Annotated in this window: 21 protein-coding genes and 6 pseudogenes (2 of these 27 cut by a window edge); 11 read left to right on the top strand and 16 right to left on the bottom strand. The window is 71.0% G+C overall.

All coding sequences use genetic code 11. The features are described from left to right. Window positions 1-275, top strand: partial view of a hypothetical protein gene (locus QC283_RS19515; protein ID WP_279562849.1) — the final stretch only. The gene continues 415 nt to the left of window position 1, outside the view; the window shows 275 of its 690 coding nt (coding positions 416-690); the start codon falls outside the window, past its left edge; its stop codon occupies window positions 273-275. A gap of 1,471 nt (window positions 276-1,746) precedes the next feature. On the opposite strand, the gene QC283_RS19510 is transcribed toward QC283_RS19515, so the two are convergent. Further along, entirely contained in the window at window positions 1,747-2,589 is an 843-nt protein-coding gene (locus QC283_RS19510; RefSeq protein ID WP_279562848.1) for an SAM-dependent methyltransferase, read from the bottom strand. Between the two features lie 587 nt (window positions 2,590-3,176). Next, a complete protein-coding gene (locus QC283_RS19505; protein WP_279562847.1) occupies window positions 3,177-3,923 on the bottom strand; it encodes an SAM-dependent methyltransferase in 747 nt (248 codons plus the stop codon). Between the two features lie 830 nt (window positions 3,924-4,753). Between QC283_RS19505 and QC283_RS19500 the strand changes: the two genes are divergently transcribed. From QC283_RS19500 to QC283_RS19490, 3 genes and pseudogenes are all read left to right on the top strand, one after another. Further along, window positions 4,754-5,575, top strand: a complete 822-nt coding sequence (locus tag QC283_RS19500; protein WP_279562846.1) for a helix-turn-helix transcriptional regulator — start codon at window positions 4,754-4,756, stop codon at window positions 5,573-5,575. Beyond that, entirely contained in the window at window positions 5,572-7,632 is a 2,061-nt protein-coding gene (locus QC283_RS19495) for a HelD family protein (protein WP_279562845.1), read from the top strand. The genes QC283_RS19500 and QC283_RS19495 overlap by 4 nt, the downstream gene beginning before the upstream one ends. A gap of 99 nt (window positions 7,633-7,731) precedes the next feature. Further along, a pseudogene (locus QC283_RS19490) lies at window positions 7,732-7,929 on the top strand (sigma factor-like helix-turn-helix DNA-binding protein); the annotation flags it as partial. A 259-nt stretch (window positions 7,930-8,188) separates the two neighbouring features. On the opposite strand, the gene QC283_RS19485 reads toward QC283_RS19490, so the two are convergent. Then, window positions 8,189-8,407, bottom strand: a complete 219-nt coding sequence (locus QC283_RS19485) for a TauD/TfdA family dioxygenase (protein ID WP_279562983.1) — start codon at window positions 8,405-8,407, stop codon at window positions 8,189-8,191. Between the two features lie 223 nt (window positions 8,408-8,630). Then, window positions 8,631-8,795 (bottom strand): annotated as a pseudogene (locus QC283_RS39610) (MFS transporter); the annotation flags it as partial. 223 nt (window positions 8,796-9,018) lie between these two features. Here QC283_RS39610 and QC283_RS19475 point away from each other — a divergent pair. After that, window positions 9,019-9,567 carry a TetR/AcrR family transcriptional regulator gene (locus QC283_RS19475; RefSeq protein WP_279562844.1) on the top strand — a complete coding sequence of 183 codons (549 nt, stop codon included), beginning with the start codon at window positions 9,019-9,021 and terminating at the stop codon, window positions 9,565-9,567. Window positions 9,568-9,593: 26 nt separating this feature from the next. Beyond that, on the top strand, window positions 9,594-11,762 hold the full coding sequence (locus QC283_RS19470; RefSeq protein WP_279562843.1) for an MMPL family transporter: 2,169 nt from the start codon (window positions 9,594-9,596) through the stop codon (window positions 11,760-11,762). A gap of 302 nt (window positions 11,763-12,064) precedes the next feature. Here the strand turns inward: QC283_RS19470 and QC283_RS19465 are convergent. Continuing rightward, window positions 12,065-12,573 (bottom strand): annotated as a pseudogene (locus QC283_RS19465) (AAA family ATPase). Between the two features lie 495 nt (window positions 12,574-13,068). Continuing rightward, window positions 13,069-13,305: a GntR family transcriptional regulator gene (locus tag QC283_RS19460; RefSeq protein WP_279562974.1), complete on the bottom strand. Its 237-nt coding sequence runs from the start codon at window positions 13,303-13,305 to the stop codon at window positions 13,069-13,071. Window positions 13,306-13,481: 176 nt separating this feature from the next. Here QC283_RS19460 and QC283_RS19455 point away from each other — a divergent pair. Together QC283_RS19455 and QC283_RS19450 are read left to right on the top strand one after the other, a co-directional pair. Next, a pseudogene (locus tag QC283_RS19455) lies at window positions 13,482-14,120 on the top strand (PhzF family phenazine biosynthesis protein); the annotation flags it as partial. Between the two features lie 142 nt (window positions 14,121-14,262). Then, window positions 14,263-15,054, top strand: coding sequence for an ornithine cyclodeaminase family protein (locus QC283_RS19450; protein WP_279562842.1), 792 nt, complete (start codon window positions 14,263-14,265; stop codon window positions 15,052-15,054). A 16-nt stretch (window positions 15,055-15,070) separates the two neighbouring features. On the opposite strand, the gene QC283_RS19445 is transcribed toward QC283_RS19450, so the two are convergent. The 4 genes from QC283_RS19445 to QC283_RS19430 all read right to left on the bottom strand — a co-directional run bounded on the left by QC283_RS19445 (window position 15,071) and on the right by QC283_RS19430 (window position 19,009). Further along, window positions 15,071-15,604 (bottom strand): hypothetical protein, encoded by a 534-nt coding sequence (locus QC283_RS19445; protein WP_279562841.1) that lies wholly within the window; start codon window positions 15,602-15,604, stop codon window positions 15,071-15,073. 66 nt (window positions 15,605-15,670) lie between these two features. Beyond that, a complete protein-coding gene (locus QC283_RS19440; protein ID WP_279562840.1) occupies window positions 15,671-16,594 on the bottom strand; it encodes a transposase in 924 nt (307 codons plus the stop codon). 260 nt (window positions 16,595-16,854) lie between these two features. Beyond that, window positions 16,855-17,115, bottom strand: coding sequence for a transposase family protein (locus QC283_RS19435; RefSeq protein WP_279562839.1), 261 nt, complete (start codon window positions 17,113-17,115; stop codon window positions 16,855-16,857). Between the two features lie 286 nt (window positions 17,116-17,401). Continuing rightward, window positions 17,402-19,009 (bottom strand): alpha/beta hydrolase, encoded by a 1,608-nt coding sequence (locus tag QC283_RS19430; RefSeq protein ID WP_279562838.1) that lies wholly within the window; start codon window positions 19,007-19,009, stop codon window positions 17,402-17,404. Window positions 19,010-19,410: 401 nt separating this feature from the next. Between QC283_RS19430 and QC283_RS19425 the strand changes: the two genes are divergently transcribed. Together QC283_RS19425 and QC283_RS19420 are read left to right on the top strand one after the other, a co-directional pair. After that, window positions 19,411-19,773, top strand: coding sequence for an HAD-IA family hydrolase (locus QC283_RS19425; protein ID WP_336620654.1), 363 nt, complete (start codon window positions 19,411-19,413; stop codon window positions 19,771-19,773). A 14-nt stretch (window positions 19,774-19,787) separates the two neighbouring features. Further along, window positions 19,788-20,428, top strand: a pseudogene (locus QC283_RS19420) (winged helix-turn-helix domain-containing protein); the annotation flags it as partial. Here QC283_RS19420 and QC283_RS19415 read toward each other — a convergent pair. Beyond that, on the bottom strand, window positions 20,381-21,850 hold the full coding sequence (locus QC283_RS19415; RefSeq protein WP_279562836.1) for an MFS transporter: 1,470 nt from the start codon (window positions 21,848-21,850) through the stop codon (window positions 20,381-20,383). The pseudogene QC283_RS19420 and the gene QC283_RS19415 overlap by 48 nt on opposite strands. A gap of 146 nt (window positions 21,851-21,996) precedes the next feature. Between QC283_RS19415 and QC283_RS19410 the strand changes: the two genes are divergently transcribed. Next, window positions 21,997-22,575, top strand: a complete 579-nt coding sequence (locus QC283_RS19410; RefSeq protein WP_279562835.1) for a TetR/AcrR family transcriptional regulator — start codon at window positions 21,997-21,999, stop codon at window positions 22,573-22,575. Between the two features lie 41 nt (window positions 22,576-22,616). Here the strand turns inward: QC283_RS19410 and QC283_RS19405 are convergent, their stop codons facing one another. The 5 genes and pseudogenes from QC283_RS19405 to hemA all read right to left on the bottom strand — a co-directional run. Beyond that, the gene (locus QC283_RS19405; RefSeq protein WP_279562834.1) at window positions 22,617-24,644 is read right to left on the bottom strand and encodes a HelD family protein; all 2,028 of its coding nucleotides are present in this window, start codon (window positions 24,642-24,644) and stop codon (window positions 22,617-22,619) included. Between the two features lie 154 nt (window positions 24,645-24,798). Next, a pseudogene (locus tag QC283_RS19400) lies at window positions 24,799-36,246 on the bottom strand (SDR family NAD(P)-dependent oxidoreductase); the annotation flags it as partial. 20 nt (window positions 36,247-36,266) lie between these two features. Further along, the gene (locus tag QC283_RS19395; protein WP_279562832.1) at window positions 36,267-54,806 is read right to left on the bottom strand and encodes a type I polyketide synthase; all 18,540 of its coding nucleotides are present in this window, start codon (window positions 54,804-54,806) and stop codon (window positions 36,267-36,269) included. Between the two features lie 100 nt (window positions 54,807-54,906). After that, window positions 54,907-56,457: a long-chain-fatty-acid--CoA ligase gene (locus QC283_RS19390; protein ID WP_279562831.1), complete on the bottom strand. Its 1,551-nt coding sequence runs from the start codon at window positions 56,455-56,457 to the stop codon at window positions 54,907-54,909. After that, window positions 56,457-57,671, bottom strand: the 3' portion of a protein-coding gene (gene hemA, locus QC283_RS19385) for a 5-aminolevulinate synthase (RefSeq protein ID WP_279562830.1). Its footprint extends 72 nt past the window's final position; 1,215 of the gene's 1,287 nt are visible here — the last part of the coding sequence; its start codon lies off the right edge, out of view — the gene reads right to left on this strand; the stop codon is at window positions 56,457-56,459. The genes QC283_RS19390 and hemA overlap by 1 nt, the downstream gene beginning before the upstream one ends.

The raw sequence follows: 57,671 nt of genomic DNA, 5'->3' as shown, positions 1-57,671 counted from the left end.
GCCTGGAATCCGGTCACACCTATCTGCTGGCGCTCCGGTGGGCCGCCGGCCGGTGGGTGGTGCTGGGCGAGGGCGCCTCCGTCCCCTTCGACGACCGCACCGCGGGACTGGGGGAGTGGTGCGGTCGTGTGCTGAGCGAGGAGGACTTCGCACGCGGCGAGCGATTTTCCCGCCTCGACGACAACAGCCTCGAGGAGGTGATCCTCGGAAAGGACGAAAGGGCCGTCGTCCGTGAACTGGAGGAGGCCGCCCGCGCAGCCTCGTCCCCCTCCTGACCATGGATGTGCACAGCGAACGCGGTTCGACAGGGCGTCGCTTCTTCACGTACTCGATCTCCCGCATCGCGTAGGTGCCCCGGCGCCTCACCGGCGGCAATGCCTCGACACCACACCACGGAGCCATCACAAGGCCGACGGAACCCCATGATCCGCACCCGGGGAGCAGCGCAGTCATCGAGTTCGAAGTCCCTGAACCTCCGGGCTGGGCACCATGAAGCGGAGCAACTTACTGGTGTGCCGCAAGTCCTCGGGAACAGACTTCAAGACCCCGGTGCGCCGGGACCGATCCAGCCACTGGCGCCAGGTCAGCCTGAGTGAGAGGCCCCTGCTATTCCGGCTGCGTTCGCGAGGGCGCAGAGAAGCAGCAGATGCACGTCGAGGCCGCGCCGGCCGCTGTAGCCGGCACGAACCTCGTCGATCAGTGCGGCGCGTGTGACAGTGCAGGGGGAGTAGCGGTCCCTTCCAGGAAGCCTGGAGGGTTTGTGCAGAGCGCCACCTCGCCGGTGTCGGTCCGTGATGCGGTCAGAGTTCGACTGCGTGGACCGGATCGGGTCGAGGAGCAACTCGCGGTGGCTACCGCGTGTGCCGCGGCGATGGTCCGGCCGGTCGCAACTGAGAGCTCAACGAGTGCGTCACCCACAAGGAGTCCCTGTTATCCGTGGAGGCGTGCGTATGTGGAAGTTCCGGGTCTGCCTGGCCCTGGCTCTGTGCGGCATGGCCGGAGGGTGTGGCTTGCTGGCCTGGTACTGGGACGCGCTGGGGATCGGCCTGATCGGGTCGCTCGCGTTATGGTGCGGCGCGGGAGTCTTGTTCTGGAAGGCACTACAGGCACTCCTGGGAAGGGCCGGTCTCCCACAGGTGCAGAGCCCTGACCGACCGACAGCCCTCCCGGTTGCCCCTCACCCCCCTACCGCTGGTCCGGAGGTGCCGCCGTGGCCGCCGCAACCGCTCTCGAGTCCCTCACCTTCCCCGGTGGCACCGGGCAGTGGGACGTCGGATACCGGAACGCCGGGTGCGGACGGTGCGGACGTGGCGCGGGCGGTGTGGAACGCTGCCAGTGGCACGGCGCGGACCATGTGGCGAGTCTGGACCGTGCTGGCCCTCGTGCTTCTGGTCCCCCTCGCGCTGGGCCTTGCCGTAGCGGGGGCCGTCTCCCTGTACAGGGGTGACCTGCCGCAGGGCGGAATCATGCTCGGTACAGCCGGCTTCCTGACGTGGTACTGCTGCGGCCCGCTACGGGGCCGGGGACAGCCGGACGGGGCGGTCATCGGGGGCGACGGCGAGTGACGGTGCGAAGACGATGCCCACCACAGTGGGGCGCGGTGATCACTGCGGTCACCGTACCTTTGGGGCCGGCCAGACGTGCTTTCTGGGTACCTGACGCTCGTAGGCCTGCTTGACGGCCTCTCCGTATTTGACCGCGCCGTCGTGTTCCGGCAGGTCTCGGCGCCGGTGTGCCGTACTGCCGTCAGCCGCTGCTTGTGGCGTGGGCGGTGAACTGGGACGCCTCGCCGTCGTAGGGGGAACCAGTGAGGTCACCGAGAATCTCCATGCCGGTGAACCCCGCGTCGTTGAGCTCAGCGGTCAGTTCGTCCGGGGAGAAGTAGCGTACCCAGTTGAGGAAGACCCGCTGGCGATCGGCTTCGAAGATCTCGAACTTGTCGAGTGACACCCGCTCGTGCTCGTAGCGGTAGGTGTTGTGGAAGCCGAAGTAGGGGTGCTGGGACCAGAAGCCGTCCATGAGGGAGGGGGCGTAGGACGCCTGCTCGCGTACGTCGTTGAAGGCGGTGGCGGAGTCGACGTCGAAGACGAAGGAGCCGCCGGCGCGCAGATGCCGGTGAACGGTGCGGAGCACTGCCCGTCGCCCGTCGGGTGGGAGTGCGCAGTAGTCCCGCATGATCATGATGATCAGGTCGTAGCGTGTCGCCTCTTGGTAGGTGAGGTAGTTCTGGCAGAGGTAGCGGATGGGCAGCCTCTCGGCAGAGGCGACTGCCCTGGCGTGGTCGAGCGAGCGAGTTGACAGATCCAGTCCGGTGACGCTCGCTCCGGTGCGGGCGAGGCGCGTGGTGTAGAGGCCGGGGCCGCACCCGAAGTCGGCGATGCGACGGCCTTTCCCGACGTCGAAGCGGTCGATCATCCAGGACACGGCCTGTTCGACGTACGCCGCCCGATACGAGGACAGGTCGAGGTACGGATCGAGGTGGGCGGTCAGCATCCGCTGTGAGATGTGGGGATCGCTCCACAATTCCGGGGTCGTGATCGTGGAGTACACGTCGGGGCGGACGTTGACAGCCGAGAGCTGTTCGAACATGAGAGGGCTTCCTTGCAGTGTCTTGGCGATGAGGAAGACCGGCGTCTCGTGCGTGCAGCAGGAGGGCGTGAAGCCGATTCAACGCGGGCTGGCACACCTGGGGTGAGGTGCGTTGAAAGGGGTGAGCGCCGAGAAACGAGGAGTGCCTGCCTGGTCACGGAGATACCGAATGGGCAGCGCCGGGAGTCACTGGAGCCGAAGGGACGGCATCACAGAGAGCGGCGAGCTGCCGGGCATGTGGGACTTCAGGTTCAGTGGCGCATGACGCACATCGTAACGCCGCACCCGCAGAAGTTCGTGAGGAATGTTCGCTGCTGACGGTGAGTTCGGCGTACTGCTGCTGGCCGACTACCTCACCGTCGTGCCCGGCGGACACACCGGATGCTGCTCCGGGTCGCTTCCTCGATTCCGGCACGGGGTCGTCCTCCAGGAACACTCGGCGCGGCAATGCCAGACACCGGGGCCAGGACTTCTACCGCTGAGGCGTGCAGGGGTTCACGCTCGGAGCCAGATCGCGACGGACACCGGTACGTGACGCTGTGCCCCGTGCGAGGCCCGTATGCCGGGCCCCGCACGGGACGGGAGCATCAGCGCTTCATGAGGGCGAACACTCCCCAGCCGAGATACTCACGCGTGGAGCGCGCGTAGCGGGCGGGCTCGGTGGTGAGCTCCTCCCGTACCTGGGCAGCCAGTTCGTCATCCATGTTGCGGTCGAGCCAGCGGCGCATGTTGAGCCACTGGGCCGCGGTGTAGCGGTCCCAGCTGTCCTGGTCGGCCAGCACCATTTCCACGACGTCGTACCCGAGATCCTGGAACTGCGTGATCTGGTCCGGGAGCAGCAGAAAGTCGGCGATGCCGGTGGCGTGGCATGCCTTGGCGGTCTCCTCGTCCGGAGGGGTCCGCCGCCAGTACGGCTCGCCGATCAGCATCAGGCCCCCGGGGCGGAGGCTACGGCTGAGCAGCTCGGTCGTTCCGGCGACGCCGTTTCCGATCCAGGTGGCGCCGACGCACGCGGCGAGATCGACCGGTTCGTCCGCGACGTAGCCGGAGGCGTCGCCGTGTACGAAGGTGACCTGGTCGGTGACGCCGAGTTCTGCGGCGCGGGCGTGGGCCTGCTCGGTGAACACCGTGCTGATGTCCACCCCGGTCCCGACGACGCCGTGGTCACGGGCCCAGGTGCACAGCATCTCGCCAGCTCCGCTGGCGAGGTCGAGCACGCGTGACCCGGGTACCAGGTGCAGGGCCTGGCCCAGGGCGGCGAGCTTGCCAGGGGTGAACGGGTTGTGGATGCGGTGGCTACTTTCGCGAACGGTGAAGATGCGTGGAAGATCCACGTGAGGTGTTCCTTCGGTTCGATGAGGTCATGGCGTTGCGGGGGGACAGTCGACCGGAGTCGGCTGCCGATACTCGGACCGTCATCGAAGACACCTCGTTGAGAACATGTGGATCGTGAACATCAGTAATGTAGAGCCTTCTGTTTGACACTTCCACCAATTTGTTTTGGGTCTCCGTATGCGTAGCCGCACCGTTGGAGCGTCGCCCGCCGGATGCCGGACTCGACGGCTGGTCATGAGACAGCAGCCGCCTGAGACAGGCGAGCGGGTCGTAACCCCCCGAACCAGAAGCGCACTTGCAGAGCCTTCTTTCGGCGTGCACCGGCCCTCGCCCTCGGTGGTCGGGGAGTCACCCTGCACCGCAGCGGCCATGGCGAGACCCTCGGGTACCCGCCTTCAGCGACACGGTGTGGTGGAGTTCCTCGAAGACGCCGGCGTCGCCGACTCCGAGGCCTGGAGGGTCTCTGAGCCAGCTCGGACGGGTTGACAGGAGTTTGCCCACCAGCCGGTCCGTCACAGACCGGGCGGCGTCCTGGGGCACCGGGCCGGCACCGACAGTGGGCCGCTGCGATACGGGGGGCGCAGGCCGGCTCGGCGAGCGACGCGAGCAGTGATAGGCGAGGCGGGCTAGGCGAAAACGCTGGTGGGAGTCCCAGGCTCCGTGCCCGGCGGGAGATGCCGGCGGGTGACGTGGGGCTGGTCGACCTTCACACACGGCCATGACTGCGCAAGATCGCGTAAACCTTCAGTCCGGCCGCTGGTTAGCCTTGAAGGCACACACGATCTGCCGGCAACGCCCGGATATGGGCGGAATTAACTGTGAGGAGACAATGCGATCGACCGAGCACGCCCTTACGGTCGATTTCGTCGAACGTTCCCTGCGGGCTGATCTGCGCCTTGAACGTATAGCTGCCCATGTGGGCTATTCGCCCTACCACCTCCATCGCTCGTTTCGCCGCGTCTTCGGCCTCACGCTTCACACGTACGTCCACCGCAGACGGCTCACGGAAGCGGCGCGAGCGCTGATCAACACGTCCGAACCGATCATCGACGTCGCCCTGCGCCACGGATTCCGCGGGCGGCAGTCATTCACCAACGCCTTCTCGGCGAGTTACGGCGTGCCACCGGCAGCCTGGCGACATGCGCAGCGGTTCTTCCCGCTTCTCCTGCCGTACCGGTTCCATGAGACCGGATGGGACCTCGGCCGCACAGCCGACGGCTTGGAGATCACCGACCGGGTAGACACCGACACCCTCCTCCCCCTCTCGTTGGCGGCGGTCGACATGCTGCCGATGCTCGACGTCGAAGAGCACACCGCGGCCCTGCGCCGGATCGACGCACACCAGGTGCTGCTCGCCCACCGCGACGGACAGGGCGCGGCAGCGATGATCATCGAACCGAGGACCGGGCACATCGAGTATCTCGCCGTGCATCCACTGGTCCGCAGGTCATCCGTGCTGCACACACTGTTGCACGCAGCCCGGGAGCGTCATCCGCAACTGTCCGTCACCACCTTCCGGGAAGGTGACAGAGCCGACCTCGGCCATCGCCGAGCCCTTCTCGACCTCGGATTCCGGCCCGCCCCGTTGTGTGTGGAGTTCGGCTATCCCACACAACTGCTTGATCTGGACCCCTCAGGAGCACCACAGTGACCACCGAGACGTCGGATGCCCATCGGGTGGAAGCCGACCACCTCACCACCACCTTGCGCCGCCTGGAACGCAAGATCGAATCGCTGACCGAGGCACTCGAGGCCCACGACTTCGACTACCGCCATGTGAAGTCCTACATGGCCGACAACCGTGGCGAGATCGATCCCGGCGAGATGTACCAGAACGAACTCTTCCTGCGCGATATCGATGCTGAGGGCACTCACGCCGTGCGCCGCCGCACGCGGCTCGAGGCCATGCGCCGCACCCCCTACTTCGCCCGCCTCGACTTCACCCCAGACACGACATGCATCCCGGAGATCCATTACATCGGACGTGACGCGCTGCAGGACGCCGAGGGCACAGTGGTAGTGGACTGGCGTTCACCGCTCGGCGGGATGTACTACGAAGCCGAACCCGGCAGGGCAAGCTACGAGGCCCCTGCGGGAAAGATCGGCGGACTGATCGGACGCAAGCGCCAGCTCAAGATCGAGGACGGGCGACTGCGGCTCGTGGTCGACACGTCGGACACCATCCGCGACGACATCCTGCTGGAAGAGATCGGGCGCACGACCGACGCCCACATGCGTTCCATCATCGCGACCATTCAACGCGAGCAGAACGCGATCATCCGTAACGAATCGGACAGCACTCTCGTCATTCAGGGGGTCGCCGGCTCCGGGAAGACCTCCATCGCGCTGCACCGCATCGCCTACCTCCTGTACCGCCGACGTGGCCGGCTGAAGGCACGGAACACGGCCATCGTGTCCCCCAACGGACTCTTCGCCGAGTACGTCTCGGAGGTACTGCCCGAACTGGGCGAGGAACCGGTCGTCGCGCTCGACCTCGCCGGCGTCGCACGCACCCAGCTCGCGCGTCACCGCCTGAGCTTCACCGATCCGATCGAACCCGTTGATTCCGCCGAACCGGTCGGTGACGCGGGCCTTGCTCGCGCCCTGTCCAAGGCAACGCTTTCGTTCCACCGGTGGTTGGAACAGGCCGCTGCCGAAGCCGTCTTGTGCTGTTTCGAACCCCGTGAGCTGCGTGTCGAGGGATGCCGTGTCGACGCCGAGGAACTACGCGAGCGTTACGAGCGCATGCCCTCGCTGCCGGTCAGGACTCGCCTTCGCATGATGGCCGAGTACATCTGCCAACGGGACCGCGTGGACCGGCCCTTCGCCGTGTCCCACCCGCGGGCCGGGGAGGTGACGAAAGCGCTCACCGCCATGCTGTCGGTCAAGAGTGCGCGGGCCCTGTACCGCGGGCTCTTCCGCCGCGACGACGCCCCGACGACGTTCCGGGCGCCGGCGGCGGGCACCCTGGAGTGGGCTGACGTCTACCCCTTTCTGTTCGTCGCGGGAAAGTTCGACGGACCGGACGTCCACGAGCAGATCCAACACCTCGTGATCGACGAGATGCAGGACCACTCCCCGACGCAGTACGCGGTGCTGCGGCAGATCTTCCCCTGCGACATGACGGTTCTCGGCGACGTCGGCCAGGCGCTCGGCAACACCGAGAACTACACGCTGGACGATCTCTCGAGGCTGTTCGACGACGCACGTGTGATGGAGCTGAACCGCAGCTACCGCTCCACAACCGAGATCATGGAGTTCGCCGCGAAGGTCCGTGGCCACCACGTCGCGACGATCGACCGGCACGGAGACGTGCCCCAGGTGCTCGCCTTCGACACGAGTGAGGCAGAGACAGGCTGGATCGCCGAGGAAGTCGGCCGCTTCCGCGCGGCACGGAGCGGCCGCCTCGCGATCGTCACCCGCTCGCGTGCGCGGGCACAGAGCCTGCACCGCCAGTTGTCCGAGAAACTTGACGAGATCGCCCTGGCGACAGCCGACTCACGCGGCGTGTTCGAACACGACGTCACGGTCCTGCCCGTCGCGCTCGCCAAGGGGCTCGAATTCGACGCGGTGATCGTCGCCCAGGCGTCGGCGGCCGAGTACGGATCGGCCGCCGACTGCGCTCTGCTCTACATCGCCTGCACCCGTGCTCTTCACCGGCTCACCGTGACCCACACCGAGCGGCCGAGTCCGCACCTGCCGGCATAGGAACGGAGTCAGGGTCGGACAACGGGCGGCGCCTGCCCGGCCCAGCGTCCCCCGCCCGCACGTCTCCTGCAACCACCGCGTGCCGAGGGAAGCGGGCCGCTGGCCGCGCTGCCCGAGGAGCGCCGAGAGGCGTTCGTCCTCACCCAACTCGGCGGCCTTCCTCATGCGGAGGCGGCCGTGCTCAGCGAATGCCCGTCCGGGTCCGCCCGTTCCCGTGTCGCCAGGGCCGGCCCGCGCTTCCCTGATGCGGACCTGTACGACGCCGAGCGGGCCCAACCGCCGGGGGCGGCCGCCTGACCACGACCACGTGGCGCCCGGACGCCCTCGGACCTCGGAGTACCGACGGCCACTACGTCGGGGGATGGGCCTCACCATGCTCCCGAACGGCCCTGGCGAGGCCCGCGCGGCGTCGTCAGCGGTGGCGGTGACCCTCCTCTGCTCCCTGACCAGGTATCCGGTGTGCGAGACGCGCTCTACCCGCTCTCCTCGCCTCGTGGCCGGAGCGGTGACGCGGGGATCTCGGAGCGGTGGGATGCCCGGTACGCGGCCCGACACCTCAAGCAAGAGGCGTCAGGGCCGCGGGCGCCCCCGGGCTTGGGAGCTTGCGCAACCACCGTTCCTTGCGTTCACCGGTTCGGCCATCCCGCCCGTGCCAGCAGCGGTAGTGGTCGAGGACCAGAATGTCGCCCTCGTTGAGACGGAAACGCGGCAGCGACGGTTCGACGCCGCGCACGGCATCGTTCAGGCGGGCGAGTTGGGGGCGGACGTGTTCCATGTCGGGGACGCGGTGGATCGGCAGGGCGACACCGGTCGCGGTGCAGCCGGTGGCTTTGACGGCCGCCAGTGCGCCCAGACCGGCGAAGAACCAAGGGCGACTGCGCGCCTTGCGGACACCCTCCGTGAAACTCGGCCAGAAAGGACGCCCTGCCCGTCCCGGCCGAAGGCTCCGGCGTGTTTTCCGCAGCCCCAGGCCGTGTGCCGCGTCCGGGAACGCAGGTCGCGACGAGCCAGACCAGCCAGAGCAGTCCGATGCCCACCAGCAGCGCCCACGTGTCCAGGAAGACGGCGAGCAGCGCGGCCAGGGAGGGTCCCACGAACGTGGTGACCCGTACCGCCAGGGTCATGGCAGCGTTGGCCCGCTGCCTGCGACCGGCGTCGACCACCTCGGCGGTCAGGGCCTGGAAGACGGGCCGGCAGGCACCTTGGCCGGCTCCGGCGGCAAGCAGCCCCGAAGCACCGTGTTCCTCGATGGGCGACGCTTTCGGTGCTCGGGTCGACGAAGTCGGCCCCGCTTCCCGTACAGGTCCCGGGCAGGAGTGATGCAATCCGCAGCGACACACTGTCCGATCGGTCAGAACTGACCGATCGGACAGTTATGGTTGGGGAATGGCACGCTCCGCCTCCGCCATGCGCGGTCAGATCCTGGAGTCGGCACTGCGACTGTTCGCCGTGCACGGCTTCCGTGGTACCTCGTTGCAGGACATCGCCTCCGACGCGGGCTGCTCGAAGGCGTCACTCCTCTACCACTTCGCCGGCAAGGAAAAGATCCTCACCGAGCTGCTGACCCCGGCCCGGGACGCCCTCGCCACGCTGCTCGACCGGGTGGCCGGGCTGGACGGCGGCCGGCTGGTGGAGGAGGCCGTCGTCGGATACGTCGACCTGACGCTGCGATTCCGCCGTGAGATCCGGCTTCTCTTCGAGGACATCGCCGAGATGTCCTGCCATCAGGACCTCAACGTCAGGGAGTTGGCGGACGGGCTGCTGGACGCGCTGGCCGGCCGCTCCCAACGGGCGCCGGCCCGGGTGGCGGCATGGATGGTGCTGGGCGCCGTCTTCATCACCAGTGCCGCCGATGACGACGTGGCGCCGGAGGAGGTGCTGCGCGCCGAAATGATCCGCAGTGCGCTGCGGACGCTTGACCACACCCCCAGTTGACCCCTCAACGGAAAGACTCTTCCTCCATGGCGACTCTGCTGTACCGGCTCGGGCGGTTCTCCTTCCGCAGACGAGGCCGAATAGCCGCCTTCTGGCTGCTCCTGCTGACCCTCCTGGGCGTCGGCGCCGCCACCCTGATGGGCCCGACCAGCGACAAGTTCTCCATGCCGGGCACCGAGTCCCAGCGGGCGCTGGACGACCTCGCCCGGCAGTTCCCGCAGGCCGGCGGAGCCACCGGCACCATCGTCCTCGCCGCGCCCGAGGGCGGAAAGCTGGATCCCGTCGCGGTGGCGCCCCTGGTGAAGGAAGCCTCCGGGATCGACGGCGTCACCGCCGCCATGGACCCGTTCCAGACCGGCTCGGTCTCCCAGGACGGCCGCTACGCCCTGATCCAGGTGCAGTTCGACAAGGCCGCCGACGAGGTCACCGACGAGCAGAAGTCGGCCTACGAGGCAGTCGGCGCCGACGCCGGGGGCCTGCGGGTCGAGCACGGCGGCGAGGTCATGGGCGGTGAGGTGGAGATCGGCTCCACCGAGGCGCTCGGCGTCCTGGTCGCCGCGGTGGTCCTGGTCATCACCTTCGGCTCACTGGTCGCCGCCGGCATGACCCTGCTGAACGCGCTGATCGGCGTCGCGGTAGGGATGGCCGGCCTCTTCTCCCTGACCAGTGTGATCGAACTGACCTCCACCGCGCCCGTCCTGGCGCTGATGCTTGGCCTGGCCGTCGGTATCGACTACTCGCTCTTCATCACCTCCCGCTACCGCCAGTACCTCGCGGAGGGTCTGAAGCCGGAGGAGGCCGCCGGACGCGCGACCGGCACCGCCGGCTCCGCAGTCGTCTTCGCCGGTGCCACCGTCGTCATCGCCCTGGCCGGTCTCTCCGTCGTCGGCATCCCCTTTCTGAGCGTGATGGGCCTGGCCGCGGCGGGCACCGTCGCCGTCGCCGTGCTGGTCGCCCTCACCCTGCTGCCGGCCTTCCTCTCCTTCGCCGGCAAGAAGATCCTGCCGCGCAGGCAGCGCCACGCGGACGGGTACGCCGCCGAGGACGGCCCTCCTGCCGAGGGCTTCGGCTTCGCCTGGGGCCGGTTCGTCGCCAAGCTGCGTGTGCCGTTCCTGGTCGTCGGCATCCTCGGGCTGGGCGCGCTCACCCTCCCGGCCCAGGACATGCGCATCGCCCTGCCGGACGCGGGTACCGCTGCTGAGGGCACCCCGGCACGCGAGGCGTACGACCTGACGTCCGAGGGCTTCGGAGAGGGCTTCAACGGCCGTCTCATCGCCGTCGTCAACGGTGACGACGCCCGGTCCACCGGGGCGGCCGCCGAAAAGGCCACCGTCCTCATCAAGGACACCGACGGCATCCTGACCGTGGCCCCGCCGCAGCTGAACGAGCAGGGCACCACCGCCCTGCTGGCCATCATCCCCGAGGCCGGCCCGACCGCCGTCGCCACCGAGGACGCCGTCCACGACATCCGTGACCGGGTCGCGGACATCGAGGGCGCCGACATCGCCCTCACCGGGGCGACCGCCCTGGGCATCGACGTCTCGCAGAAGCTCGCCGACGCCCTGCCGGTGTATCTGCTCCTGGTGGTGGGCCTGTCCGTCCTGCTGCTCATGTTGGTCTTCCGGTCGGTCCTGGTGCCGCTGAAGGCGGCTCTGGGCTTCCTGCTCACCGTGGGCGCGACCTTCGGCATCACCGTCGCCATCTTCCAGGAGGGCCATCTCGCCGGCCTGGTGGGCGTCGACACCCCCGGCCCGCTGGTGAGCTTCCTGCCGATCCTGCTCATCGGCATCTTGTTCGGCCTCGCCATGGACTACGAGGTCTTCCTCGTCTCCCGCATGCGCGAGGACTTCGTCCACGGCGCCGACCCGCAGGCGGCCATGATCAGCGGCATGGGCCACAACGCCCGCGTCGTCACGGCCGCCGCGCTCATCATGACGTCCGTGTTCGGGGGCTTCGTCCTGATGGACGACCCGATCATCAAATCCATCGGGTTCGCCCTCGCCGTCGGCGTGGTCGTCGACGCCTTCGTCGTTCGCATGGCGCTGGTCCCGGCGGTGATGTCGCTGCTCGGCCGTGCCGCCTGGTGGCTGCCGGGGCCCGTCGACAAAGCCTTGCCCGACCTCGACATCGAGGGCGAGAAGCTGAACCGGCAACTGGCCGCGGAGACGCGCGACGAGACTCCCATCCCGGTCTGACTCGAGCACAGACAGCCCGGCCCACAGCCCGGAGGGCGGGGACCGCACAGCGGTCCCCGCCCTCTCCCGTGAACCCGCACCATGCCCCGCTCGCGCAGTAGAGGCAGCAAGTGGCCCCCACCCTGGGCAGGCACCCTCAGACTCACCCCCCCCGGCTACCACTTCAGCTCACCCGAGCGACGTCCCCTGTAGCGGGAATGCCTAGGCCCGCCCGGAACTGACCCGCTGGAGGTCGTACGACCAGCGACGCCGCCGGCACTCCGCGCTCGGCTACCTCACACCGGTCGAGTTGGCGTCGACCTTCAGCCGGCTTGAACCCGGGCGGCGGGGAGGTTGTCGAGAATCGCTGAGACCGTCTGGTCCGGCGTCTGCTCTGACGTGTCCAGCCAGAGCCCGATGCGCGGCGTCTCCTCGCGCAGAGCGTGGTCGAGGGCGTCGACCGTCCAGGCGCTGCCATATCCCGTCTTCGGGCGCTCGGCTTCTCTGTTCTGTGTACGGCTGTAGCGGAGGGAGCCAGCACGACGACGTACAAAGGCCGTGTATGCAGCCTGGTGACGTACCGGCTCAGGTCTTCCCCCAGGATGAGGTCCTGGACGACCGCGGTCCAGCCGTGGCGCGTGTACTCGTCGGCCACCAGCGCGGACAGTCGGTAGCGCAGTTCCAGCTGGGACCTGGCCTCGGCGGTCTCTTCAGGCAACAGTTCCTCCCGGCCGGATACCACCATCCGTCGGAAGACGTCGCCACGCACATGCGCGGCTCGGGGTAGTCGCCGGGCCAGCAGTTCGGCCACGGTGGACTTCCCCGCCGCCATCACGCCGGTGATCAGGACGACAGCGGAACGCAGTTCGGTGTCCACGTGGACCTCTCGTGTGCAGACGGCATGCCGGATGTGCGAGCCCGCTTTGGAGGCAGGCGTGAGGCCCCCGGTAGGACAGTCACCACAAGATCATGTCTGCAACTACCAGAGGCTCCGCGTTGGTCACCTATGTTGCCCCGCTCGATGTTCCGCACCACGTGGTGCAGTACCTCGCACGCCTGCCGGCCGCCCACCGCCGCCGGATCGGCACGCCGAAGGGCTCCCGGAGGCTGGAGCCCTTCTGGCAGGCCGTGCTGGTACTGCGCTGGTTCCGCGCCCGTGGCTGCGCGCACCGCCTGGCTCGGGATGGGGCGCTGGAGCCAATAGACGCACACTCCATTCGCGAGCCTACGAGCCGGGCCGTCGCCACAGGTCTACGAAGCAGCGCAGTCGGAGCGGGTCTGGTTGTCGAGGTTGTATCCGCGCAGGTCGCGGATGGAGCTGCTGCGGTCATGGACCGCCTCTCGCGCTGCTGTCCGAGGCCCGCCATACCCAGGGCTGCCCGCCGAGGGTTGTCTCGGAGCCGGCCCGGGTGACGATCGGCTGTTCGGCGCGCAGGATCTGGTAGCTCGCCGTCATGGTGTCCCTGGCGAAACCGAGCTCACCGGCGAGCAGACGCTCGGCCGGAAGCTGCGCGCCGAGCGGTAGCCGGCCGTCGCGGACGGCCTTCTCCATGGCATCGGCCAGCCGCCGCGCCGGCGTTCCGCCGCCGGCGCGCCAGTCGCCGAGTCTCCGGGGCCCCTGAACTACCGCTATGTCGACGTGTTCGCCGGCAAGGCGTACACCGGAAACTCCCTGGCCGTCTTCCCCGACAACCCCGGCCTGTCCGCCGCGCAGACGCTCAGCTTCGCCACTTCGAGACGATTTTCCTGAGTGCCTCGGAAGGGCCCCACTACGTCACCGCCCGGGTCTTCGACCTCTTCGATGAACTCGAGTTCGTCGGACACCCGGCCCTGGGCGCAGCCGCCGTCCTGCACGAGCGCGACGGCAACCCCGAACCTCGAAGCTGGACGCTCCATCTGATGAACGGCAGGACCATCGAGGTGCCCACGCGGCGCACCCCCGTCGGGTTCCACGCGGAACTCGACCAGGGAGCCCCGGAGTTCCGAGCGACTGTGTCGGCGAAGGACAGGGTGGAGGTCGCCGCGGCCCTGAACCTGCCAGGCCGGGCACTCGCCGATCTTCCGCTGCGCGTCGTCTCCACCGGCCTGCGCTATCTCATCGTGCCGGTGGTGGCGAGTCTGGCCGAGGCGAGGATCGTCCGCGGTGACTTCGCGGAGCTGGCCGGACGGTACGGAGCGCAGTTCGCGTATCTGCTCGACGTGGAGGCCCTGGGCGGCCGGCACTGGAACAACGACGGGGTCCTGAAGGACGTCGCGACCAGCAGCGCGGCCGGCTGCGTCGGCGTGTACCTGGCTCGGCGCCGCGTCGTACCCCTCGAGGAGGAATTCGTACTGCGGCAGGGGCGCTTCACCGGCCGTCCGCGCCGGCTCACCGTCCTGCCCCAGGGCAGCCCTGACGCACTGCACAACATCCGGGTCGGCGGCGACGTGACCCCGGTGGCCAGGGGAACCCTGGACCCCCTGCCCGACTTCCCCTTGTACGCGGCCGACCGCATCCGCGCCGCCGGGCCTCCCCGACTTCGTGGAGCCGGTCGCCGACGCCTTCACCGCCTTCAGCACCACCGACGGAGCCCAGGCGCCGGTCATGGTGCCGCACGTCGCCGACGGCGGAGACTCCCACATCAAGGCCGCCCACCTGCCGGGAGGCCGTCACTTCCTCGTCAAGATCGCCAACTGGCTCCCGGGCAATCAGACACGCGGCATGCCGGAAGGCGGCGGGTTCGTCGCCCTCTTCGACGCGGCGACCGGCGCCGTCACCGCCGTTCTGGAGGACGAGCACCACCTCTCCGACCTCCGCACGGCCGCCGCCGGAGCCGTCTGCGCCCGCGCGCTGCCCCGCCCCTACGCAATCCGCGCGACCGTACTCGGCACCGGCCGACAGGCCTGGCTCCAGACCAGTGCCCTGACCCTCGTACGTCCGGTCCGCCAGCTCCGGCTCTGGGACCGCGACCACCGCCGCGCGACCGCCCTCGCCGACCGACTCGGCCGGGAACTCCCACACGTCGACGTCACCACGGTCACCGATCCGGAGCGGGCCGTGCGCCGGTCCGACATCGTCGTCACCGCGACGGCCAGCCCCACCCCCATCCTGTTCGGCCCCTGGCTCCGTCCCGGCCAGCACATCACCGCCCTCGGCGCCGACGCCCCGGCCGAACGCGAACTCGACGGCGCCTGTCTGCGCCGCGCCACCCCGGTCATCGTCGACAACCGGGAACTCGCTCTCCGCTACGGCGATATCCACACCGTTGTCGCCCGCGGAGAGGTGACGGCGGACCGCATCGACGGCGGTCCCGACAGAGCCGAAGGACACTAACCATCCACCACACCATTCAGATGTGAGAAGTGAGGCCGGTGACGGGGTCGTGGGAGATCAGCGTGGGTAGACCCGGGGCATACCGGACGACCTCGGCGGTCAGCAGGGCCGGCCGTTGACTGGCCGTCGCGACCTCGACCAGGAACCGCAGCACGGCGGCCACCCCCGCACCGTCAAGCACGTCTTCGGGCCAGACGGAGAACTCGATCTCCTCTTCTTCGTACGGCAGGGCGAAGAACCACACGGCGCCGAAGCGGGCCCGGAAGGCGAAACTCGTCCCCTGGCCCTCCGGCTCGTCTGCCCAGACCCGGAAGAGGTCGGCGAAGGACGGCCGAACGGGATCGAGCCGGGGGTAGGGGTGCTCCACCTCGGTCTCGTCGGCTACGACACCCAGGCGTTCGAGGACCGCGATCCACTCAACGCGGGTCGCGTCGAGGACCCGAATGTCCCTCAGGCTGCCATCGAGATGGAAGACATCGCACATCCACGGCTCGGGCAGACACCGCGCGCGGGTACCGTGCTCACCGGCGTGGACGTCCTCGTGCGTCAACTCGATCCGCCCCCTCGCGATTGTCCCTCCCCTGGCGCCATGGTAGGTGGTCGCCACACAAAAGTTTCAGTCGGTGATGCGGCCCTCGTTGACGCCGGAGTCGAACGGGGTGGTGATGCCCTGCACGACTGCGGGCTGGTCCTCGCGGATGGTGTTGGCCAGGCTGGCCAGGGCCGGGAGGCGCGCACCGGACAGTTGCTCGAGCCAGCGCGCCAGCGGGCGGGCGTCGCCGGCGTCGAGCATGGCGGCGAACTGGCGCACCAGGTCGTGGGTTCGTGCCAGTTCCGGGCAGTGGTCGAGCAGCCGTCGGAGGACTTCGGTGGTGTGGAGGTCGCGGCGGGATGGTGCGGTGGTGATCCAGCGGGTGACCTGGCGTGGTGAGGACGGTCGCTTGCGTGGGGTGTCGATCGGAAGGCCGCGGCGTAATGGCGCGATGGCCATCTTGACCCATTGGTAGTGGCCGCCATAACCCTTGGCGACGAGTTCCTCGTGCAGCACCGTCGCGGTGTGCTCGCCCTCCTCCCAGCGCTGCCGCAGGTACTCCAGGTATGGATCAAGACTTCTCGGTCGGCGAGGCGGGATCCGGCGTACGCATTCCTGCCAGGTGGCTGCCCGGGCGTACTTGCTCACAGTGCGACGGCGCAGGCCCAGTTCGCGGGCTGCCGAGTTGAGCGAGCGGCCGGCGTCGGTCACCGCGTGCGCGGCCTCGAACAGCCGCTTCGCTTGGCGATGGGCGGGGGTGTCGGCCTCGTCGGGCGGTGCCGCCGGGCTCGCGGGCAGCGATGCCGCTTCGGGCTCGGGGACCGCAGCGGACAAGCATCCTCGGTGGGCCGCGGCAACATCTCCGACCCGCTTCGACAGTCCCTGCCACAGGTGGAAGCGGTCGCTGACCCGCATCGCGTTGGGGGCGCCGTCGGCGATGCCCGGTCGGTAGACCAGCGAGCCGTCCCGGCAGACCACGTCAACACCGGCGTGTGTCCGCGCAGCCATGCGGCCAATCGCTCGGCGTCGCGGCCGACCCACAGCTCGATCGGCAGCCGGGTGCCGGCATCCACCAGCAGGGTGCCGTAGACGTCCGAGTACAGCACGAAGTCGTCCACGCCCAACACCCGCGGGGCAACTGCCGGCGGAAGGGGCAAGCGCATCAAGCGAGACAGCACGCTGGTCGGCGACAGCGGTACCTGCAGGATCTGCAGGAGCCGGGCGCCGCCACGGCCGGCGAGGAGTACCCCGGCCGTCTCCACCAGGTGCTACAACAGGGGGCTGCGGCTCTGGTAGAGCGCCGTCAGCCCTTCGACCTGCTCGGCGAACGTCCGCCGACCGCAGCTCGGGCCGTCACAGAACAACCGCCGCACCGACAGCTTGATCACCACCGGTCGGCCACTCACAGCGACATCGGTCAGCGCGCGGCCATAGCGGCTGTGCACCCGCGCGGAACCGCGACCGCAGTCCGGACACGCCACCGTCAACTCGCGGGTGCGGGCCGCGATGCGGACTACGCCTCCCGCCACCCATACTCGTTCTACTCGCACCGCATCAAGGTGCGGAGACATGATCCATATGAGGTCACCACACTCGCCAACAGTGCCGGTACTCGTGACGGAGCGTCACCGGCGCACGGTGGCACACCCCAGCATCACGAAAATCTCGCCAGGGCCACGTTCACGCGTACGCCGACGGGCCGCCTGTCGGCAGCCCGCCAGCAGCCCCGACTACCCCGGTTGCACCATAGGTTTGACAGGCCCGGCGACTCCAACCGGACAGCGGGCCGGACTGGGAGCACCGCGGTCCGGCGGCTTACTTCTGGGTGACGTCGGTGCAGTAGACGTCCTTGTCCGGCAGGTGGCCGGTGGCGAGGAAGCCGACGGTGGCCTTGTCTGCGCAGGCTGAGCCCGCGCCGTAGACGGAGTGCCCGCCGTTGTCGACACCGACGAAGGCAGAGCCGTCGCCGAGGGACTCGTGCAGCCCGACGCCGCCTTCCCACGGGGTGGCATTGTCCCGGCGGTTCTGCAGGATCAGGGTGTTGCGCGGGCCGCCCTTCACGACCTTGACAGCCGCCTCAGCCGGCTTGTCCCAGTATGCGCATGCCCAGATGTTGGCGGGCATGCCCGCGGTGAGCGGCCACTTCTCGCGGTCGGCGGCGGTGCGGGCGGCGTAACCGTCGACGTCGTGCGGCCATTCGGCGTCACCGCAGGTGAGAGCCAGGAACATGGTGGCCTGGTTGTCCGCGGGGATGCCCGGGGACGTCGGTGCGGCGGCGAACACCTCTTTGAGAACCGCGAGGTCGGCGGCCGTGGTGTTGCCGTGGGCCAGGTTGTCGGCGGCCTTCCAGAACTTGACGAGTACGGGAAGGGTGTTGTTGTCCAGAAGCAGGGCGTAGGTCATGTTCCGCAGCAGCGCCCCGTCCAGCGACACCGGTGCGCCGGGAATCGCCGCGGGCGTGCGGTCGAGCCGGTCGGCGAGGGTGAGGTAGGTCTGGGTCACCTGCGCGACGCTCGTGCCCAGCTTGAGGGTGTCGGCCTGCGCCGCGGCGACGCGGGCGGCATCGGGGAATCGGTCGGCCATGCCCTTGCCCCAGGTGTCCGCCACCTGGTTGGCCCATACCTTGGTGGGGTCGACGTTGCCTTCCAGGACCATCCGGTCGGTGTGGTCCTGGAAGAGGGAGCGGTAGACGGCGCCCAGGTAGGTGCCGTAGGACTGGCCCCAGTAGGAGACCTTCTGCTCACCGAGCGCCTGGCGGATGCGGTCCATGTCGCGGGCGGTGTTGGCGGTGTTGTAGTGCCGCAGGTCCTCGCCCACCGTGTCGGCGCACTTCTTGGCGACGGCTTCGGCGAGGGCCACGTTCTTGGTGATCGAGCCGTCCGCGGCAGGATAGGGGAAGAGCCCGGGGACGCCGGGGTCCTTCAGACCGCAACTCTGTGGAGTGCTGTGTTCGACGCCGCGCGGGTCGAAACCGATCAGGTCGTAGCGGTCCAGTACGGACTTCGGCAGTGTGGACGCCATGGTTTCGGGCATGCCGAGACCGCCCAGGGCCGGCCCGCCGGGGTTCAGCAGCAGAACGCCATGTCGTTTTCCGGGCTGTGCGGTGGACAGCCGGGAGACCGCCAGGTCGATCTTCGTACCGCCCGGGTTCTGGTAGTCGAGTGGCACCTCCAGCGTTCCACAGGCGAGGTCGGGGTCACGGGTTTTTCCCTCGGCCAGGGCTGGGCACGTACCCCACACTATCTTGGCGGCACCCGCGGTCTCGCCGACGTTTTTGTCGGAGACCTTGGCCGGTGTCGAGTCCTTGGCGTCGGCACTACACGCGACCAGTGTGGTTCCTCCCAGCGTGGAAACCAGCAGAGCTGCGGCGATTCGGCGGCCTCTGGTGAAACCGTGCTGCGCGGAACTGCGTGTCGTGGTCATGGTGTTGTCCTTGGCTACTGGGCTGATCGGCCTTGTCCGGCCGCTGCGCTGACGATTCGAGTCAACAGGAGGCCACCGGTGGCGCGCGTCACCCCAGGGAGGACAAAAACACGTAGCTCGCTCGGGGGATCGGTCCTGGTGTCGGCGTACGGACCTTCCTGGCCCTCACAAGGTTTCCGTGACGCTGGGTGCGACCGTGCGCCGGTGACGCACCGTCACCCATAGCAGCGGTGTCGACGAGTGCAGCACCTATATGGATCATGTCTCCGCACCTCGTTGCGGTGCGGGTGGAACGAGTTTGGATGGCGGGAGGCGTAGTCCGCATCGAGGCCCGCACCCGCGAGTTGACGGTGGAAGCCTTCGGCGAGCAATAGTTCGAGGGCGCCACAGCGAACCCGGTGATGGCGGACGCGGTTCGATGCGTGCGCGGGAGCGAGGTCGCCGCGGGGATCCTGTCGAACAACGTCGTCGAGTGGGAGGCGTACTGGCACCCCATGGTGGAGCTGGCCGGAAAGGTCGACTTCCTGAACGATTCCTGCAAGGTGGGTTTCCCCAAGCCCGACCCGGAGATCTTCCGACTGGCGGCGAGGACCGCGGACATCGACCCCGGGCAGTGTGTGCTCGTCGACGACCTCGCCGTGAACTGCGAGGCGGCCAAGGCCGAGGGCTGCCGCGCCGCGCACTTCCGTGACGACCGGCAGGCGCTGCGCGAGCTACTGAGGTTTTCGGGTTGTCGTCGGGTGGTGACGGTTCATGATCCCTGAGGTATGCCGATGAGGTGAGGTATCCAGAGGGTGGGGGCCTGACCGCTGAGCGTCGGGCGTTTCGTGAGGGGATCCGGCTTCAGGCCGGGCAGAGGTTCGCGGCGGGCGAGAAGTCGGCGGTGATCGCGAAGGATCTGCGGGTGAGTGTGCGGTCGGTGGAACGCTGGCGTCGTGCCTGGCGCGAGGGCGGCATGGAGGCCCTGCGCTCGGCGGGTCCGGCGAACTGCCCGACCGTCAAAGACGCCCAGTTCGCCGTGCTCGAGGAAGAACTCGGCAAGGGACCAGCAGCTCACGGCTTCGAAGACGAACGCTGGACCCTGGCACGGGTGCAGACGGTGATCCGCCGGCGTCTGGGGGTGAGCCTGTCGGTGGCGACGGTCTGGCGGCTGCTGAAACGGCACGGCTGGTCCTGGCAGGCACCCGCCCGCAGAGCACTCGAGCGCGACGAGCACACGGTGGAACTGTGGAAGAGGGAGGTGTGGCCGCAGGTAAACGACTCGCGGCGGCGTCCGGCTCCTGGATCGTCTTCGAGGACGAGGCCGGATTCCGGCTCACATCCCGCCGGGGCCTGTGGCGGCGCTCCTCCCGGCCATGGTCGGTGTCGCCGTCAACGGCCGGTCACGGGTGCGTCGTGCGAAGTGGTGACCGCGTCCGTATCGGTGGAACGTCGCGGTGCCGCGGAGCCTTCCGCGGGCTTGGGCTTCGCCAGCCGTAGTCCGGTGAACACGGCGGTGGCCAAAGTGACGATGCCGGCGGTGAGGAAGGCGTTGTTGAGGCCGGTCTCGAAGGTGGCGCCGCTGGATTGCCGGGAGCGGACGATGGCTCCGAGTACCGCGACGCCGAAGACGGCACCGATCTGCCGGGCGGTGGTGCTGACGCCGGACGCGAGGCCGCCTTCCTGCGGGCTGACCGCTTGGATGGCGGCTCCCGTAAGTGGGGACATGGCCAGGGCGAATCCCGTGCCGGCGACTGCCAGGCGCCACCACACATTCCCGTATCCGGTGTCGGCGTGGACGGTGCCGAGTGCCAGCAGTCCCAGGCCGGCCAGGGCGAGGCCGGTGGTGACCACGATGCGGAAGCCGTATCGGGCGGCGAGTCGTCCTGCGTACGGGCTGACGATGACCATGGCGAGGGACAGGGGCAGGGTCTGCAGGCCGGCACGCAGGATCGAGCTGCCTTGGACGTAGACGAAGAACTGGGAGAAGAAGAACGAGGAGCCCATGAGGGCGAACCCGACCACGACCATGGCGGTGTTGGACACAGTGAACAGGCGCTGCTTGAACAGCCGCAGGGGCAGCATGGGCGCGGTGCGGCGGGCTTCGACGGCGATGAAGGCGGCGAGGAGGATCACTGAGGCAGCGAAGCTGCCCAGGATCACCGGTGACGTCCAGCCGCGGGCACCGCCCTCGATCAGGCCGTAGGTCAGCACGCCCACGGTCAGGACGGACAGTGCCGTCCCGGGGATGTCGATCGCGGGGGCGTTCGGGTTGCGGGACTCGGTGAGGTGGCGCAGGCCGACCAGTAGAAGGACCACCCCGATGGGCAGGTTGACGAGGAAGATGGCGGGCCAGCCGAAGGCCTGGGTCAGCACGCCGCCGGCCACGGGGCCCGCGGCGAGGCCGATTCCGCTGAGTCCGGCCCACAGTCCGATCGCCTTGACGCGTTCTTGCGGTACGGGGTAGGCGGCGGCGAGGAGGGCGAGCGAGGCGGGGGCGAGTGCCGCGGCTCCGATGCCCTGCAGTACCCGGCCGGTGATCAGCCAGCCGGCCGAGGGCGCGAGGGCACAGAACAGTGACGCGGCGGTGAACACCGCCACGCCGGTCAGGTACACCCGCTTGCGGCCGAACCGGTCGGCGAAGACGCCACCGGACAGGAGCAGCATGGCGACCAGCAGTACGTAGGCGTCGACGATCCATTGCAGGCCGGTCAGTTCCGTGTGGAGCCGGTGCTGCATGTCGGGCAGCGCTGCTCCGACGATCGTGTTGTCGAGCAGGACCATGAACTGGCCCAGGCAGGTCACCGCGAGCAGCACGGCCCGGTTCGGCCGGCTGCCCACTGTCGCAGGCGATGCAGCCATGGGGAATCCCTCTCAATCGTCGATCGCGCCCGGCCACGACCGGCGTGGTCAGCCTTCGGGCGCTTTAAGGCAGTCAGTGGCTGCGTTAGCAGACTGTATAGAGGGTCACTTCAAAACGCAAGTCTCACCTGCGTTAAGGTGGAGGCATGAACGAACGACAGCGAGCCCGGCGGCCCGGCGGGCGCAGCGCCCGCGTCGGCGCACAGGTGCATCAGGCGGTGACCGATCTGATCAGCGAGCGGGGCTACGGCACCTTCACCGTCGGGGAGGTCGCAGCCCGCGCGGGCGTGGCCGACAGCAGCATCTACCGCCGGTGGGGCAGCCTGGAGAACCTTCTCTCCGAGGTGACGCTCACCCGCCTCAACGCGCAGTCACCCATGCCCGACACCGGAAGCCTCGCCGGCGACCTGCACGCCTACGCGGCCAACGTCGCCCGCGAGATCACCGGACCCGACGGCCTGGCACTCGTACGCCTCGCCGTCGCCCTCACCGGCGCCGGCACCGACCAGCAGGGCCAACAGGGCCAGCAGGCACGTGACGGCCTCCGCGACGAACGCACCCGGCAGATGCAGTCCATGCTCGACCGCGCCGTCGAACGCGGCGAGCGGGTCCCCGCCGCGCTCGACGTGCTGGACCACATCCTCGCCCCGATGTACATCCGCGTCCTGTTCGGCATGGAACTCACCCCGGAGTACGTCGACGGGCTCGTCGACCGGCTGCTGTGACCGCCGGATGCGCCCGGGCCGGCACCGCGGGCGCGGAATCGTCAGGCGGGCTGGGCGGTGATGGTGCAAAGGCGTTTGGTGGCCCGGGTCAGGGCTACGTACAAGTCCCTTTCCCCGCCGGTGCGGGCCGTGTTGATTTCCTCGGGGTTCAAGACGACGACCCCGTCGAATTCCAGGCCGCGCGCTTCGGACGCCGGCACGATGCGTGCGTGGTGAGCGACGCCCTGGGCCGTCAGTTCGCCCACCCTGGTGTCCGCGCAGATCACCCCCAGAAGCTCGCCCGGGTGCGCGGTGCTCTGGGCGCGGAGTTCCTGAATGACGGCGGTGACCGCCCCGTCCGGGGGTGTGGTCACGGTGCGAGGGCTCTCACCGCTTCGCAGTGACCGTGTGGGCTTCTGGTCCGGAGCGATCCGCGTGAGCAGGTCCTGGACGCTCTCCAGGATCTCCCGCGTGGTGCGGTAGCTGACGGTCAGGTTGTGCAGTTTGAACCGCGGTCCGACGTGGGGGCGCAGTGCTTCCTGCCAGTCGCGTGCTGTCGCGGCCGGGCCTGCCTGGGCGAAGTCACCCACCAGCGTCATCGCCCTCGCCGGGCAGCGGCGGACGATCATCCGCCACTGCATGGCGGTCAGTTCCTGCGCCTCGTCGACGACGACGTGCCCGTACGTCCGCTCGGGAGGACCCTCGACCAGGCTCGCCGCCTCGTCCAGCAACGCCACATCGGCATCGGTCCACGGGTCGTCCGGACCGCGCAGCAGAAGGGCCCGCTCCTGCGCGCTCACGCCAGGCAGGTGCTCGGCGAGAGCGCCGGCGTTCGTCAGGAGCGCATTCACCAGGTCACCGGGTACCAGCCGCGGCCACAGCTCCTCGACCGCCCGGTCGACGCCGGCGTCGTCGAGGAGGTCGGCTCGGATGGCGTCCAGGTCCAGCTCGTGGGCCGGGCCCGGGTCGGCCGCGCCTTCGGCACGGCGCTGGGCGGCTCCCGTGAACCGGTCGAGGTTCAGGCCCGTCATCCTTTCGGCGTCGGCGTCGATCTGCTCCAGGAGGTCGCCCATGTCTCGTCGCATCGCGTCGGTGACGGCGTCGGCCAGGAGCTCTTTGAACACCTGGCGCGCGGGGTTGTGCCCCGGTGCGGCTGCCACGGCGGCGTCGCGTGCCGTGGCGACTTCCTTCTCGGAGAGGTGGACCAGTTCCTGTCCTACCCGCACGGTGAAGTCACCGGCGGGGGCTTGGTGGCCGCGCAGCAGGGCGGCCAGGGCGTCGGCGAGGTCGGAACTGCCCTTGAGACGTGCCGTGTCGAACGGGTCCGCCACGTCCGTGGGCACTGCGGCCAGTTCCTGGCAGGTCGCCAGAACGACGTCGTTCTCTCCGAGCGAGGGAAGGACCTGGGAGATGTAGTCGAGGAACCGGGCGTTCGGGCCCACCACCAGGACGCCCTCCTCCGCGGCGCGCGGGAACGCGTACAGGACATAGGCCGCCCGGTGCAGGGCGACCACCGTCTTGCCGGTGCCGGGCCCGCCCTGCACCACGGTCACCCCGCGGTGGGCGGAGCGGACGATCTCGTCCTGCTCGGCCTGCAGCGTCGCGACGGCCGCGTTCATCCTGCCCGTACGCCGTGCCGACAGAGCCTCGGTCAACGGGCCGTCCCCCACGACGTCCTCGTCGGTCGGGACGGTCCCGTCCAGCAGCTCGTCGCTCACCGAGACGACGGTGCGGTCCTCGAGGCGCAGGTGCCGGCGCCGCCGCAAATCCATCGGGTGGACCGGTGTCGCCTCGTAGAAGGGCCGCGCCGCGTTCGCGCGCCAGTCCACGAGCAGCGGCAGGTCGTCCTCCTCGGTCTGCAGTCCGATCCGCCCGATGCGCAGGGCCGTGCCATCCGTCCAGTCGATGCGCCCGAAGACCAGCCCCTTCTCTGCGCCCTCCAGCCGGCCGATTTCCTTGGAAAGACGCTCGGCGGCGACTTCTCTCTCGTATGCCTCACCGACGCTGTCCGTCGGGGCCTTCAGCACACGCGCTCGATTTACTCGCGCCTCGGCAAGCCGCTCGGTGAGCAACTCGTACAACGAGGACACATAATTCCGCTCCGACGCAACCGCACGCACGGCAGAATCATTCGTTTTCAACAACAAGAAGCTCCTTCGATTCGAGCCACACCATACGGTCAAAGCTCCCTAAAGGTAAGTCTTGACTTGCCTGTTGGGGCTATGCCTCTATGGCTGACCATATTTACGTGTCGCGCATTCCGCTGCTCCGTATATCGAAATGCCGGACGGAATGGCTCTTGAGTGAATCGAGCCAGGGCCCAAGGCGCGCGGCGGTCTCTGCCGCCTGATCCTCGATGATGGAGAAGTGATCTGCCTCGATGTACTCGGCCGGTCCACGGTGTTGCCAATCGGGGACGGGGTCGACGTCGCCGAAGCTGCTCAGCGTCACGGTGGCCCGCAGGTTCAGTGTCGGAGCGGCGATCCGCTCGGCCCCGCGCTCGGGGTAGATCCGCACGTAGCCGCCCATGGAGACCAGGCTGTGGTCGTCGACGGGGGTCAGTGCGTTGTCCCGGGACAGGATCTGCCCCAGCGCGTCGGTGAGGACGCGGCGGGTCGGTTCGTGCTCGTCGGGGGAGTAGGTGTCGATCATCGCGAGGCCCGCGAGTTCGCCGCCGTCGTCTTCGATCCGCCGGGCGACCGCATGGGCGACCGCACCTCCTGCCGAATAGCCGATGAGTGCCACCGGGCCTCGCTCGAGTTCCGGTGCGACGGCCGCGGCGAGGCTCTCGATCGCCGCCTCCCACGTCGCCGGCAGGTCCTCGCCTGCGCGCATCCCGGGCAGCCGCAGCGCACTGACCTGCCGCTCGCCGCCCAGCTCACGGGCCAGACGGGCGAACTGGTGAGGGCCCGATCCCGCCAGGAACGACGGGACGCAGACCAGTGCCGGGGCCGCGGCGCCGCGCGCCAGGAGCTGCGCCGCGGCCGGACGCCGTCCGGCGGCCTCGCCGGCGGCGTACGTGGTCATCAGAGCCGAGCTCGCGATCAGCAGGGGCATCGCCGCTGCCAGTTCACCGCGGCGGTGTGCCGCCGACACCAGGTCGGTGAGCGTGCCGCGCACGCCGGCCGGTTCGTGCTCGACCACATCGGTGTCGGGTTCCTCGATCCGCGATCGCACGAGCTTCGCCACGTCGGCGGCGGTTGGGTGGTCGAATATCAGCGTCAACGGCAGCTCCAGACCGGTCAGTCGGCCGAGCCGGTTGCGGAATTCGACGGCGCCGAGGGAGTCGAATCCGAGCTCGGTGAACAGCGCGTGTGGGTCGATCGCCTCGCCCGACCGGTGGCCGAGGACCGCCGCCGTGACGTTGCGCACCTCGCGCAGGATCACGCCGTCGCGGTCTGCGTCGGGCAGTGCGGCCAATCGCCGCGTCAGGCCGACATCGGTACTCGCGGCGGCCGGGGGGACCCGGATCATGCCGCGCAGCGTCGCGGGCAGGGTGCCGCCGCGCGCCAGGTCGGTGAGCGCCGCCGTGTCCAGCAGTGCGGTCATCGGTGTCGCGCGGTCCATCGCGAGTGCGTTGTCGAACAGCGCCATGCCGGATTCCGGGTCGATCGGGACCAGGCCCAGCCTGGTCCGGATCCGGCGGGCGTACTGATCGCCGCCGTCCCCGCCGAGCACCCCTGCCATGCCGACGGTCCACAGTCCCCAGGCCAGTGAATGTGCGGGCAGGCCCGCACTGCGCCGCACGCGCGCCAGCGCGTCCAGCGCGCTGTTCGCGGCGGCGTAGTTGCCCTGCCCTTGTCCGCCGAGCAGCGGCGCCGCGGACGAGAACAGCACGAACGCCGACAGATCCAGGTCGCGGGTCAGCTCGTGCAGGTGCAGTGCCGCATCGACCTTCGGTGCCAGCACCCGCGTCGTCTGCGCGGTGGTGAGGGTGTCGAGCGTGCCGTCGTCCAGGACGCCCGCCGTGTGGATGACAGCGGTCAGCGGGGCGTCGGTGTCGATGTCGGCCAACAGAGCCTGGACGGCGGCACGTTCGGTGACGTCGCACGCCACGACCCGGACGTGGGCACCGAGAGCGGTCAGCTCGGCGACCAGTTCGTCGGCGCCGTCCGCGGCCGGACCGCGCCGCGACGCCAACAGCAGGTGTTGAGCGCCGCGCTCCGCGACCAGATGCCGGGCGACGATCGCCCCGATGCCCCCGGTGCCGCCGGTGATGAGGACCGTGCCGCGATCGAACGACGGTGGTACGCCCGGTTCGGTCGCAGGCAGCGGCTGCAGGCGCGGTGCCAGGAGCCGGCCATCGCGAACGGCCAGGTGCGGTTCGTCCTGGGCCACGGCATCGGCAAGCGACGCGATCGGCAGGGCGTCACCGTCGTGGTCGATGAGCAGGAACCGGCCCGGGTGCTCCGACTGGGCGCTGCGCACCAGACCGGCCACGGCGGCCCCGACCAGATCGGGTTCCTCGCCAGGCAGTCCGCCGGCCCGGCGCGTCACGATCGCGAGCCGGCCGGGGTGTTCGGCGCTGGTCCAGCTCTGCAGGAGGGCGAGCGTCGTCAGCACACCGGCGTGTACGTCCGCCGCGCCGCCCGCGGTTGTGCGGGGCGCCTGCCACACCACCGTGTGGGGAACCTCCTGCAGCGCGGCGAGTTCCGCCAGGTCGGCGCAGCCGGGGGGAGGCTCGGGGGCATCGACGGTCGCGGGATCGCCGAGCACGACGATGCGCCGGGCGTCCGCCTTGGGGGCGGCGGGCACGGTGACCCATTCGAAGTCGAACAGTGGCGCCGAGCCGCGCAGTTGGGCCAGTGCCGCCCGCTCGATCGGACGGACCCGCACCGACTCCGCGCTCAGTACGAGAGCACCGGTCGCGTCGACGGCGTCCACGCGGAAGGTGTTCGGCGCGGTGCGGACGATGCGGACGCGCAGGGCACCCGCGCCGGACTGTGCCAGCTGGACACCCTCGAAGGCGAAGGGCAGGGGCACCCGGCCGTCAGGCCCGCTTTCGGCGAGAGGGCCGACGGCTGCGTGGAACACCGCGTCCAGCAGTGCCGGGTGCAGCCCGAAGGCGGTGGCGCGCGCCGCGGTGCCGGAGTCGAGTGCCAGGTCGGCGAATACCTCTTCCCCGCGCGACCACGCGGCGCGGACCCCCCGGAAGGCCGGGCCGTAAGCGAATCCGAGGTCGCCGAGCACGCGGTACACCTCTGGCCCGTCGACCGGTTCGGCCGCGACCGGAGGCCACACCCGGGGCCACCCCGGTGCCGGGGCCGGTGTGGCGGGGCTGAGCAGGCCACGGGCCTGCGGCACCCAGGTGTCGGCGACGCGGGCGTGGACGGCCACGGTCCGGTGCCCGTCGGCGTCGGGTTCGCCCACGGAGAGCTGCAGGTCCGCGCCGCCCTCGGCCGGGAGGATCAGCGGCGCCTCGAGCGCCAGTTCCGCCAGGCGCGGAACGCCGAGCCGGGCACCGGCGGCCAGTGCCAGTTCCACGAATCCGGTGCCCGGCATCACGACCGTGCCGAGGACGGTGTGGTCGGCGAGCCATGGGTGCGCGCGCTGCGAGAGCCTGCCGGTGAACAGCCACTCGTCCGTGCCGGCGAGCCGCATCCGGGCGTGCAGCAGCGGATGGTCGGCGGAGTCGGCACCGGCGAGCGGCGCAGCGGTCTCCGCGGGCTGCAACCAGAATCGTTCGTGCTGGAAGGGATAGGTGGGCAAGGCGATCCGTGCCTGCGGTCGAGCTCCGAAGTAGGCGGCCCACCGCACCGGCCGGCCCGCGCAGTGCGCTGTTGCCAGCGCGGTGACCAGCTGCTCGGGTTCGGAAACCGTGCGACGAGATCCCGCGACGACCGACGCGCGCTGTGCGGGGTCAGTCGCCAGCGTGGCGCGGGCCATGGTGGTCAGCACCGCGTCGGGGCCCAGCTCGACGAAGAGGCCGGCGCCCGATTGGAGGAGGGACCGCACGGCCGGGGCGAAGCGCACCGCCTCGCGCACCTGCCGTACCCAGTACTCGGGCGTGCCCAGGTGTTCGTCGGCGAAGGCTCCGGAAACCGTGGAGCACAGAGGAATACGCGGCTCGTGGTACGTCAGGTCCGCAGCGATCTCCGCGAACTCGGGCAGCATGGAATCCATCAAGGCGGAGTGGAACGCGTGGCTCACCCGCAGCCGGCTGGTCCTGACGCCCTCGGCCGCCAACATCGACTCCAGTGCCGACACCGCGTCGGTGTTTCCGGAGAAGACCACCGCTTCGGGGGAGTTGACCGCGGCCAGGGAGACCGCGGCGGCCGGATCGGTATTGACCGCCGCCAGCAGCTCCGCGGCCCGCGCCTCCGGCACCGCGGCGGCCAGCATGCTCCCGCCGGCCGGCAGCGCACCCATCAAACGGCCCCGGGCCGCGACGAGCCGGCACGCGTCCGGCAGCGACCACACACCGGCCACGTGGGCTGCGGCCAGCTCGCCGATCGAATGCCCGGCCACCACGTCCGGTGTCACGCCCATCGACTCGAAGAGGCGGTACATCGCCACCTCGAACGCGAACAACGCGGGCTGGGCGTACTCGGTGCGATCGAGCAGGGTCTCGCCGCTCGCGCCGAACATCACGTCCCGCAGCGCATGCTCCAGGTGTGCGTCGAGTTCCGTGCACACCTCGTCGAGCGCCGCCGCGAAGGCCGGGAACTCCTGGTACAGTCCGGCGCCCATCCCGATCCGCTGCGCGCCCTGACCGGTGAACAGGAACGCTGTCGTACCTGTCCGGCCGTCGCCGTCGGCGATGCCCGGGCCCGGCTCGCCGGCCGCCAGGCGCGCCAGGGCCGCCAGCAGCGACTCCCGGTCCGGGCCCACGACCGCGGCGCGCTCCTCGAGTTGTGCGCGGTGCAGCGCCAACGTCGCCGCGACGTCGGCCGGATCGAGTTCGGGGCGTTCGCGTAGCGTGTCGTGCAGGCGGCGCGCCTGGGCCCGCAGGGCGGCAGGCGTCCGCGCGGACAGCAGCAGCGGCAGGGCCGCCGGGCCCGGTGCGCCGACCGGCCGCGGCGAGGCCGCGGGCGCCTCTTCGAGGATCACGTGCGCGTTGGTCCCGCTGATCCCGAACGACGACACACCCGCCCGGCGCGGCCGCTCCCCGGTCGGCCACGGCTCGGCGTCGGTCAGGATCCGTACCGCGTCCGCCACCCACTCCACGTGTGGTGACGGTGCGTCGACATGCAAGGTGGCCGGCAGCACCTCGTGCCGCAGCGCCTGCACCATCTTGATCACACCGCCGACTCCGGCCGCCGCCTGCGTGTGCCCGATGTTCGACTTCAGCGAACCGATCCGCAGCGGCTCGGTGCGTCCCTGTCCGTAGGCGTTGATCAGCGCCTGCGCCTCGATCGGGTCGCCCAGTGTGGTGCCGGTGCCGTGTGCCTCGACCGCGTCCACGTCGGCCGCGGCCAGACCTGCGTTGGCCAGTGCCTGGGCGATCACCCGCTCCTGGGAGGGGCCGTTGGGGGCGGTCAGGCCGTTGCTGGCACCGTCCTGGTTGATGGCGCTGCCGCGGATCACGGCCAGTACCGGGCGTCCGTTGCGCTGCGCGTCGGACAGCCGCTCGAGGGCGAGCACGCCGACGCCCTCGGCCCACGAGACACCGTCCGCACCGCTCGAGAACGCCTTGCAGCGCCCGTCCGGTGACAGCGCCCGCTGCCTGGAGAACTCCAGGAACAGCAGCGGAGTCGACATGACCGTCACTCCGCTGGCCAGGACCAGCGAGGTCTCCCCCGCGCGCAGTGCCTGCACCGCCAGGTGCAGGGCCACCAGCGACGACGAGCACGCCGTGTCCACCGTCACCGCGGGCCCTTCCAGACCGAGGGCGTAGGACACCCGGCCGGAGACGACGCTGCCGGCGGATCCGGTCGCCAGATAGCCTTCCGCGGCGCCGTCGGCGGCCTCGCGCGCCGTGTAGCCGTAGTCCTGGTACATGACGCCCGCGTAGACCCCGGTGTCGCTGCCCCGCAGCGAGGTTGCATCGATACCGGCGTCTTCGAGCGCTTCCCAGGACGCCTCCAGAAGCAACCGCTGCTGAGGGTCCATCGCCGCCGCCTCGCGGGGGCCGATTCCGAAGAAGGCGGCGTCGAAGTCGCCCGCGGCGTGCAGGAATCCGCCTTCCCGGGTGTAGATCTTGCCTGGTTTGCCGGGGTCGGTGTCGTACAGGTGGTCGACGTTCCAGCCGCGGTCTCCCGGGATCGGGGTGATCGCGTCGACGCGCCCGTCGATCAGGTCCCAGAGCTGGTCGGGATTCTCGACGCCGCCGGGATACCGGCAGCTCATGCCGACGATCGCGATCGGCTCGTCGGCCCCGGCAGCGGACCTGGCACGGGTCGGGGCGGTGCGCGGTCGCGCCGGCTCCGAACCGTCGACCCGGGTGAGCAGGAAGCCGGCGACCGCGGCGGCGGTCGGGTAGTCGAACACCAGCGTGGACGGGAGCTGGACACCGGTGGCGGCGGTCACCTTGTTGCGGAACTCGACTCCGCCGAGCGAGTCGAAGCCCAGTTCTGTGAACGGTGCCTCGGGGGCGATGGCGTCGGCCGACTCGTGGCCGAGGACCGCGGCGGCTATCGCGCGGACCTCATCGCGGATCAGCGTCTCCCACTGCTCGGCGGGGGCGTCGAGCAACCGCTGACGCAACGGACTGTCGGCGATCCGGCCGCGCGACGGTACGTGGATCAGGCCGCGCAGGACCGCGGGCAGCGTGCCGAGCCGGCCCAGCGCGGTGAGGGCGGGCGTGTCGAGCAGCGCGGTCATCAGCATCGGTTCGTCGGAGGTCAACGCGCTGTCGAGCATGTGCATGCCGGTGTCCGGCTCGATCGGGGACAGACCGAGACGGGTGCGGATCTGACGCACCAGATATTCGCCACCCGCGTCGTTCAACGCCTCGGCCATGCCGCGCTTCCACAGTCCCCAGGCCAGCGAGTGCCCGGGCAGGCCGGTGCTGCGGCGCACCTGGACGAGCGCGTCCATCGCCGCGTTGGCGGCCGCATAGTTGCCCTGCCCCTGCCCGCCGAGCAGCGGCCCGGCGGAGGAGAACAGCACGAACGCCGACAGGTCCATGTCGCGGGTCAGCTCGTGCAGATGCCAGGCGGCGTCGATCTTCGGGGCGAGCACCCGGTCCACCTGCTCGGCGGTCAGGGTTTCGACGGTGCCGTCGTCGGACACGCCCGCGGTGTGCACGACGGCTGTCAGCCGTTCGTGCGCGGGTACGGATTCCAGCAGCGCCGCGACCTCGGCGCGCTCGCTGACGTCGCACGCGGCGACGCGTACGTCGGCGCCCAGGGCGGTCAGCTCGGTGACCAGCTCCTCGACACCCGGCGCGGCGGAGCCGCGGCGCGAGGCGAGCAACAGGGTGCGCACCCCGTGCCGGGTGACCAGGTGGCGTGCGGTGACGGCGCCCAGGCCGCCCGCGCCGCCGGTGATCAGGACCGTGCCGTCACCGAAGTGTCCGCCGGCCGGTTCGCCGGTGGCCGCACGCGCCAGCCGCGGTGCCACGGTCGCGCCGTCGCGGATCGCGAGCTGTGGTTCGTCCGTGGCGGCCGCGGCGACGATCCGTTGACGCAGGTCCGCGACGTCGTCGGGGTCGATGCCGAGGTCGACGTTCACGATGCGTCCCGGGTGCTCCGACTGCGCACTGCGTACCAGGCCGCGGACGGCCGCTGCCGCGGGGTCCGGCGTCTCACCGGGCAGACCTGCCCCGTTGCGGGTCAGCACGACCAGTGTCGAGTCGGCGCAGCCAGGTTCGGTGAGCCAGGCGCGCAGCACCGCAAGGGCGCTGTGCACGGCCGTGCGAATGGCTGTGGGGACGTCGTCGCCGTCCGCCGGCACCGTCTCGGGCGACCAGACGACGGCCGCGCCGGTGTGACCACCGTCCGCCGCGAACGCCGCGACGTCCTCGAAGGTCTCGGCGCAGCCTGCGACGGACCGCCCCAGGGCGACCACTTGCCGGTCCGGCGCCGCGGGCGCCGTCACCGGCGTCCAGTCGAAGGCGTAGAGCGGGCTGCGGGCGCCGGCGAGCGCGCTCGCGTCCGCGGGGCGGGCGAGTACGGCGTCGATCGACAGCACCGCGGCGCCGCCGGCGTCGCAGGCGTCGACGCGCACCTTCTCGGGACCCGAGCGGATGACGCGGGCGCGGACCGCGGTGGCGCCGGGACGGAACACGCGGACACCGCCGAAGGAGAACGGAAGCGGCAGCCTGCCGTCGGGCAGGTCCTCGGCGAGCACGTCGATCGCGGCGTGGAAGACCGCGTCCAAGAGCGCCGGATGCACCCCGAAGCCCGCCACCCGGCCCGCCGCCGTCTCGTCCAGGGTCACCTCGGTGAACACCTCGTCGCCACCGGTCCAGGCGGCGCGCACGCCCTGGAAGCTCGGGCCGTAGCCGAATCCCAGGTCGGCGAGCCGGTCGTACAGGCGTGCCCCGTCGACCAGCGTGCCGTCGGCGGGCGGCCAGTCGGGGTCGGTCCAGTGCGGTGTTCCGCTGTCAGCGGGGGCGAGGGTGCCGGTGGCGTGGAGCGTCCACTCCGGCTCGCCCGGGTGGGACGGCGCGGTGCCGGTGACGGCACGCGAGTGGACCGACAGGCGTCGGCGGCCGGTGTGGTCGGGTTCGCTCACCGAGAGCTGCACGTCCACGGCAGCGGTGCCGTCGAAGAGCAGCGGTGTCGCCAGGACGAGTTCGTCCAGGACGGGCAGGTCCAGTCGGCGGCCCGCGGCCAGGGCGAGGTCGACGAAACCGGTGCCGGGCAGAAGCACCGTCCCGAAGGCCGTGTGGTCGGCGATCCACGGCTGGTCGGTGGTGGAGAGCCGGCCGCTGAACAGCCATTCGTCGCGTCCGGCGAGCGGCGCGGCGACGCGCAGCATCGGATGATCGAGCGCGTGGAGGCCGGCGCGGCTCATGTCACCGAGCGCGTCGTCGTCGGGCTGTACCCAGTAACGGCGGTGCTGGAAGGCGTAGACGGGCAGGTCGAGGTGGCCGGCCGGCCCGTCCGATGTCAGCGGAGCCCAGTCGACGCCGACGCCCGAGCAGTGGGCGGCGGCGAGCAGCCGCAGGAACTGTTCGGCCTCGTCGATGCCGCGCCGTGCCGCCGCCGTGACCAGCGAGCGGGACGTCTCCTCGTCGCTGAGTGTCTGGCGGGTCAGCGCCGCCAGCACCGCGTCCGGACCCACCTCGACGAACCGGCGCACGCCGGCGTCGGCGAGTGACCGCACCGCGGGGGCGAACCGCACGGCCTCGCGCACCTGCCGCACCCAGTACTGCGGCGTCAGCAGTTCGGGTCCGGCCGGCGCGCCGGACACCGTGGAGCACACGCCGATGCGTGGCGTCCGGTACTCCACCGATCCGGCGACCTGCTCGTACTCGGCGAGCATCGGCTCCATCAGAGCCGAGTGGAAGGCGTGACTGACCGTGAGCCGCTTGGTCTTCACCCACTCTTCGGCCAGCCGGTCCTCCAGCGCGAGGATCGCCGCCGTCCCGCCCGAGAACACCACCGCCTCAGGCGCGTTCACGGCCGCCAGTGAAACCGTCCCGGCCGCGAGCAGTTCCCGCGCCCGCGCCTCCGGCACCGCGGCGGCGAGCATCGCGCCGCCGGCCGGCAGCGCCCCCATCAACCGGCCGCGGGCGGCGACGAGCCGGCACGCGTCCGGCAGCGACCACACACCGGCCACGTGGGCTGCGGCCAGCTCGCCGATCGAATGCCCGGCCACCACGTCCGGGGTCACGCCGAACGACTCCAGAAGGCGGTACGTGGCCACCTCGAACGCGAACAGCGCGGGCTGCGTGAATTCCGTCCGGTCCAGCAGGGCGGCGCGCTCGGTGTCGCCGACGCCGTTCCCGGCACCGCCGGCCCCGCCGGACATGACCTCGCGCAGCGATACCCCCAGCAGGGCATCGAGTTCCGCGCACACCTCGTCGAGGGCGGCGGCGAAGACGGGGAACGCCGCAGCCAACCCCGCGCCCATACCGATACGCTGCGCGCCCTGGCCAGTGAACAGGAAGGCCGTCTCGCCGACGGTGGCGGCACCCGACACCGCGTGCGGGGACGCCGAACCGGCGGCGAGGGCCGTGAGGCCGGCGAGGAGACCCGCCCGGTCGGCGCCGAGCACCGCACCACGCCGGCCCAGCTGAGCGCGCGCGGTGATCAGGACGGCAGCGACGTCGGCGTCCTCGGCCTCGGGGTGCTCGGCGAGCCATTCCAGCAGTCGGCTCGCCTGGGCCCGCAGCGCGGTCTCCGACTTGGCAGAGAGCAACCACGGCGCCGGCAGAGCCGGCCGGCCCGGCTCCTGCCCCGGCTCCCGCTCCTGTGCGGCAGCATCACGGTCGCGCGGCGCCTCTTCGAGGATCACGTGCGCGTTGGTCCCGCTGATCCCGAACGAAGACACACCCGTCCGGCGCGGGCGGTCGAGATCGGGCCACGGCCGAGCCCGCGTCAGCAGTCTCACGGTGCCCGCCGACCAGTCGACCTCGGGGGTCGGCTCGTCCACGTGCAAGGTCGAGGGCATGACGCCCTCTCGCATCGCCATGACCATCTTGATCACGCCCGCGACACCCGCCGCGGCCTGCGTGTGACCGATGTTCGACTTGACCGAACCCAGCCACAACGGGTTGTCGTCCCCACGGGCCTGGCCGTAGGCGGACAGCAGCGCCTGCGCCTCGATGGGATCACCCAGACGCGTACCCGTACCGTGCGCCTCCACCGCGTCCACCTCGGACGCCGACAGCCGCGCGTCGGCGAGCGCGGCCCGGATGACCCGCTCCTGCGCGGGCCCGTTCGGCGCGGTCAGCTGGCTGCTCGCACCGTCCTGGTTCATCGCGGAACCGCGGAGCACCGCCAGCACCCGGTGCCCGTCGCGCTGTGCGTCCGACAGCCGCTCCAGCACCAGGACGCCCACGCCCTCGGCCCAGCCGGTGCCGTCCGCCGACGAGGAGAACGCCTTGCAGCGTCCGTCCGGCGACAGCCCGCGCTGCCGGGAGAACTCCACGAACGTGCCCGGTGTCGCCATCACCGTGACACCGCCGGCCAACGCCATGGAGCATTCGCCCTGGCGCAGCGACTGAGCCGCAAGATGCAGCGCGACCAGCGAGGACGAGCACGCGGTGTCGACCGTCACCGCCGGCCCCTGCAGACCGAAGGTGTAGGACAGCCGGCCCGACGCGATGCTGCCGGCGCTGCCGGTCAGCAGGTAACCCTCGAAGTCCTCGGGCGCGCGGGGAGTCCGGGAGCCGTAGTCGTCGTACATGACGCCCGCGTACACCCCGGTACGGGTGCCCCGCAGCGCGGTCGGGTCGATGCCCGCGTGCTCGACGGCTTCCCACGCCGTCTCCAGGAGCAGCCGCTGCTGGGGATCCATCGCCGCCGCCTCGCGGGGGCTGATGCCGAAGAACTCGGCGTCGAACCGGTCCGCCCCGTACAGGAAGCCGCCTTCGCGGGTGTACGAGGTCCCGAGGTGGTCGGGGTCGGGGTGGTACAGGTTCTCCAGGTCCCAGTCGCGGCCCTTCGGGAAGGGACCGACCGCGTCGCGTTCGGCGCGCAACAGTTCCCACAGGTCGTCCGGGGAGGCGACACCGCCCGGGAGCCGGCAGGCCATGCCCACGATGGCGATCGGCTCGTGTGCGCGCTCCTCCAGTTCCCGCACACGCTGACGGCTCTCCCGCAGGTCGACGGTCGCCCGCTTGAGGTAGTCGCGGAGTTTCTGCTCGTTGCTCATGTCTACCTGCCGAGTTCGTTGTCAAGTGCTGCGAAGAGCTGGTCGTCGCTCGCCAGATCGATGTCGGCGTCGTCGGGGCCGCCGGCCACCGTCCGGAGCAGGCCGCGCAGCCGCGCGGCGTACGTTTCCGCCGGTCCGTCGCCGTCCGACGGGCCGGCGGCCGAGAGAGCGGCCTCGAGTGCGTCCAGGGCCGCCTGGACCGGGTCCGCCGTTTCGCCGACCAGTTCGCCTTGCAGATACGCGGCGATGGCCCGGGTGGTCGGGTGGTCGAAGACGAGCGTGCTGGGCAGCCGCAGTGCGGTGGCGGTGTTCAGCCTGTTGCGCAGTTCGACCGCGGTGAGGGAGTCGAGGCCCAGGTCCAGCAGCCCGCGCTGGACGTCGATCGTCCCGGGGGACGGGTGGGCGAGGACGATGCCGACCTGTTCCCTGACGAAGTCGAGTAGCAGCCGCTGTTGTTCTTCCCCGTTCAGGCCGGTGAGCCGCTGCGCCAGCGTGGTCGGTGCCGGAGCGGAGGCGGGCCGGCCGGCCCGGCGCTCGGTGCGCACCAGGTCCCGGTACAGCTCGGGCAGTGTGTCCCCGAGGCTGCGCAGTACCGCGAGGTCGAGGGCCACCGGGGCGAGTACCGGCCGGGTCACCGCATCGCCGCCGGGTCGTGGTGCTCCGGCTCCGGCCAGGACCGTGTCGAGGGCCGCGAGGGCCTGGTCGGTCGGCATCGGCAGGATCCCGTTGCGTGCGAGCCTGGCCCGGTCGGCACGGTCGAGGTCGTTCGCCATGCCGTCCTGCCACATGCCCCAGGCGAGGGACACGGCGGGCAGGCCCTCGGCGCGCCGGTGTGCGGCGAGCGCGTCCAGGAAGGTGTTGCCGGCGGCGTAGTTGGCCTGTCCGGCGTTGCCCACCAGGCCGGCGACGGAGGAGAAGAGGACGAAGTCCGTCAGCTCCAGTCCGGCGGTCAGTTCGTGCAGGTTCCAGGCGGCTTCCACCTTCGGCCGCAGGACCCGGGAGAGACTCTGCGGGCTCAAGGCCTCCAGCGTGGTGTCCTCGACGACTCCGGCCGCGTGCACGATCGCGGTGAGCGGGTGCGCGTCCGGGATCGAGGCGAGCAGGGCCGCCAGGGCGTCACGGTCGGCCGCGTCGCATGCCGCGACCCGTACCTCCGCACCGAGCTCCGTCAGTTCGGCGACGAGGTCCTGCGCCCCGCCCCGCCGGCTGGTGAGCAGCAGGCGGCGGGCGCCGCGGCCGGTCACCAGGTGCCGGGCGACCTGGGCTCCGAGCGCGCCGGTGCCGCCGGTGATCAGCACCGTGCGCTCCGGGTCGAACGCATCGCCGGCGTCCGGCATCCGCAACGGGTGCGGGACCTTGGCGAGCCTGGTCACGTAGACCTGTCCCTGGTGCAGTTCGAGCCGCGGCCGGGGGTCGGCCAGGGCCGCGGCCAGCAGCTCGCGGCCGGCCGGCAGGCCGTCCGTGATCACGTGCTGGAAACGTCCCGGGTGTTCCGACTCGGCGGTCCGCATCAGCCCGGACAGCGCGCTGTGCGCCAGTTCCCCGGTGCTCACCACGGCGAGCCGCGCTCCGGCCGGCGCGTCGGAGGCGAGCCACTGCCGCAGGACCGCCAGCACTTCCTGAGTGACCCGGCCGGTCTCGTGCACGGGGGCCGGGCGTACCGGAAGGACGACGACGTCGGGTGCGGCCGCGCCGCCGGCCGCCGCGGCGGCCAGCCCGGCGAGGTCGGCGTAGTGCTGGGCGGCGAGTCCGAGGTCGGCCTCGCCGAGGACCACGATGCTCGTGGCGCCGCCGGCGGAGAGTTCCGTACCGGCCCGCTCCACCGCGTACACGTGCCGGCCGGAAGGGTGGGTCAGCGCGGTCCCCGCCGGCAGGGCCCGCAGGGCGAGCGAGGCGACGGTGGCCACCGGCGCGCCCGTCTCGTCGGCGATGTCGACCGCGACCGTTGCGTCCGGGCCGGCGGACAGCTTGACCCGCAGGGTGCCGGTGCCGCTCCGGGCCCCGGTCAGCTGGACGCCGCCGAAGGAGAAGGGCAGCCGGAGCTCGGCCGACTCCTCCAGGAGCAGTGCGTGCAGCGCGGCGTCGAACAGTGCCGGGTGCAGGGCGAATCCGTCGGGGTCGGCGGACGGCCGTACCTCGGCGTAGAGGTCGTCGCCCGCCCGCCATGCCGCTTGGAGGCCCTGGAAGGCGGGGCCGTAGCCGTAGCCCTGGTCGGCGAGGCGGTCGTACAGGTCCTCGACCGGCTGGGGTTCGGCGCCGGCCGGAGGCCAGGACGCGAGGTCGGGTTCGGGGACGGCGGGAACGGCGGCCATCACGGTTCCGGTGGCGTGCCGGTTCCAGACGCTGCCTTCCTGTTCTCCGCGGGAGTGGACGGCGATGGGCCTGCGGCCGTCCGCGTCGGGGCCGCCGACGGTGATCTGGAGCTGGAGCGCGCCCTCGTCGGGGAGGACCAGGGGCGCCTGGAGGGCGAGTTCCTCCAGGTGCTCGCAGCCGAGCGCGGCGCCCGCGTGGAGCGCGAGTTCCACCAGGGCCGTGCCAGGAACCAGCGGCGTGCCGGCGACGGCGTGGTCGGCGAACCAGGTGTGGTCGCGGGCCGAGAGCCGGCCGGTGAACAGGACGCCGTCGGAGTCGGCGAGCGGCACCGCGGCCCCGAGCAGCGGGTGCCGGGCGGAGTCGAGTCCGGCCGAGGTGACGTCGCCGCCGCCGGGCCCTTCCGTGAGCCAGTAACGCCGGCGCTGGAAGGGGTAGGTCGGCAGGTCCGCGGCGGGTCCGGCGTTCTCGCCGAACAGCGCGCGCCAGTGGACCGGCACGCCCCGTACGTGGGCGTGGGCCAGGGCGGTGACGGCGGTGTGCGGCTCATGGCGCCCGCCGCGCAGCACCGGGACCAGAAGCGATCCCGCGTCGAGGAAGTCCTGCCCCATCGCGCTGAGCACACCGTCGGGGCCGAGTTCCATGAAGGTCCGTACGCCTTCGGCCTCCAGGGCGCGTGCCGCGTCCAGGAAGCGCACGGGCCGGCGGACGTGCCGGACCCAGTACTCGGGCGTGGTCAGTTCCCCGGCGCCGACCGGCTGCCCGGTCAGGGTGGAGATGACAGGGATGGTGGGCGCGGCGAACGTGAGCCCCTTGGCGACCGTCTGGAACTCGTCCAGCATCGCGTCCATGTGCGGGGAGTGGAAGGCGTGGCTGACGCGCAGCCGCTTGGTCCTGCGCCCCCGGGCCGAGAGTTCGGCGCCGACGGACTCGACGGCTTGCGCGTCGCCCGAGAGCACCACGGAGACGGGGCCGTTGACGGCGGCGATGGCCAGCAGGTCCTCCCGTCCGTCGAGCAGCGGCAGCACCTCCTGCTCCCCGGCCTGTACGGCGAGCATCGCGCCGCCGCCGGGCAGTGCCTGCATCAGCCGGCCGCGGGCCGCGACGAGCTGCGCCGCGTCCGCCGGCGAGAGGACGCCGGCGACGTGCGCGGCGGCCAGCTCACCGATGGAGTGACCCACGAGGAAGTCCGGCCGTACGCCCCAGTCCTCGAGGAGCCGGAAGAGCGCGACCTCGGTGGCGAACAGGGCGGGCTGCGCGAAGCCGGTCTGGTCCAGCGGCGCCGGGTCCTCGCCGAAGAGGATGTCGAGCAGTGGCTCCTCCAGCCATGGGTCGAGCTCCGCGCACACGGCGTCCAGGGCCTGGGCGTAGGCGGGGTAGGCGGTGTACAGCTCCCGGCCCATGCCGAGCCGCTGGCTGCCCTGGCCGGTGAACAGGAAGGCGGTGCGGCCGTCCACGGGTGTTCCCCGCACGGTCGGTGCCGCGAGTGCGTCGACCGCTTCGGCGGTGGTGGCGGCCACCACCACGGCACGGTGCGGGAGGACGGCTCGTCCGACGGCCAGGGTCCGGCCCGTCGATGCCAGGTCCCGCGGCCCGGCCTCGGCGAGCACCGCGCCCACCTGGTCGGCCTGTGCCAGCAGGGCCGCGTCATTGTGCCCGGACAGCAGCAGCGGCACGACCGGCATCGGCTCGGCCGGCGGGACCGTCCCCTCGGCCGGCGGCTGCTCCACGATGACGTGGGCGTTGGTGCCGCTGATGCCGAAGGAGGACACGCCCGCCCGCCGCGGCCGCTCGGTCCCGGGCCACGGCACCGCCTCGGTGAGCAGTTCCACCTCGCCCGAGGACCAGTCCACGTGCGTGCTGGGCTCGTCGATGTGGAGGCTCTTGGGGAGCACTCCGTGCTCCATCGCCTTGACCATCTTGATGACGCCGGCCACACCGGCGGCGGCCTGGGAGTGCCCGATGTTGGACTTCAGGGAGCCCATCAGGAGGGGGGACGTGCGCGCCTGCCCGTAGGTGGCGAGTACGGCCCGGGCCTCGATCGGGTCGCCCAGCGTGGTGCCGGTGCCGTGGGCCTCCAGCGCGTCGACGTCCGCGGTGGTCAGGCCCGCGTTGGCCAGCGCCTGGCGGATCACCCGTTCCTGGGAGGGGCCGTTGGGGGCGGTGAGGCCGTTGCTCGCGCCGTCCTGGTTGACGGCGGTTCCGCGGATCACGCCGAGGATCCGGCGGCCGTTGCGCCGGGCGTCGGAGAGCCGCTCCAGCAGGAGGATTCCGGCGCCTTCGGCCCAGGCCGCACCGTCCGCCTGCGCGGAGAAGGGCTTGCACCGGCCGTCCGGTGCCAGGCCGCGCTGCCGGCTGAACTCGACGAACAGGGTGGGCGCGGCCAGCACGGTCACGCCGCCGGCCAGGGCCAGCCCGCATTCGCCGTTGCGCAGTGCCTGGGCGGCGAGGTGGATGGAGACGAGCGAGGAGGAGCAGGCGGTGTCGACGGTGATCGCCGGGCCCTGCAGGCCGAAGGTGTAGGCGATGCGGCCGGAGGCGACACTGACCGTGCTGCCGACCGACAGGTAGCCCTCCATCCCTTCGGGGGTGTCCTTCAGGCGTGCCGCGTAGTCGTTGGCCATGACGCCGGCGAACACACCGGTCTGGGTGCCCTTGAGGGAGGTGGGGTCGATGCCCGCGCGCTCGAAGGCCTCCCAGCAGATCTCCAGCAGGAGCCGCTGCTGAGGGTCGATGGCGGTGGCCTCCCGCGCGCTGACCCCGAAGAGTTCGGGGTCGAACTGCGGAGCCCCGTAGAGGAATCCGCCGTGCCGGGTGTACGAGGTGCCCGCGTGGTCGGGGTCCGTGTCGTACAGGCTCTCCAGATCCCAGCCGCGGTCGGTCGGGAACGGGCCGATGGCGTCCCGCTCGTCGGACAGCAGTGCCCAAAGCTCCTCCGGGGAGCCGACCTCGCCCGGGTAGCGGCAGGCCATCGCGACGATCGCGATCGGCTCGTCGCGGGCGCCGACAGCCGGTCCGGCCTCGACCGGTTCGGCGGCCGAGCCCAGCAGTTCGGTCCGCAGGAAGCCGGCCAGCTCGCTGGTGTTCGGGTGGTCGAACGCCAGCGTCGCGGGCAGCTTCAGGCCCGCGGCCGCGTTCAGCCGGTTGCGGAGTTCCACCGCCTTGAGCGAGTCGAAGCCCAGCTCGCTGAAGGCCCGGCCGGGCGCGACCTGCTCGGCGTCGGTGTGCCCCAGTACGGAGGCCACCACGCCGCGGACCAGTTCGAGGATCGCGCGCTCCTGGTCCTGGGGAGCCAGGGGCGCCAGGCGTTCACGGAGGGTGTTCCCGCCCGGCTGTGCGCCGGCGGCGGCGCGCCGCACCAGACGCACCAGGCCGTGGAAGAGCGCGGGCAGCGTGCCGTCCTCGTTCCGGGCCCGCAGTCCGGTGTGGTCGAGGAACGCCGGGACGAGCACCGGCCGGCGGGTGGCGAGGGCCGCGTCGAACAGTGCGAGGCCCTGCTCGCTGCCGATGGGGGCGATGCCGCCCCGGGACATGCGGGCGAGGTCGGCGTCGGTCAGGTGACCGGTCATCCCGCTGCCCTCGGCCCACAGGCCCCAGGCCAGCGACGTACCGGGCAGGCCCAGGGCCTGGCGGTGTTGCGCGAGGGCGTCCAGATAGGTGTTGGCCGCGGCGTAGTTGGCCTGTCCCGCGGTGCCGACCGTACCGGCCAACGAGGAGAACAGGACGAACGCGTCCAAGTCCAGGTCGGCCGTCAGCTCGTGCAGATGCCGTGCGGCATCGACCTTGGGGCGCAGGACGGTGTCGAGCTGCTCGGCCGTGAGGGCGTGCAGGGTGCCGTCGTCGAGGACGCCGGCGGTGTGCAGGACCGCGGTGAGCGGGTGCGATGAGGGGATCGCGTCCAGCATTGCGGCGACCGACGTGCGGTCGGCCGTGTCACAGGCGACCACGGACACGTGGGCACCGTGGGCCGTGAGTTCGGCCTCCAGCTCGAGCATGCCCGCCGCGTCCCGGCCCCGGCGGCTCGCCAGCAGCAGATGCCGTACGCCGTGTCCGGCGACGAGGTGGCGGGCGAAGAGCTGCCCCAGGGTGCCGGTGGCGCCCGTGACGAGGACGGTGCCCTCGGGGTTCAGGGCGGGCACGGTGCCGTCCGTCTTGGGCGACTTGACCAGCCGCGGTACGAACAGGGCCCCGTTCCGCAGGCTCACCTGCGCCTCCGGTACGGCCAGTGCACGGCCGAGCTCGGCCTCGGAGGGGTCCCGGTCCGTCAGGTCCAGCAGGCCGAACCGGTCGGGGTGCTCGGTCATGGCGGTACGCACAAGACCCCAGACGGGGGCCGACGCGAGTCCGGCCTCCGTGCGGGCGGTGGTTGCGTCGCGGGTCAGGAAGACCAGGCGCGAGTCGGCGAACCGGTCCTCGGCGAGCCATTCCTGGGCCAGCCGCAGGGCCCGGTGTGCCACGGCGCCGGGGCCGTCCTCACCCGAGAAGGGGACCACGACCAGCGGCGGGTCTCCGACGATGCCGGCGAGGTCCGAGTAGCTGCCCGCAGGGGCGGGCAGACCGTGGCCGCGGTCGTCGAGGACGGCCCACCCCGCGGCCGGGGCGGCCTCGGGGGCGGCCGTCCACTCCACCTGGAGCACCGGCCGGCGGGACGTGCCCGGGCCGGTCAGCTGCGCGGGGTCCACGGCCCGCAGGCTGAGCGTCCTCACCGACGCGATCGGCGCTCCGCCCGTGTCGGCGAGGGACAGGGCGGCACCCGAGCCTTCCGGGGTGATCCGTACGCGCAACACGCCGGCGTTCACCGCGTGCAGCCGAACGCCGGTCCAGGCGAACGGCAGCACCAGGCGGCCGTCCTCCGCGAGCGCCAGCGGGTGCAGGGCGGCGTCGAGGAGGGCCGGGTGGATCCCGAACTCTCCCGGGGAGACCTCCTTTGGGAGCGCGACCTCGGCGAACGTCTCCTGGCCGGTGCGCCACATCGCCCGCAGGCCCTGGAAGGCGGGCCCGTACTGGAAGCCCCGCTCGGCGAGCGTGTCGTACGCCGCCGTCAGGTCGACCGGCTCGGCGCCGGCCGGGGGCCAGGCGGTGTCCGCCGGTACGCCGGCAGGTCCTTCCGCGTGGCCCAGTACGCCGGTGGCGTGGAGGGTCCACGGGTGGATCAGGGCGTCGTCGGAGTCGGGCTCCGGGCGGGAGTGCACCGACAGGGCGCGCCGGCCCTCCTCGTCCGGGGCGTCCACGACGACCTGGAGCTGTACCGCGCCGCGGCCGGACAGCACCAGCGGTGCCTGGAGGGTCAGTTCGTCGAGCTGGTCGAGGCCGACGTGGTCACCCGCCCGGATGGCGAGGTCCACGAACGCGGTGCCGGGGAGCAGCACGGTGTCGGCCACGGCGTGGTCGGCCAGCCAGGGGTGCGTGTTCAGGGCGATCCTGCCGCTCAGGAGCAGCTTGTCCGCGTCGGCCGGCCAGAGCGCGGCGCCGACGAGCGGGTGCCGCTCTGCGGCCATGCCGAGCCCGCCCGCGTCCCCGGCCGGCGCCGGGCCCTCCAGCCAGTGGCGCTGGCGCTGGAAGGGGTAGGTCGGCAGGGCGACGACCGCGCCGGGGCCGCCCAGCACGGCAGTCCAGTCGAGCGGAGCGCCCGAGACGTGCGCCTGCGCCGCGGAGGCGAGGAAATCGTCGAGTCCACCTTCGTCACGGTGGAGCGAGGGCACGGTGACGGCGCTGTCGTAGGACGTGTCGTCGATCGTCTCCTGGAGCGCGATGGTCAGCACCGGGTGGGCGCTGGCCTCGATGAAGACGCGGTGGCCCTGATCGAGCAGGGTCCGGGTGGCCTCCTCCAGATGGACGGTCCTGCGCAGGTTGTGGAACCAGTAGGCGCCGTCGAGCTCCGTGCCCTCCAGCGGCTGACCGGTGACGGTGGAGAGGAAGGGCACCTCGGCGGCGCGCGGAGTGAGCGAGGACAGGGCGTCGAGAAGCTCGTCCCGCAGGCTTTCGACGTGCGCGGAGTGGGAGGCGTAGTCGACCGGAATGCGCTTGGCGCGCGTCCTGCTGCCCTTGCAGTGGGCGACCAACTCCTCGAGAGCGGGCACCTCTCCGGCGACCACCACAGAACGCGGGCCGTTGTGTGCGGCGATGTCGATGGCGCCGTCCCAGCGGGTGATGAGTTCGCGGACGTCGTCGGCGGGCAGGGCCACCGAGACCATCCCGCCCGTACCCGCCAGCTTCACGATCGCCCGGCTGCGCAGCGCCACGACCTTCGCCGCGTCGTCCAGCGACAGCGCGCCGGACACTGCGGCCGCCGCGATCTCGCCCTGCGAGTGGCCGATCACCGCGTCCGGCTCGATGCCCACCGAACGCCACAGCGCGGCCAGGGACACCATCACGGCCCACAGCGCCGGCTGCACCACGTCCACCCGGTCGAATCCGGGCGCGCCCTCCACACCACGCAGGACGTCCAGCAGAGACCAGTTCGTGAACGGCGCCAGCGCCCGCTCGCATTCCACGAGCCGGGCGGCGAACACCGGGGAGGAGTCGAAGAGTTCCAGGGCCATGCCCTGCCACTGCGAGCCCTGTCCCGGGAACACGAACACCGTCTTGCCCGCGTCCGTGGCCGTGCCCTGCACCAGGTTCGGCGCGGTCCCGCCCGAGGCCAGTGCGTCGAGGCCTGCCAGCAGTTCGTTCCGGTCGGCACCCGAGACCGTCGCCCGCAGGGGGAGGTGCGGGACGCGGGTGGCGAGAGCCGACGCCAGCCGCGCGGGGGCGGCGCTCTCCGAGGCCAGCAGCTCGCGTATCTGGCCGGCCCGGGCCGCCAGGGCCGCCTCGCTCTTCGCCGAGACCACCAGCGGAAGCCCCGCCACCGCGGGCTCACCGGCCACGACCGGCTCCGGGCCCTGTTCCAGGACCACATGCGCGTTCGTACCGCTGATGCCGAACGAGGAAACGGCCGCGCGGCGCGGACGCGCCACCTTTGGCCAGGCCCGATGCTCGGTGACCAGCTCCACCGCACCGGTCGACCAGTCGACGTGCGGCGTCGGCTCGTCCACGTGCAGCGTCGCCGGGAGCTCCGCGTGACGCATCGCCATCAGCATCTTGATGATGCCCGCGACGCCGGCGGCGGCCTGGGTGTGACCGATGTTCGACTTGATCGATCCCAGGCGCAGCGGCTCGCCGCGGTCCTGGCCGTAGGTGGCCAGCAGCGCGTTGGCCTCGATCGGGTCACCGAGCCGGGTGCCGGTGCCGTGCGCCTCGATCGCGTCCACCTCGTGCGGGGCGAGGCGGGCGTTGGCGAGGGCCTGGCGGATGACGCGTTCCTGGGAGGGGCCGTTGGGGGCGGTGAGGCCGTTGCTCGCACCGTCCTGGTTGACCGCGGAACCACGGATCACACCGAGGACGTGGTGCCCGAGCCGCTGGGCGTCCGACAGACGCTCCAGCACCAGCATGCCCGCGCCCTCGCCCCAGCCCGTACCGTCCGCCGAAGCGGCGAACGACTTGCAGGTCCCGTCCGGCGACAGACCGCGTTGACGTGAGAACTCGACGAAGGTCGTCGGCGTGGACATCACGGTGACACCGCCGGCGAGTGCCATCGAGCACTCGCCCTGGCGCAGCGCCTGAGCGGCCAGGTGGACCGCCACCAGCGAGGAGGAGCATGCCGTGTCCAGAGTCACCGCCGGTCCCTCGAGTCCGAAGGTGTAGGAGACCCGGCCCGACAGGACGCTCGCGATCGTGCCCGTCAGCAGGTGCCCCTCGAAGCCCTCCGGAGCGCTCGCCAGCCGCGACCCGTAGTCGTTGTACATCACACCCGCGTAGACACCGGTCGAGGAGCCGCGCAGCGCGGCGGGGTCGATTCCCGCCCGCTCCAGCGCCTCCCACGCGACCTCGAGCAGCACACGCTGCTGCGGGTCGGTCGCGATCGCCTCACGCGGACTCAGGCCGAAGAACTCGGCGTCGAAATCCGCGGCGTCGTGGAGGAATCCGCCCTTGCGCGTGTACGACTTGCCGATCTTCTCGGGGTCCGGGTCGAAGAGGCCTTCCACGTCCCAGCCGCGGTCGGACGGGAAGTCGCCGATCGCGTCCCGGCCCTCTGCCACGAGCCGCCACAGGTCCTCCGGTGAGGAGACCCCGCCCGGGTAACGGCAGCCCATACCGACCACGGCGATCGGCTCGTCCAGTCCCGGGGCGTGGGCGGCCACCGACGGGACGGCGGCGGCTCCGGTCGCGTCGAGCCGGTCCAGCAGGAAGTCCGCCACCGCCTGGGGCGACGGGTGGTCGAACACGAGGGTGGTGGGCAGCCGCAGCCCGGTCACCGAGCCCAGCCGGTTGCGCAGTTCGACACCCGTGAGGGAGTCGAAGCCGGTGTCCTTGAACGCCTTGGCCGGGTCCATGCCGGCGTCGGCCCCGTGCCCGAGGACCAGCCCGACGGTCTCCCGTACGGTCTGGAGCACGGCCTGCGCCCGTTCCTCAGCGGGCAGTGCGCTCATCCGCCGGCCCCAGGACGAGTCGGCGCTGCGGTCGGTGCCTGCCGCCTGCCGGCGGCGGACGCGGACCAGGCCGGTGAACAGCTCGGGCAGCGTGTTCTCCTCGCCCAGGGCGCGCAGGGCGCCCAGGTCGAATTCGGCAGGGACCAGCAGCGGCTCCGTCGAGGGGAGCGCCGCGTCGAACAGGTCGAGCCCCAGTTCCGGGGTCAGCGGGACGATGCCACTCCGCTTCCAGCGCGCGACGTCGGCGTCCGCGAGCGTTCCGGCCATGCCGTCGGCGCTGTCCCACAGGCTCCACGCGAGGGAGGTGGCAGGCAGGTTCCGGGCATGGCGGTGCTGCGCGAGGGCGTCGAGGAAGGTGTTCGCGGCCGCGTAGTTGGTCTGGCCGGCGTTGCCCATGAGTCCCGCGATGGACGAGAACATGACGAACGAGGTGAGGGCGAGGGACTCGGTGAGGCGGTGGAGGTTCCAGGCCGCGTCCACCTTCGGGCGCATCACCCGCTCCAGCTGACCGGCCGACAGGGAGGCGACCGTCGCGTCGTCCAGGACACCCGCCGTGTGCACCACGGCGGTCAGCGGACGCTCGGCCGCGACCTCGTCCAGCAGACCCGCCAGCGCGTCGAAGTCCGACACGTCGCACGCCGCCACCCGGGCGCGCGCGCCCGACTCCGCCAGCTCCGCCACGAACTCGGCGGCGCCCGGGGTCTCGGCACCTCGACGCGACACCAGCAGCAGATGCCGCGCACCGTGATGCGTCACCAGACGGCGCGCCACCAGGCGGCCCAACGTGCCCAGAGCGCCGGTCACCAGGACCGTGCCCTCCGGGTCCAGGCCCCTCACCGTCTTCGTCACGGCACCCGCGGCGCGCGCCAGACGCGGCACGAACAACCCGCCGCCGCGCACCGCCACCTCGGGCTCGCCGGACGCCAGCGCGGCGGGGAGCAGCTCCTCACCGTCCTCATCCACGTGGACGAGGACCAGTCGGCCCGGCTGCTCGGACTGCGCGGTACGGATCAGGCCCACGAGCGGGGCCGTGTGCAGCGCACCGTCCGGTACGACGAGGACGAGGCGGCTGTCCGCGAACTGCGGGGCGGCCAGCCAGTCCTGGACCGCCTCGAGCCCGCGCGCCGCCGTGGCGTGGGTCCGGGCGAGCTCGTCACCGGTGGTGCTTGTGGCGAGCTGCTTCTCGCCGATCACCACGAACTCCGCCGCGGTGGCCCCTGTGTCGACCGCGGCGCCGAGCGCGGCGAGGTCGGTGCAGGGCGCCTCGCCGAGCCGGACCCACCGCTGGTCGGCGACCGGCTCGGCCGCTGGGACGGCCTCCCAGGCCATCCGGTACAAAGACTCCACGGCCGGGCTGACGACGGCGAGCTGATCGCGGGCGATCGGCCGCAGGGCGACCGACTCGATCGCCGCCACAGGGGCGCCGGTGCCGTCGGCCAGAACGAGACGGGCCGTGTCCTGGCCGGTGCGGGTCCAGCGGACGCGCAGCACCGTGGCGCCGACCGCGTGCAGCGCGAAGCCGGAGAACGAGAACGGCAGACGGATCGTGCTGTCGTCCTGCGCCGAGTCCGCGGCCTCGAGGACGAGAGGGTGCAGGACCGCGTCGAGGAGGGCGGGATGCGCGCCGAAGCGCGCGGCCTCGGTGCGGAGCTGGTCGGGCAGGACGACCTCGGCGAAGATGTCGTCGCCTGCGCGCCAGGCGGCGCGCAGGCCGTGGAAGGCCGGCCCGTAGCCGTAGCCCAGGTCGTCGAGGCGGTCGTAGACGCCGTCCACGGGGACGGGGGTGGCTTCGGCCGGCGGCCACTGGCTCAGGGAGACGCCCGGCGAGGGGACGGAGGGAGTGAGCAGGCCGGCCGCGTGGCCGGTCCACGGCTCTTCGCCGGTCCGCGCGTACACGGTGAACCGACGATCGCCGCGCGCGTCGGCCCGGTCGACGGTCAGCCGCAGCTGGGTTCCCGTCTTCTCCGAGAGGATCAGGGGTGCCTGGAGGGTGAGTTCCTCGACGGTGGCATGACCCAGGTGCTCGGCCGCGGTGCCCGCGAGCTCCAGGAACACCGTCCCCGGGACCAGGACCGTCCCGCCGATCGCGTGGTCGGCCAGCCAGGGATGCGAGGACAACGACACCGAGGCCGAGAACTGCACGGCATCGCCATCGGGGTCCGTGATCGCCGCGGCCAGCATCGGGTGGGTCACAGCCGTCAGGCCCAGGCCCGCCGCGTCACCGGAACGCGGTGCGTCCAGCCAGAAGCGCTCACGCTGAAAGGCGTACGTGGGCAGCTCCACCACACCGGAGCCCGGCAGGAACCCCTCCCAGTCCACGCCCACGCCATGCGCGTGCACAGTGCCCAGGGCGCCGAGGAGGGAACGCTTCTCGGCCCGGTCCTTGCGCAGCAGCGGGACCACGACGATGCCGTCGGCGTCGGCCAGGCACTCGCCCGTCAGACCCGCGAGTGTCCCGTCGGGGCCCAGCTCCAGGAACGCCGTCACACCAAGGTCGGCCAGCGTGGCCATGCCGTCGGCGAAACGGACCGCCGATCGGGCCTGGACCGCCCAGTACTCGGCGGTGAACTCCTCGATCACCTCACCTGTGACGTTCGAGACGACCGGGATCCGGGGAGCCGCATGGGTCAGGGTCCGGGCGACCTCGGTGAGCTCCGCCAGCATTCCGTCCAGGTGCGCGGAGTGGAAGGCGTGGCTCACCTTCAGCCGGGTCGCCTTCACGCCCTCCCCGCGCGCCAGCTCCAGGACGTCGAGCACGGCCGGTTCGTCACCCGAGATCACCGTGCTGGCGGGGCTGTTGACGCCGGCCACCTCCACCCCGGAACGGCCCTGGAGCCACCCCGCAACACGCGCCTCATCCGCGTTCAGGGCGACCATCGCCCCGCCCTGAGCGACGCCGTTCATCAGACGGGCCCGGGCACACACCAGACGCGCCGCGTCCTCGAGCGACAGCACACCCGCCGCATGGGCCGCCGCCAGCTCACCAACCGAATGACCCACCAGATAGTCCGGGGTCACTCCGTGATGGGACAGCAGCCGGAACAGGGCCACCTCGATCGCGAACAACGCCGGCTGAGTGAACGCCGTCCGCTGGAGCAGCTCCGGCTCGTCCTCGATCACCCCGGCGAGCGACCGGTCCAAGTGGACGTCCAGCGCCGCGACGACCTCGTCGAACGCGGCCGCGAAGACCGGCTCCGCCGCGTACAGCTCACGGCCCATGCCCAGGCGCTGACTGCCCTGGCCCGAGAACAGGAACGCGACGGAACCCGTCGAGACGGGCTCGCCCGGCGTCAGCGCCCGCAGAGCGTCGAGGAGTTCCTCACGGGTTTCCCCCACGAGCACGGCACGGTGTTCGAAACGAGCACGCGACAAGGCCAGCGAACGGCCCACGCTCACGGCGTCGAGCTCCGGCCGGTCCTCCAGGAACGACACCAGCCGGTCCGCCTGCTCCGACAGCGCGGCCCCGGACCTGCCCGACACCACCCACGGCACCGGACCCGGCACCGCCGGCTCCTCCAACGGGGCTTCGGTCTTCGTGGCCTGCTCGACGATGAGGTGGGCGTTGGTCCCGCTGATACCGAAGGACGAGACGCCCGCCCGGCGCGGACGGCCGAGCTCCGGCCACTCATGCGCCTGCGTCAGCAGCTCGACCGCGCCGGCCGACCAGGCGACGTGCGAAGTCGGCTCGTCCACGTGCAGCGTGGCAGGGAGAACCCCGTTACGCATCGCCATGACCATCTTGATCACGCCCGCGACACCCGCCGCGGCCTGCGTGTGACCGATGTTCGACTTCAGCGAGCCGAGGCGGAGCGGCACCTCGCGGTCCTGGCCGTAGGTCGCCAGCAGCGCCTGCGCCTCGATCGGGTCGCCGAGCTTGGTGCCGGTGCCGTGCGCCTCGACCGCGTCCACCTCGGACGCCGCCAGGCGGGCGTCGGCGAGCGCGGCGCGGATGACCCGCTCCTGCGAGGGCCCGTTCGGCGCCGTCAGGCCGTTGCTCGCACCGTCCTGGTTCACGGCGGAGCCACGGATCACCGCGAGCACCCGGTGCCCGTTGCGCTCCGCGTCCGACAGCCGTTCCAGCACCAGCAGCCCCACGCCCTCGGCCCACCCGGTGCCGTCCGCCGACGAGGAGAACGCCTTGCAGCGTCCGTCCGGCGACAGCCCGCGCTGCCGGGAGAACTCCACGAACATGCCGGGTGTGGCCATGACGGACACACCGCCGGCGAGGGCCACGGAGGACTCGCCCCGGCGCAGGGACTGCGCGGCGAGGTGAAGCGCGACGAGCGAGGACGAACAGGCGGTGTCGACCGTCACCGCCGGCCCCTGCAGACCGAAGGTGTAGGACAGCCGGCCCGAGGCCACACTGGCGGTGTTGCCCGTCAGCAGGTAGCCGTCGTGTCCGTCGGACGGCTCGTGCAGCCGCGGCCCGTACTCCTGCGCCGTCGCGCCCACGTACACGCCGGTACGGGTGCCGCGCAGCGCGGCGGGGTCCATGCCCGCCTGTTCGAAGGCCTCCCAGGCCGTCTCGAGGAGCAGCCGCTGCTGGGGTTCCATCGCGGCTGCCTCGCGGGGGCTGATGCCGAAGAACTCGGCATCGAACCGGTCAGCGTCGTGCAGGAAGCCGCCTTGGGCGGCGTAGGTCTTGCCGGGGCTGTCCGGATCGGGGGTGAAGAGGGAATCGAGGTCCCAGCCGCGGTTGGTCGGGAATCCGCCGACCGCGTCGGCCTCCCTGCTGACCAGGCGCCACAGGTCCTCCGCGGAGGCGACTCCGCCCGGCAGCCGACATGCCATGCCCACGATGGCGATCGGCTCGTCAAGGGCGGTGGCCTCATACGCGGCGTCATCCCGGCCCTGGCTCCGGTCCGGGCCGTGGAGCCGACCGTCGAGGTGTTCGGCGAGTCTGGCCGGGGTCGGGTAGTCGAAGAGGAGGCTGGAAGGCAGCGAGAGCCCGGTGGCTGCGTTCAGCGCGTTCCGCAGTTCGACGGCCGAGAGGGAGTCGAAGCCCGCTTCCTTGAAGGTCGTGTCGACGTCCACGTCGCGCGCCGATCCGTGGCCGAGCACCGCCGCTGCGTGCGCACGCACCAGTTCCAGCGTGTCGCCTCGCGTGACCTGCTTCGAACTGCTCTGCCCTGTCGCGTCGGTACGGACCTGGACGGGGCCCTTCGCCGAACCGTCCAGCCAGAAGCGCCGGCGCTGGAAGGCATATGTCGGCAGCTCGACCAGAGCGGAACCCGGCAGGAGCCGCTTCCAGTCGACGTCCACACCATGTGCGTGCACCGCGCCCAGGGCAGCGAGGAGGGAACGCTTCCCGGCACGGTCCCCGCGCAGCACCGGAACCATGACCCTGCCCTCGGCATCCGCCAGGCACCCACTCGCCAGACCCGCAAGCGTCCCGTCCGGCCCCAGCTCCATGAACGCCGTCACACCAAGACCCGCCAGCGTCGCGACACCGTCGGCGAAGCGCACCGCCCGACGGGCCTGAACAGCCCAGTACTCGGCCGTGAACTCCTCGACCAGCTCGCCGGTCACATTCGAAACCACCGGAATCCGCGCAGGAGAATAGGTCAGAGTCCGGGCCACCTCGGTCAGCTCCGCCAGCACCCCGTCCAGATGCGCCGAGTGGAACGCATGACTCACCTTCAAACGAGTCGCCTTCACACCCTCCCCACGAGCCAGTTCCAAAACCTCGAGCACGGCCGCCTCGTCACCCGAGACCACCGTGTCGACAGGGCTGTTGACCCCCGCCACCTCCACACCCGAACGCCCCTCGAGCCACCCTCCGACGCGCTCCTCTCCCGCGTTCAGGGCCACCATCGCCCCACCCGCGGCGACCCCCTCCATCAGACGGGCCCGGGCACACACCAGACGCGCCGCGTCCTCGAGTGACAGCACACCCGCCACATGGGCCGCCGCCAGCTCACCCACCGAATGACCCAGCAGGTAATCCGGTGTCACCCCGTAATGCGACAGCAGCCGGAACAACGCCACCTCGACCGCGAACAACGCCGGCTGAGTGAATACCGTCCGCTCGAGCAGCCCCGCATCCCCCGCGATCACCCCGGCAAGCGAACGATCCACATACACGTCAAGAGCCGCGACCACCTCGTCGAACGCGGCCGCGAACACCGGCTCCGCCGCGTACAGCTCACGCCCCATCCCCACACGCTGACTACCCTGCCCGGAGAACAGGAACGCGAGCGCGCCGTCCTGCGCCGCACGACCCGTGACGACACCGGCCGCGGGCACGCCCTCGGCCAACGCCCGGGCTCCGGCCAGCAACTCCTCGCGAGTCTGGCCCACGACCACCGCGCGGTGATCGAAACGAGAACGCGTCACGCCGAGCGAGCGGCCGACCGCCGCGACGTCCAGCTCCGGACGCTCCTCCAGGAAGGACACCAGGCGATCCGCCTGGCCCGCCACGGCCTCGGCCGACCTGCCCGACACCACCCACGGCACCACGCCTGCGCCGGACTCGACGCCGGACGGTTCCTCCCGCGCCGCCGGCTCGGCGCGCCAGTCCGAGAGCACGACGTGACAGTTCGTACCGCCCATGCCGAACGAGCTGACACCCGCGTAGAGCGGCTCGTCCGGCCGCGGCCACGGCTCGCGGCCGCGCTGTACGGCGAGTTTCAACTGGTCGAGTGGAATGTCCGGGTTGGGGGTTTCGAAGTTCAGGCTCGGCACGAGCTCGCGGTGCCGGATGCAGAGTGCCGCCTTCAGCAAGCCGACGATGCCGGCGGCACCCTCAAGGTGTCCGACGTTGGTCTTGACCGATCCGACCCGCAGGTCGGCTCCGTCCACGCGGCCGTCGCCGAGCACCGCGCCCAGCGCCGACGCTTCGATCGGGTCGCCCAGCTTGGTACCCGTGCCGTGCAGCTCGACGTACTGCACCTGCTCGGCGGGCACCTCGGCACGCTCGTACGCCTGCCGCAGGACGTTCTGCTGGCCGGCCGGACTCGGCACGGTGAGACCCTCGGTCGTTCCGTCGTTGTTCATCGCGCTGCCGCGCAGCACGCAGTAGACCGGGTCGCCGTCCGCCACGGCGGCGTGCAGGGGCTTGAGCACCACGAAGGCGCCGCCCTCACCGCGTACGTATCCGTTCGCCCTCGCGTCGAAGGTGAAGCTGCGACCGTCCGGTGACAGCGCGCCGAACCGCTCCGCGCCGATGGTGCTGTCCGGTACCAGGTTGAGGTTGACACCGCCGGCGAGGGCCATGGCGGACTCGCCGCGGCGCAGGCTCTCGGCTGCCTGGTGCACAGCGACCAGTGAGGAGGACTGGCCGGTGTCCACGGCCGCGCTCGGTCCCTGCAGACCCAGGGTGTAGGAGATCCGGTTGGCGATGACGCCGCGGTTGAGTCCGGTCAGGGTGTGACGGGTGATGCCATCGGTCCCGTGCTGGTGCGTGAGGGCGGCGTAGTCGTCGGCGATGACACCGACGAAGACGCCGGTCCGGCTGTCGGCCAGATCGGACGGGCAGATCCTGGCGTCCTCCAAGGCCTCCCAGGCGAGTTCAAGCATCAGCCGCTGCTGCGGATCCATCGACGATGCCTCACGCGGACCGATGCCGAAGAAGCCGGCGTCGAAGCCGCTGACGTCCTCGAGGTAGCCGCCCGGTCGAGAGGGCAGTTCGGGGCGCCTCGCGGGAGGCGCGCCGATGGCACTGCGGCCGTCGCTCAGCAGTCGCCACAGCTGAGCGGGGTTCTCCGCGTGCGGCAGTCGGCAGGACATACCGACGACGGCGATCGCCTCTGTCGATACCGACATGTCCGCTTGGAATTCGGCCATGGTGGAGCTGCCCCCTGTTATGTTCGATGCTTGAACGGAGGAGTAGCACCCGCAGCTGTGTCGCGAGTGCTACACCAATTCATGCCGCTTTCTGCGGAGAATGCTTCTCGTATTTCGCCACGAGCGTTCGCTTCAGGACTTTTCCACTGGGCCCGAGCGGGAGGGCGTCGACGAATTCGACTCGACGAGGGTATTTGTATGCGGCGAGTCGCTGTTTGCCCCATTCGGTGATCTCTTCGTCCGATCCGGGGGTGACGTCCTCCGGCCGGGCAGGCACGACGATCGCCCAGACCTCCTCACCGAGCACGGGGTGCGGAACACCGATGACCGCCACCTGTGCCACGGCCGGATGCCCGATGAGGATCTCCTCGATCTCGCGCGGATAGACGTTGTAGCCGCCGCGCAGAATGAGGTCCTTCTTGCGGCCCACGATCGAGAGGTAGCCGTCGTCGTCCAGCCTGCCGAGATCGCCGGTGCGGAACCAACCGTCGATCAGCACCTCGGCGGTGAGGTCCGGGCGGCCGAGATATCCGGCCATGACGTTCTGGCCTCGCACCACGATCTCGCCCACCTCGCCGACGGGCAGGAGGTCGATCCCGTCGGCGTTCGGCCGAGCTGTGCCGACGGTGATGCCGGTGATGGGAACACCGACCGTTCCGGGGCGAAACGTCAGGCCGGGGTAGTGGTAGGCGACGCTGCAGGAGGTCTCGGTCATCCCGTAGCCCTCGTACACAGGGCATCCGAACGTGCTTCGGACAGCCTCGAGGGTCTTGACGGGAAGCGCCGATCCCCCGCTGTACACGCGGTCGAGCCGAGGGACCTGCTCTCCCTGAGCCACCGCGTCGAGCAGCTTGGAGTACATGGTCGGCACGCCCATGAACACCGTGCACCGGTGTTTCGCCATCAGTTCGAGGGCCCGCGGGCCGGAGAACTTCGGCATCATGACGAGGGAGACGCCGGCCCGGAAGCCGGTCAGCATGCCGCAGATCTGCCCGAAGCCGTGAGCCAGCGGCAGGCACCCGAGCAGGACGTCGTCACCCCGGAACGCGTACGGAGTGGTGACCATCCTCTCGACGTTGTACAGAATGTTCCGGTGGGTGAGCATCACGCCTTTGGGCTCGCCCGTCGTACCGGACGTGTAGAACACGACCGCGACATCGTCGGGTCCCGGCACGGCGGCCTCGTCGATCGGCGCCGTGCCCTGTGCCGCGTGCTCCAGGTCGACCGTGCCCGCGGGGCCCGGGCCGACGGTGAGGAGGACCGTGCCCCGCCGCTCCGCCGCCTGCCTCGCCCGGTCGAGCAAGGAGGTGGCGCACACCAGGAAACGGGCGTCGGCGTCGGTCAGTACGTGATCGGTCTCCGCCGCCGTCGCCATGACGTTCAGCGGGATCGCGACGGCACCGGCTGCCAGCACGCCGAAGTACACGACGGGAAACTGCGGGGTGTCGACCAGCAGCATGGCGACCCGGTCCCCCGGCCGTACCCCGTTGTCGCGCAGCACGGAGGCGTAGCGGCGAGCCTGATCCCACAGCCACCCGTACGTGAAGTGCTCGGACTCGTAGACCACGGCCGGGTGGTCGGGTCGCTGCGCCGCCGTGCCGGCCAGTACGCCGACAACTGACATCGTCATTACGGCAGCACTTCGGCTTTCGCGGCGCTGCGGATGCCGCCACCGCAGAGCTCGGACGTGAACCAGTCCCGGGCACTCGCGGTCGGAATGCTCAGTTCCTTCCAGATTCCCCGAAGAGCATGGGCGAAGTTCTCGACATCGTTCTGATCGTGTACGGCGGACGGAGCGATCCGCAGGATCTCCTCACCCGCGGGCACGCTGGGGGCGTTGATGGACTGGACGTAGATCCCGTGCCGCTCGAACAGCAGCCGGGACGCCCGCTTGCACAGATCGTCGTCCCCGACGAAGGCCGCAACGATGTGGGAGTCCGTCGAGACGAACGGGATGTCGGCCTCGATCAGAAGGCTGTGCAGAAGCTGCGCGTTCTCCGAGAGGAGCTTTCGCTCGGCGTCGGAGGACCGCAGATACTGAACCGACGCCAGCGCAGCGGCCGCGACCGCAGGCGGCAGCGAGGTGGTGAAGACGAACGAGCGCGCATAGGTCCGCACCGCGTCCACGAGGGCCGCCGGTCCCGCGATGTAGCCGCCAACCGTTCCGAACCCCTTGGCCAAGGTACCCATCACGACGGTGAAGCGATCGGCGATGCCTTCCCGCGCGGCGATGCCGGCGCCCTGCGGGCCGTACATGCCGACCGCGTGAACCTCGTCGATGAAGGTCGTGGCACCGTACTTGTCGGCGATGTCGGCGATCTCGGCGAGCGGCGCGACGTTGCCCGACATGGAGTAGACCGATTCCACGACGATGAGCTTCGGGCAGTCGGCGGGAGCCGCCACGATCAGTTCTTCCAGGTGGGCGGTGTCGTTGTGCCTGAAGATGTGCTTCTTCGCGCCGCTGTGCCGGAGTCCGTCGATGATCGATGCGTGGTTCTTCGCATCGGAGAATACGACGGTGTCCTTCGGCATTCCCGCCAGCACGGTGAGGGCGCCTTCGTTGGCGGTATAGCCCGAGGTGAAGAGGAGCGCGGCCTCCTTGCCGTGCAGATCCGCCAGTTCGTTCTCCAGACGGACGTGGTGGTGGTTGGTTCCGCCGATGTTCCGGGACCCTCCGGAGCCTGCGCCATGGGTCTCTATCGCGGCCTGCATCGCCTCGATGACCTGTCGGTTCTGCCCCATGCCCAGATAGTCGTTGCTGCACCACACATTTACTTCCGAATCCACCCCGTCACGCCGGGCAGAGGCCAGGGGGTAGTGACCGGAACGACGGCCGATCTCCAG

Origin of the sequence: Streptomyces sp. DH41 (assembly GCF_029813785.1) — a bacterium.
Classification (GTDB): Bacteria; Actinomycetota; Actinomycetes; order Streptomycetales; family Streptomycetaceae; genus Streptomyces.
The sequence above is the reverse complement of the archived record's forward strand: the minus strand, read 5'-3'. Positions and strand labels throughout refer to the sequence as shown.

Bases quoted from the DNA above. Each gene is read 5' to 3' on its own strand.
- QC283_RS19510 (WP_279562848.1), bottom strand. From the start codon at position 2,589: ATGTTCGAACAGCTCTCGGCTGTCAACGTCCGCCCCGACGTGTACTCC.
- QC283_RS19500 (WP_279562846.1), top strand. From the start codon at position 4,754: ATGCGATCGACCGAGCACGCCCTTACGGTCGATTTCGTCGAACGTTCC.
- QC283_RS19485 (WP_279562983.1), bottom strand. From the start codon at position 8,407: ATGGAACACGTCCGCCCCCAACTCGCCCGCCTGAACGATGCCGTGCGC.
- QC283_RS19475 (WP_279562844.1), top strand. From the start codon at position 9,019: ATGGCACGCTCCGCCTCCGCCATGCGCGGTCAGATCCTGGAGTCGGCA.
- QC283_RS19470 (WP_279562843.1), top strand. From the start codon at position 9,594: ATGGCGACTCTGCTGTACCGGCTCGGGCGGTTCTCCTTCCGCAGACGA.
- QC283_RS19440 (WP_279562840.1), bottom strand. From the start codon at position 16,594: ATGGCTGCGCGGACACACGCCGGTGTTGACGTGGTCTGCCGGGACGGC.
- QC283_RS19430 (WP_279562838.1), bottom strand. From the start codon at position 19,009: ATGACCACGACACGCAGTTCCGCGCAGCACGGTTTCACCAGAGGCCGC.
- QC283_RS19425 (WP_336620654.1), top strand. From the start codon at position 19,411: ATGGCGGACGCGGTTCGATGCGTGCGCGGGAGCGAGGTCGCCGCGGGG.
- QC283_RS19415 (WP_279562836.1), bottom strand. From the start codon at position 21,850: ATGGCTGCATCGCCTGCGACAGTGGGCAGCCGGCCGAACCGGGCCGTG.
- QC283_RS19410 (WP_279562835.1), top strand. From the start codon at position 21,997: ATGAACGAACGACAGCGAGCCCGGCGGCCCGGCGGGCGCAGCGCCCGC.
- QC283_RS19395 (WP_279562832.1), bottom strand. From the start codon at position 54,806: ATGTCGGTATCGACAGAGGCGATCGCCGTCGTCGGTATGTCCTGCCGA.
- QC283_RS19390 (WP_279562831.1), bottom strand. From the start codon at position 56,457: ATGACGATGTCAGTTGTCGGCGTACTGGCCGGCACGGCGGCGCAGCGA.